Below are 57,671 nucleotides of genomic sequence, written 5' to 3'. Positions count from 1 at the left end.
ATCGTCCAGCCCGACACCACGAAGGGGGGCGGCCTGAGCGAGTCACGCCGGATCGGCTGGCAGGCCCAGGACCTGGGTATCCGACTGATCCCGCACGGCTGGAACACCGCCATCGGCCTCGCCGCCGACCTGCACCTCTCCGCCGCGCTCGCGTCCACCGACCTCGTCGAGTACAAGACCGGTTCGGCCTACGTGGACGAACTCGTCGCCGGGGGCTGGCGACTCGACGCCGACGGCTACCTCGACATCCCCGCCGGCCCCGGCCTCGGCGTGACCCTCGACCCCGAGGCGGTCGCGAAGTACGGCACGCGGCCCGCGTTCGCCGACCCCACGGCGTGAGCCGCGCGGTGGCGCCGCGTACCCCCTGACGCACGCGGCCGACCATCCGGCGGGCATCGTGAAAGGGATGAGGCGGCAGGGCCCTTCGCCCGGGTGGACGATCAGCTCAGCCCGGCACTCCGAACCCACCGGGCGAACGCCACCGGGGCCATCGATCGCGCCCGGTGGCCGGCTCGGTGCGATGGGGCGGGACGGTCGTGACGGCTCGGACCGGGCCCGGCGGCTAACGGGGTTGGCGGTCAGCGGCGTCGCGGCTGTCGAGGGTCTGTTCCCGCAGGATGTCGTTGTGGCCGGCGTGGCGGGCGAACTCCTGGATCATGAGCAGGTAGATCCAGCGCAGGGTCACGGTGCCGCAGGACGGGTGGTGTCGGGTGGCGTCCAGGTCGATGTCCGCGGCGATGGTTCGCGCGCGGTCGCTGGCCCGCTCGAACTCGGCGATCACGTCGGCGAGGGTCTCACCGTCGCTGGCCACGAAGCTCTCCTCGCCCACCATCGATCCGTCGCACGCGGCTTCCGGCAAGCCGCCCAGGATGTGCTGGAACCACTTCCGCTCCGCGAACGCGGCGTGCTTGATCAGTCCGATCGGCGTCGTCAGGGACGAGACGCGGCGCTGGCGCACCTCCGCTTCGGAGAGGTCGCGGACCGTGTCGATCAGTTCGGCCCGTGTGTGGTCGAGTACGTAGTCGAGCGTCTGACGCTCGGAGCCGTCGGTGAGACGGGTGGGCACGTTCATGCCGGGTGCTTCCTTTCGTGGTGGGTGTGCGCGTGTTGACGGGTGCGCTCGACGGGGCCCTGTCGGTGTGTCCGGCCCAAGGGCCACCAGCGCGACGATGGGTGCCAATGACCAACGAGCCAACTCGCCGGCGGCGAAATCCGGTTGCTGTCAGACGGCCAGACGGCCAGACGGTCCGGGGCGGCCAGGCTGGGATCGGACCGATGCGAGGCCGGTCGGAGGGCTACGGACGGGACCGGTTCGGTTCGGGTGCCGACCGGAATTCCTGGCCGAGACAGGTGACATCGGCGACCGCTGTCCGGGTCACCGAGGCGGCGAGACCGGCATTCCCAAGGACCGCGCGTCCCGGGGTGCCGCAGAGGTCACGCTCGGGGCGACCTTACCCCACCAGCGTGCCAACCGCAGCGGTGCCGAAGGCCGCCCAGCACACAGGCACGCGGGCGTACTCGCACGCCCGCACACACGCCCGCGTACACGCGCGCACGTGGTAGCGGCGCACCGGACGGGCTCCCGGCCGGAGTCCGTCACACTCGTCGCGAAGCCCGTGTGGGCCGGGCCGACGTACGGGCGGCACCCGGCCGCGTCACGGAGCGGGGGCGCCCAGGCCGGGGTCGGTGGTGCGGTGTGCGGTCGGGCCCGCCGCGCAGTCGAGGATCAGCAGGTGCGGGCGGTTGAGGTAGTCGCGCCAGTAGGAGTCGCCGAACCGCTGTCGCCCCTCGTCGGAGACGCGCGGCCGGACCCGTTCAACCGTGTCGAACCCGGCGCGACGCAGCGCCCGTTCGATGGTCCGCGCCGACCACCGCCGCACGTCGAGCGGGATGACGGTGTCCGCCCACCGGAGCGTCACCCGGATCGGCGCCCCGTCGGCCGCCGCGCCGTCGGCGTCTGCGAGCGCGGCGACCTCGAACCCGTACGCGTCGTAGTACCCGGGCTCCGTGGAGATCTCCGGCTCCAGCGTGACGGCGACGAGGCGGCCACCCGAGGGGCCGAGCGCCCGGCGTGCCGTGCGGCACATGGTGGTCAGTTCCTCCTCCGTGGCCGCGTACGGCAGCGCGTACACGCTGACGACCAGCTCGAAGGCGCCGTCGAGCGCGCTGTCGACCGGGTCGTCCGCCCTGGTGGCGTCCCGTCGGAGGTAGCGCACGCCGAGCCCGTCCGCGCGCTCCCTGCGGCGGGCGATCTCCAGCATGCCCTCGGACACGTCGGTGCCGGTGACGTCCACGGCCCCGCGCTCGCGCAGCAACCGGGTGTACATCCCCGCGCCGCAGCCCAGGTCGAGGGCCCTGGTGCCGTGTACGTCGCCGAGCGTTGCCAACAGGGTGTGCCGTTCGACGTACGCGCGCACCGGATGCTCGGGGGCCATGCGCGCGTAGTCATCGGCCAGGCCGTCGAACTGGCTGGTCATGCGCGCTACCTCCGGTCCTGGGCACGGTCGTGGCGGTGTGCCGTGGCGGTGCGTTCTAGTGGTGCGTCGTGGCCCCGGGCGTCCTCGCGGACACGGGCATTGTGGCGCCTCGCGCCCCGGGTGCGGAACCCGCCGGGAGCGGTTGTCGGCCGGGCCCGGGCCGCCGGGGCCGGCGCGGTCGAGGAGTGCCGGGGCGCCGACTCCACCGAGGGCCAGGCCGGGTCAGCGTCCGTCGCACAGGGCGGCGTCCACCGCGCCCTGGAGGTGGGCGAGCCTGGAGCCCTGGGCCGCCACGGTGGTGGTGTAGACGGTGACGGTGCCCCGGCCGTCGGTGGCGCGACCGCCGCCCACCGAGACGCCGGGCAGGTCGCCGCCGTGGCCCCAGTACGCCCCGCCGCAGGAGAGCGGGATGCTCGCCACGCCGTACCCGTACCGGCTGCCCTCCGGATACACGTCGCGACCGCCGACCTCGGTCGTGTCGTGCGTCATCTGCCGCAGCGCCCAGCGCGGCAGCAGCTTGCCGCCGAACAGGCCGTCCCAGAAGGCGTTCAGGTCCTTCGGTGTCGTCACCAGACCACCGGACGCGCCGAAGAACTCGTACGCCGGCAGCTCCGTCACGTCCGTCAGGCCCTGCTCGGGGTGGAGCGGGTGGACGCCGTAGTTGCGGGCGTGCGGGCCGCGCGGGGTGAGTTCGCCAGGGCCGGGCCAGTACGTGGACTCAAGGCGCAGCGGCTTGAGGATGGTGCGCTCGATGTACGTGCGGTAGTCGGTGCCGGAGGCCCGGGTGATCACCATGCCGAGCACGAGGTAGTTGCTGTTGGAGTAACCCCACTCCGTACCGGCCTCGAACTGGAGGTCCTCCTTGAGCACCAGGCCGAGATATCCCTCGTCGCTCAGGGGCTTCTCCCAGTCGACCAACCCCGCGTAGTCGGCGAGGCCGCTGCGCTGCTTGAGGAGTTGCCGGATGGTGATCGGGCTGTCGGCGAGCTGCGGCACGTAGCGTCCGGCGCGGTCGTCCACGCGCAGCCTGCCGTCGACCACCAGGCGCATCACGGCGGCGGCGGTGAACGCCTTGGTGTTGCTCCCCATGCGGAACCGCCCCTCGGCCCCAACCATCGGCTTCCCGCTGCCGAGTTCGGCCGTCCCGGCCCTGACGGTACGGCGCCCCTCGTACGCCAGGGCCCCCGGCACCCCGTCCGCATCGACAAGCAGGTCGAGCCGCTCCCGCACGGTGGGTGCCGTGCCGCCATGGGTACCGTGTCGCGCACCGTGGGCGTTGTCGTCGGCGGCGGCCGTCGGGGCGGTCACACCCACGAGCGCGGCGGCGGTGAGAAGGGCGGCGGTGACGCGGACGCGCTGACGGTTCATCGTGTTCTCCCTGGCTTGGCCCGGCCCGCGTCGATCGCGACCCCGGTGGGTGTCCCGTGTGCCGTCTGGGCACGGGCAACACGCTCCCGTACGAGACCGCGCGGCACACGGGTGCGCGGCCCCAGGCTCCGGGTGTCCCTAGCACCACCGCACCCGGTGCACGCCACCCACGGGGCGGCAACCGCTCGCGTGACGCGAGGCGTTGAACGAGTGGGCGACCAGTGGTGCCGCGCGTGTCGACGGCCGATGCGCGAGCAGGCAGTGGCGCGCCCCCGGCGCGCACGGCGTGACCTGGGCGTTCCCCGCCACGGGCGGCCGCGCTTCCACCGACCTTAGGCCTACGGGGAGTTCGAGGCCGAGAGACAGGGCACCCCGGGTGAATTCACAAGCGCGCAATCTCGTAAGCTCGACAGAGCGCGAGGGAGCCCGAGTGCAGCCATCCGGCGACCAACCTGCGGCTGTGAGGCCCCCTCGCGCGGAACCACCGTCGGTTCGTGTGTTCACGAAAGGGGCTCCACGTGCAGTCTATGAGGCAGCGTCCAGCGGTTCGATGGCGGCGTTACGGTCGACTCGTCGCCACCAACTTCCTGCGCGGCGCGTCGTACGCGTGCGGTACCGCCGTCATCGGTCTCGCGATGTGGTGGGCGCGGGTCCGGTAGGCGAGGTCCGGTCAGCGAGCGCGGCAACGGCTTCTCGGCACGCCCGAGGGGCCGTTGGCCTCTCCGGGGCGCCGGACGCGAGGCCGGACCGCCCTACGCCTCGGCCTCCCGCTCGGCGTACGTCAGCAGGGCGGAGGGTTCGCCTCGCCCGCGCCGCCGCTCCCTCAAACACGGCTCCGGAAACGCGAGTTGCGCTCGCCAGCCGGCCTCGTCGCATACTTGTACGGCACCGCCCGTCGACCGTGCCACGGGCTCGTTGGGTCGGCCCGGTGGGTAGGTGCGGAGTGCGAGCATCGGATGGGCTCACATCACGGGGGCAAGGCATGGACATCCAGCTTCGGGTGCACAACCCGAGCAACGACAACGACCCTCACTCGCTGTACCAGTGGCTCGGTGACGCCGCCTCGCGGCTGCGGGCCGACGGCGTTCACCTGGGGCGGCTCGGTTCGGCGCCGCGACCCGGCGAGATGGGCGGGGCCTTCGACGTCATCCAGTTCGTCTTCGACTCGTCGGTGCAGCTCGGCGCGCTCGCCGTGGCCATCGCCACCTGGCGCGCCGCGCACGCCACCCGCGGCGAGTCCTCCCTCACCGTCGAGCGGGACGGCAGGCGCGTCACGCTCACCGGCGTCGACGTGAGCGACCCGGACGCCGTTCGCCGGGCGCTGGACGAGCTGCTGCGCGAGGACCCGACATGAGGGGACCGGACGCCATCGTGGCCGCCGGCGCGCGGGCGGCGCGGGAGGGGCTCACCGAACGCATCGACCCGGCGAGATCGGCCTGCGTCCTCATCGGCGTCAGCACGTACAACGAGCGGGAGCTGCCGCGACTGCCCTCCGTGGCGCGCAATGTCGAGGCCCTGGCGCGGGAGTTGCGCGACCCCGACGTGTGGGGCGTCCCGCCGGAGCGGATGAAGGTGGTGTCGGACCCGGCGACCGTCGAGGGCGTGACCCTGCCCATCCGCGAGGCCGCCGAACTGGCCACCGACACGCTACTGATCTACTACGCGGGCCACGGCGTCCTGCACGGCAACGGCGAACTCCACCTCACCCACCGGGCCACCCACCGGCACTACAGCGAGACCGCGGTGCGGTACGCCACGCTCCGCGACATCCTGCTGGAACACCGCGCGACCATCGGGCGCCGCGTCGTGATCCTCGACTGCTGTTACAGCGGCAACGCGGTGGAGGGCCTGTCCTCCCACGAGGTGGACGACCTGGTGGCCATCGAGGGTTCGTACGTCATGACGGCGACGCCGCGCAACGCGTTGGCGATGGCGCCGGGCGGGGAGCCCTACACGGCCTTCACGGGGGAGTTGCTCAACGTCATCCGGCAGGGCGTGCCGGACCGCGCCGAGCAGCGGCACCTCTCCCTCGACGACGTCTACGCGGCGATCAGGCGGTCGCTGGGCAAACGGAACCTGCCGCTGCCCGGCAAGCAGGACTCCCACGACGTCGGCAAGCTCCCCTTCATCCGCAACCGGCTGAGCCCGGTGGAGCCGGTGCCGCCCCACGTTCCGTACTGGAACAGGGTGCGGCTCGCCACGGCCGGGGCGGTGCTGGCCGGTGTCGCGGCGGCCGGCGGCCTCACCGGTCACGAACTGGCCGACGACGGCCGGCCGGCCCGCGCGCCCGAGGCCAAGGCCGCGCCGGTGCTGACCGGCCCCTGCGGCAAGGGCGCCAAGGCCACGCTCCTCAGCGTCTCCGACGCGCTGAACGAGCACGACGAGTGGCAGGGCACCAAGGTGGAGGGACTGTCGGCGCTGGCCCTCACCGGGGGCGCGGAGACCGGGGCCATCGCGCTGCGCGACGAGGAGCCGGGGCAGTTGTTCCGGCTCAAGCTCGGCTCCCCACGGGCGCTGCGGCCGGAGGTCACCGGGTTGCTCGGGCTCTACCGGGCGGACGGGGGGAAGTTCACCGAGTTCGACGGCGAGGGCCTGGTCATCGAGAAGAGCGGGAAGACCGTGCTGGCCACCGCCGAGCGGGGCCCGCGCTGCGCCGGTTCGACCTGGCCACCGGACGGCAGATCGGCAGGGACTTCGAGCTGCCCGACGAGTTCTACCCGCCGCCGCGCGGCGAGGCGCCGCGCTCGCGCAGCCTCGAATCCCTGACCGTCACGGAGAGCGGCACGTACCTCTACACCGGCTCCGAGGGGCCGCTCATCCGCGACGCGGACGTGCACGGGCGGCACCAGGTCCGCATCCAGCGCCTCCGGGGCAGGCCGGGCGGCGACTACGTGCCCGACAAGCAGTTCGCCTACCAGACGGAGGAGGGGCACTACCTCAGCGACCTGATCGCCGTGGACGACACGCGGCTGCTGGCCCTCGAGCGCGGCTACCTGCGCGGCCTGGGCAACGGCATCCGCGTCTACGTGGTGGACGTGGCCGACGCCGTGGACGTCTCGGACATCGACGCGTTGGACGAGGGCACGGCCGACGCCCTGCTCCACAAGCAGTCGAAACCGCTGCTCGACCTCCAGAAGTGCCCGAGCGGCGGGGTGACGTCGGACGAGCCGCAGAGCAATCCGATCCTGCAGAACGTGGAGGGCATGGCCCTCGGCCCCGAGTGGAAGGACGGCGAACACAAGGGCGCGCGCCCGCTGTACCTGGTCGCCGACAACAACGGTCGCAAGGCCCAGTCGGCCCGGCTCTACTCGCTCGCGGTCGACCTGAGGCGCTGAGTGGCGGCGCGCGGCGAGCGGTGCGCTGTGGCCAGCGGGCGGCGCGCGGTGACGCTAGGACTCGCCGGTGATCCTGGCTGACCCGATCGTCGCCGCGGCGATCTCCCTGGCGGCGGTCCGGGTCGACGAGTTGGAGTTCAGGTTGGTCAGCGACGTCCGGTTGAGCGCGTGGACGACGAACTCGTAGGTGTTCACCGTCGAGGGCGAGCACGGTCCCTGGTAGCCGTAGAGGCTCGCGCTGCCACGGTAGTAGACCTGCCTGGCCCCCGCCGGGACGGAGGGCTGGTATGCGTGGTCGACGTTCTGGGGGAGCGCGCTCGTGTTGGCCGGGATGTCGTAGATGACCCAGTGAACGAGGTTGGCGTTGTCGAGGTCGCGCATGACGATCGCGTAGCTCTTGGCGGCGGTCGGCGCGCCCGACCAGGTCAGGGGAGGGGACTCGTTCCGCTTGCCGGGGTCGTTGCCGCCGCCGCTGGTGCACTCGTGGACCTTGGGGATGACGCCGCCGTCGGCGAACGCGGCGCTGGAGAGGGTGAACGCGCTCCGGCTCGTCGAGGTCGACGAAGCGGTGGCTGGCGAGAGGCCGACAGCCCCGGTGACGAGCAGGGCACAGAGCGCGATTCGTGCACTTTTCACTGGAGGCTCCCGAGATACCTGGGGTCGCTTGGGCGTCCGTGGCGTGGCAGTGGCGCGCGCCTGGTGGAACCAGCGTAGGTAGCTGCGAATCTGACGTCATGTCACTTGTCGGTGCGATGGCGGTACTTTTCGCCTACGGCTTTGTCGTCTCGGGCGAGACTGTCGACCGACAGCCCGGACGGGGCCAGCGCATCACGGAGGCGCGGCCCCGCCGGCGGACGCCTCGTGGTGGCGGTCCACCGTCCGGCCCGTACGGGCGCGTGCGCGAGCCGTACGCCGCGCACGCGCGCCCCGCCCGCCCCGGCGCGGGGCCGCCACCGTCCCTCGCCACGGCGTGGTGGCTCGTCGTGGCTTACGGCGGCCGGCTCCGGGCCGGCCGCGCTCAGGTCTGCGGGCCGGGTGGCAACGCCGGTTCGCGCCCAGGTGTCTCGTCGGCCGGGGCCACGGCTGTGCCCGGGGCGGCCCCGGTCGGTGCGACCATCATCTTCGTCACCGAGCCGTCGTCGCCCACCACGTCGCGGACGAACGTGAAGCCCAGTCGCGCGCACAGCGCCAGGCTCGCCGTGTTCTCCGCGCCCACCATGCCGTAGACCCGGTCGACCCGGAGCGTCCGCGCGGCGTAGCGGATCAGCTCTGTGACCAGTTCCGAGCCGAGTCCCTTGCCCCAACTGTCGCGGACGAAGGCGGCGATGATCTCGTAGCCGTCGACGTTGCCGGTCTTCTTGATCTCCGCGTGGCCGACGTACGCGCCCTCAAGCCACAGGGCCCAGAGGTCGAACCGGTTCTGGGGGTAGATCTCGTCCATGATCACTTTGAACACGGCCCGGAGTTCCGCCTCGGGAGCGCGTTCCTGGCCCATCCAGCGGCACACCTCCTCGTCGCGCAGCAGGCCGACGAAGGCGTCCTCGTCCTCGGGCCGGTAGGGGACGAGGGTCAGGCGCGCGGTCCGCAGCGTCGGAGTCATGTCGGGTCCTTTCCTGGGTGGTGCCCGCCCCGGCGGCCGGCGGCCGCCGGGCCGGAGGAGCGAAATGAGAGGGAGGCGCCCACTGCCGTCACGGCGCCTCGTGGCGTGACGCGAGGGGCCGGGGCGCGGCGCGACGCCCCGCCCCGGCCTCCACACGCCCCGCCGTCCGGCCGCCGCCCCCGACGCTGGGCCGGAGGCGGCGGCCGATGGTGGCGAAACCGTCAGGACTCGACGCGCTCCATGCGCTCGCGCAGGCTGCGCGGACGCATGTCGGTCCAGACCTCGTCCACGTAGGCGGAGCACTCCTCCTGCGTGCCCTCCTTGCCCACGGCCTGCCAGCCGGCCGGGACCTCCAGGTCGGCCAGCCACAGCGAGTACTGGTCCTCGTCGTTGCGCAGGACCTGGTAGCGGGCGTTCTCGTCCATGTGTGTTCTCCCATCGAGGGTTCGGGGTGCCAAAGCGGATCGGATGGCGGATCGGGTGTAGGGCCGGGTGGGGCGCCGTCGGGGCCCGGCCCCGGCGGCGCCCCGCAGGGCGTGGTGGACCGGCCGGGGCGGCGCTCGGACACCGGCGCCGGCGCGCGGCGCAGGGGTGGCGAACCCGCTCACGTGCCGGCCCTGGCGTGCCTGGCGATGTGGCGCAGCGCCTCGGTGAAGTCCGCGGCCACGGCGCGTACGGTCGCCTCGTCGTGCACGGCGGGCCGGTAGCGCCAGGTGAAGGCCAGCCTGCCGGCCTGCACGGCGCCGACCACCTCCAGCAGGTGGGCACCCGCGTCGCGGGGGTCGTGGTCCTGGCCGAAGGAGCCGTGCTCGGCGCGCACCAGCGCGCCCGTCGTCTCGTCGGACCTGGCGTCCCACTGCCCCAGGTAGTTGAAGGCGAGCTGCCCCGCGCCGGGGCGCTCCAGCGCGGCGCGCACCTCGTCCGGGCCGTACGTGCGCAGGGCGCCGAACCCGATGCCGTTGCCGGGCACGGCCCGCAACTGCCGCCGCACCGACTTCACCAGCGCCCGCCAGTCGCGGTCCGGCGCGAGGTGGGCGGCGTCCGGCACCCGGAGGCGGACCGGGTGGATGGTGGTGAACCAGCCGACGGTGCGGGAGAGGTCCACGTCCTCCAGCACCTCCTCCCGGCCGTGCCCCTCCAGGTCCACGCTGACCTCGTCCTCGCCGGTCCAGCGCGCCAGCGCCAGCGCGAGCGCGGCCAGCAGCACGTCGTTGATGCGGGTGCGGTACGCGGCGGGCGCCGCCCGTAGCAGCGCCTGCGTGTCCTCCTCGTCCAGCGTCACGACCACCGCGCCGGGCGTGCCGTCGGTGGCGTCCCCGTCGTGGTCCACGGGCAGCGGCGCGGCGGCCACCGCCTGTCGCCAGTACGGCAGTTCCTCGTCCAGCGCGCCCGACGCGACGTGGGAGGCCAGCCCCCGGGCCCAGTCCCGGTAGGCGGTGGTCCGCCTGCCGAGCGCGACGCTCTCGCCCGCCACGGCCTGCCGGTAGCCGCTCTCCAGGTCGTCCAGCAGGATGCGCCAGGACACCGCGTCGACGACCAGGTGGTGCGCCACGAGGAGCAGGAAGTCCGGCCGCCCGGGAGCCCCGGTGAACAGGGCCGCGCGCAGCAGTGGGCCCCGGCGGATGTCGAAGCCACCGTGCAGGGCGTCGGCCGCCCGCACCATGGCCGCCTCGGCCTCCTCCTCCACCAGCCCCGCCAGGTCGTGCCGTACGAGGAGGTCCGGAACGGGGGAGGGGGCCGGGTTGTGCTGCCGCCACTGGCCGCCTTCCTCGGTGAAGCGCATGCGCAGGGCGTCGTGGTGTTCGAGCAGGGCGTCCAGTGCCGCCCGCAGCGCGTCGGGGTCGGGGCGGCCCTCCAGTTCGAGCAGCGCGGACTGGTTGAAGTGGTCGCGTGCGGCGCGCGGTGTGGCGAAGAACCACGCCTGGATCGGCGTCAGTGGCAGGTCGCCGGTGACCGGGCCGCCGTCGTCGTCGGTGGACTCGGTCGTCACCACGGTGGCCAGCGCGGCCACCGTCTGATGGGTGAACAGGTCCTTGGTGGCCAGCCGGAGCCCGTCCCGGCGCAGCCGGGAGACGACCTGCATGCTCAGGATCGAGTCGCCGCCGAGGTCGAAGAAGTTGTCGTCGGCGCCGACGGAGTCCAGGCCCAGCACGTCGGCCCAGATGCGCGCGATCCGCCGCTCGGTCTCGGTGGCCGGCTCCCGGTGCGCGCCGCCGGCCCCGACCGCCGCGGCGGCCGGGTCGGGGTCGGGCAGGGCACGCCGGTCGACCTTGCCGTTGGGCGTGAGCGGCAGCCGCTCCAGGGGGACGTACAGGGAGGGCACCATGTGCGGCGGCAGCGCGCGGGCCAGGTGGTCGCGCAGCTCCGTGACGGGCAGCGCGTCCGGCGCCCCGTCGGCCGGTACGACGTAGGCCACCAGCCGCCCCGGGCCCTCGGGCCGCCGCCCGGACGCGTCGGCGGACCGTACGGCGACCACCGCGTCGCGCACCAGCGGGACGCGGCGCAGGGCGCTCTCGATCTCGCCCGGCTCGATGCGGAAGCCGCGCAGCTTCACCTGGTCGTCGACCCGTCCCGCGTACCGCAGTTGGCCGTCCGCGCCCCACCGGGCCAGGTCGCCGGTGCGGTACATCCGCTCGCCGGGCTCCCCGTCGGGGCAGGCGACGAACCGGCTGGCGGTGAGGCCCGGCCGTCCCAGGTACCCGCGGGCCAGGTGCGGGCCGGCGACGTACAACTCGCCGAGCACGCCGACCGGCACCGGGCGCAGCGCCGCGTCCAGCACCCGGACGCGGGTGCCCGCCACCGGGCGACCGATGGGTGGGGCGCCGCCGTCCGGTGTCAGCGCGTCCGTCCAGGTGGCCACCACGGTCGCCTCGGTCGGCCCGTAGGAGTTGACCATCCGGCGGCCGGGTGCCCAGCGCTCCACCAGGTCGGCCGGGCACGCCTCGGCGCCGACGATCAGGGTGCGCAGGCGCGGCAGGTCACCGGCCGCCTCGGGGGGCACGGTGGCCAGCGCCGCGGGCGGGATCAGCGCGTGCGTGACGCGCCGGTCGGCGAGCACCCGGGCGAGCCGGTCGCCGAGCAGCGGCCCCTCCTCGCCCGCGACGAGCGCGGCCCCGGACAGCAGCGAGACGCACAGCTCCAGGACGGAGGCGTCGAAGCTGGGGGACGCGAACTGCAGCACCCGGTCGCCCGGTCGGACCTCGTAGCGGGCCGCGGCGGCCGTGGCGAAGCCGGCGATCCCGGCGTGCGTGACCACCACCGCCTTGGGGGTGCCCGTCGAGCCGGAGGTGTAGATCACGTACGCCGGGTGCCCGGTGGTCAGCGGCGCGCGGCGGTCGGCGTCGGTCGGGGCGGTCTCCGGCCCGTCCGCGCGCCACACGTGCGCCGGGTCGTCGATGACGAGCACGGCGCCGGAGTCGCGCACCATGAACTCCCGCCGCTCGGCCGGGTAGCCGGGGTCCACCGGCAGGAACGCGGCGCCCGCCTTCGCCACGGCGAGCTGCGCCACCACCGTCTCCGCCGAGCGGGGCAGCGCGAGCGCCACCACGTCCTCCGGGCCCACGCCCCGGCCGGCGAGGTGGTGCGCCAGCCGGTTGGCGGCGCGTTCCACCTCGGCGTACGTCCACGAGCGCGTCCCGGCGAACAGCGCCACCGCCTCGGGCGCCAGGGCCGCCCGCCGCTCGAACAGCTCGGCGATCGTGGCCGGGCGCACCGGGTCCCCGGCCGCCTCGCCGAGCGCGGGCAGCCGCTCCAGCTCCTCGCGGGAGGCCAACGGCAGCGCGGCGACGGGGCGGTGCGGGTCATCGGCGACGGCGGTCAGCAAGGCGGCGAGCTGGCCGGCCATCCGGTCGGCGGTGGCGGCGTCGAACAGGTCGGTGCCGTACGTCAGCAGCCCGCGCAGTTCGCCGGTGTCGGTCTCGGCGAACTCCCAGGTGAGGTCGAACCCGGCGTGGTGGGTGTCCGGCTCGATGTCGCTCACCTCGAGGCCCGGCAGGTCCAGGTCCGCCGCCGGCGCGTTCTGCAGCACGACCATCGCCTGGAACAGCGGGGTACGGCTGGGGTCGCGCACCGGCTGGACCGCGTCCACCACCTGCTCGAAGGGCACGTCCTGGTGCGCGAAGGCGTCCAGCACCGTCCGCCGCACCCCGTCCAGGACGTCGGGGAAGGACGCGTCCGGGGCGATGGCCGAGCGCAGGGTCAACGTGTTGACGAAGAAGCCGACGAGACCCTGGCTCTCGGGGCGGTCCCGGCCCGAGGTGACCGTGCCGACGGCGATGTCCCGCTGCCCGGACAGCCGCGCGAGATACGTCTGCACGGCGGCCACCAGCGTGGTGAACAGCGTGGTCCGCCGCTCCCGGGCGAGAGCGGTGAGCCCGCGGGCCGTGGCGGGCGGCAGCACCAGTTGGGCCGTCGCCCCGGCCCGGCCCCGCTCGGCCGGTCGCGGCCGGTCGGTGGGCAGGTCCAGCGGCTCCACGCCCGCCAGGGTCCGTTGCCAGTACCGCAGGTGCTCCTCGGCCGCCTCCCGGCCCGCGGTCCGCTGCCAGTACGCGATGTCGGCGTACCCCACCGGCAGCGGTGGCAGCGGGCCGACGTCCTCGCCCAGCGCCACCCGGTAGAGGTGGGCCAGGTCGCCGGTGAGCACGGAGGTGGACCAGCCGTCGGTGACGATGTGGTGCAGGGTCAGGGTCAGCACGTGCTCGCTCGCGCCGAGCCGCAGGAGACCGGCGCGCAGCAGCGGCCCTCGGCGCAGGTCGAAGGGGCGCGTGCGCTCCGCGTCCAGCGCCTCCGCCAGCCGCCGCGCGCGCTCGGGCGCGGGCAGCGGCGACAGGTCGCGCACGGGCAGCGGCACCTCGCCCGGCGGGTGCACGACCTGCACGCCCTGGTCGTCCACGGTGTCGAAGGTGGTGCGCAGCGACTCGTGCCGGGCCACCAGACCGGCCAGCGCGGTACGCAGCGCGGCGGTGTCCAGCTTGCCGCGCAGGCGCAGTGCCAGCGGGGTGATGTACTCGGTGCCGCCGGGGGCGAACGCGTCCAGGAACCACAGGCGCTGCTGCGCGTACGACAGCGGCAGCCGGTCCCGGGCCACCGGGGCGGGCGCGATCGGTGTGGGTCCCGTGGCGCGCTCCCCGGTGAGCAGCGCCGCGACGCGGGCCGGGGTCGAGTGGGTGAACACCGTCCGCGGTGTGACCTCGGTGTCGAACTCCGCCGCGAGGCGGGAGGCGAGCCGGATGCTGAGGATCGAGTCGCCGCCCAGCGCGAAGAAGTCGTCCTCCACGCCCACCGCTTCCACCCGCAGCACCTCGGCCCACACCCGCGCGGCGCGGGCCTCGGCCTTCGTGCGCGGGGCGACCGCGCCGGGCCCCGCGACGGCGGGCGCGGGCGCGGGCAGGGCCGCCCGGTCCACCTTGCCGTTGGCGCTCAGCGGCAGCGTCGCCAGCCGTACGAACGCCGAGGGCACCAGGTAGTCGGGCAGGGCGCGTTCGGCGTGGGCGCGCACGTCATCGGTGTCCAGGCCCTCGTCGCCCACCAGGTAGGCGACGAGCCGCTTGGCGCCGTGGTGTTCCTCGCGGGCCACCACCGCCGCGTCCCGCACCCCGGGGTGGGTGGCGAGGACGCCCTCGACCTCGCCCGGCTCGACCCGGAACCCACGGACCTTCACCTGGTCGTCGGCCCGGCCCCGGAACTCCACCGTGCCGTCGAGGCGGCGGCGGGCCAGGTCGCCGGTGCGGTACATCCGCTCGCCGGGCGGCCCGAACGGGTCGGCGACGAACCGCATGGCCGTCGCCCCCGGCCGGTCGAGGTAGCCACGGGCCACGCCCTCACCGGCCAGGTACAGCTCGCCGACCGTGCCAGGGGGTACCGGGCGCATCCGCGCGTCGAGCACGTGGACGCGCAGGTCGTCCAGCGGGCGCCCGATGGGCACCGGGTCCGGCACGGCGGCCGGGTCGGACATCTCGAAGGACGTGGCGAAGGTCGTGGCCTCGGTCGGCCCGTACCCGTCGACCACCACCAGACCGGGGCAGGCGGCCAGCACGCGGCGCACGGCCGTGGCCGGGACGACGTCGCCGCCCGTCCACACCTGCCGCAGCCCCGCCAGGGCGTCGGGCGCGTCCTGCGCCAGCAGTCGGAACAGGCCGGCCGTCAGCCACAGCGCCGTCAGGCCCCGGTCGGCGACCAGCCGTCGCAGCACGGCGGCGTCCAGCGGCCCCGGGGGAGCGACGACGACCTGGCCGCCGCCCAGGAGCGGCGCCCACACCTCGAAGGTGGTCGCGTCGAAGGCGACCGGCGAGTGCAGCAGGACCCGCTCGCACACCCCGTCCGCGAACCGGCCGTCGGTGGCCAGCGAGGCCACGTCCCGGTGCCGCACCCCGACCGGCTTGGGCAGCCCGGTGGAGCCCGAGGTGAACATCACGTACGCCAACCGGTCCGGGTCCGCGGGCGGCAGCGCCGCCGGGCCGGGGGAGGGCGCCGTCCGGGCGGCGGCCACCTCGTCGGCGGTCAGCCGGACGGCCGCCCGCGCCTGCTCGAGCAGGACCGCCCGGCGCCCGGCGGGCGCGCGGCCGTCCACGGGCACGTACGCGCCGCCCGCCCTGACCACCGCGAGCTGGGCCACGACGAGTTCGGCCGAGCGGTCCATGAGCAGCGCGACCCGGTCCTCCACGGCCAGCCCGCCGGCCACCAGGCGCGTCGCCAGCCGCTCGGACCAGTCGGCGAGTTCGCGGTAGGTGAGCCGCCGGCCGCCGTCCTCGACCAGCACGACCGCGTCCGGTGCGCTGCGCGCCCGGGCGGCGAACAGGTCCACCGGCGAGTCGGGCCGGGCCGGGCGCGCGGCGTGGTTCCAGTCGCGCAGCACCGCCCGGTCGTCGTCGGTGAGCGGCTCCAGGTCCCCGGGCGAGCGCGTCCCGCCGCTCGCCAGCGCCTCGGCGGTGGCCGACAACAGCGCCGCCAGGTGCGCCGTGGCCCGCTCCACCGTCGCCCGCTCGAACAGCGCCTCGTCGTAGTCGAGATCGAAGCCGAGGCGGTCGCCGACGTAGGCCCGCAGGCACAGCGGGAAGGTGGTGGCGGTCTCGGCGCGTACGTCGACGATCGCGATGCCCGCGTCGGCCGCGGCCCGCTCGTCGAAGGGGTAGTTCTCGAAGACGACCATGCTGTCGAACAGCCCGGTGCCGGCGGGGACGTCGCTGAGCGCCTGGATGCGGGGCAGGGCGACGAAGTCGAAGCGCCGGGCGTCGCTCTGCTCCTCCTGGAGGGCGCGCAGCCAGGGCAGCACGCCGCCGGGCCCGTCGGCGCGGACCCGGGTGGGCACCGTGTTGATGAACAGGCCCACCATGTCCTCCACGCCCGGCAGTTCGGCGGGCCGGCCGGAGACCGTGGTGCCGAACACCACCTCCCGGCGCCCGCTGTAGCGGGCCAGCAGCAGCGCCCAGGCGCCCTGCACCACGGTGTTGACGGTCAGCGCGGCCCGGCCGGCCGCCTCGCGCAGCCGGCCCGAGACCTCCTCGCTCAGCTCCAGGTGCACCGAGGCGGCCGACCTGGCGCGGTGCGCCTCCACCGGCGGCCGGTCGTAGGGCAGCGGCGTGGGCTCGGTGAACCCGGCCAGGGCGTCGGCCCAGTACCGCTCGGCCTCCGCCTGGTCGCGCTCGCCCAGCCAGTGCAGGAAGTCGCTAAAGGGGCGGCGGGCGGGCGGGTGCGCGGCGGCCCCGGCGACGGTTGCCGCGTACCGCGCGCACACCTCCGCGAAGAGCTGCCCGGTGCTCCAGCCGTCCAGCATCAGGTGGTGCGAGGACCACACGAGCAGTACCTCGTCACCGGGGAGCGCGGCGAGCGCCAGCCGGCACAGCGGGGCCACCGTGACGTCCATGCCGGCCGCCCGGTCCTCGGCCAGCAGCCGGTCGAGCGCCACCTCCCGGCCGGCGGGGGACAGCGTCCGCCAGTCGTGGTGGGTGACGGGCAGCGCGGCGCGCCGCCGCACGACCTGCACCGGGTGCGGCAGGTCCCGCCACTGGACGGCGGAGCGCAGCGCGGGAGTGCGGTCGGCCACCTCCCGCCAGGCGTCGGCGAACGCCTCCGGGTCGGCGACGCCCGCGACGCGGACGGCCAACTGGTCCACGTAGGCGTCGGCCGTGTCGACCAGGCCGTGGAAGAGCATGCCCGCCTGGAGCGCCGTCAGCGGCAGGACGTCCTCCACCTCGCCGCCGTCGCCCACGACCAGGTCCACCTGCCGTTGGTCGAGCCCGGCGAGCGGGAAGTCGGAGGGGCTGCGGCCGCCCGCGCCCGGGGCCGCGCAGTGCGCGACGATCTCGCCCAGCGCCGCGACCGTCTCCTCGGCGAGCCGGCGTACCAGCGACTCGTCGTACACCGCGGGCGGGTAGGTCCAGCCCAGCTCCAGCACGCCGCCCTGGACGACACCCGTCACCTCCAGCGCGTACGGGCGGGTCTCCTCGGGCGCGGTGTCCTGACCGGCCGGCGGCAGCGCGGCCCGCAACAGGCCGTCGGCGCCCGGCTGTTCACCGGATGTCACCTCCCACTGGCCGTGGTAGTTGAAGCCGACGCGCGGCGCGGGCGCGGCGGGCAGCGGGCTCGGTCGCCGCAGGTGGCGCAGCGCGCCGTAGCTCAGGCCCCGCAGCGGCACGGCGCGCACCTGCTCCTTGACCGACAACAGGGTGTGCCGCCAGTCCGCGTCCGGCGCGACGGTCAGGGCCAGCGGGAACTCGGCGGTGAACCAGCCGACCGTGCGGGAGGTGTCCAGATCGTCGAACAGCTCCTCCCGGCCGTGGCCCTCCACGCCGATGAGCACCGTCTCCCGGCCGCACCAGCGGGCCAGCGTCCGACCCAGGGCGCTCAGCAGCACGTCGGCCACCTGAGTGCGGTACACCTCCGGCACCCGCCGCAACAGGGCCTCGGTCTCGGCCTGGCCCAGGTGGACGGTGACCGTGCGCGCCGCGCCCTGCGGGTCCGGCCCGCCGCGGCCGGCGGGCAGCTCGGCCGGCGCGGCGCACACGGCGCTCCAGTACGCCGCGTCGCCGTCGAAGCCGCCCGAGTCCGCGTACCGCGCCAGGCGGTGCGCCCACTGCCCGAACCCGGTCTCCACCGGGGCGAGTTCGACGGGCCGCCCGGCCGCCGCGTCGCGGTAGGCGCTCTCCAGGTCGCCCAGCAGGACCCGCCAGGACACGCCGTCCACCACCAGGTGGTGCGCGGTGAGCACCAACTGCGGCGGGGCGTCGGGGCCCCGGTCGAGGAACAGGGCCCGCGCCACGCGGCCCGTGGTGGGGTCGAGCGAGTCCCGCGCCTCGTCGGTCGCGGCGCGCACCGCCGCCTCCAGGGCCGCGTCCTCCAGCCCGCGCACGTCGTGCCGGGTGAACACCGTCTCGGGCGCGGCGGGCAGCACCTCCTGCGACCAGGCGCCGTCGGCGTGCCGGAACCGGGTGCGCAACCCCTCGTGCCGGGCCACCAGCGCGGCCACGGCCGCCTCCAGCAAGGAGGCGTCGGTGCCGGGCGCCAGCTCCACCCGGTTCGTCATGGTGAAGCGCATCCGGTCACCGACCGGGCGGTCCGCCAGATACCAGTGCTGGATCGGGGTGAGCGGCGCCGGGCCGCTCGGCGCCTTCGGCGCGCCGGCCGCCCCGGGGTCCGTCTGCCCGGCGCGCAGCGCCAGTTCGGCGACGGTCTGGTGGCGGAAGACGTCCTTGGAGGTGAGGGCCAGCCCGGCGCGCCGGGCCCGGGAGACGATCTGGATGCTGAGGATGGAGTCCCCGCCCAGAGTGAAGAAGTTGTCCTCCACGCCGACCCGGGGGACGCCGAGCACCTCCGCCCAGATGCCGGCGAGCAACGTCTCGGCCTCGGTGCGCGGCGCCACGTGCGCGCCCGCCCCGTCCGGCTGGGCGGGCGGCTCGGGCAGGGCGCCACGGTCCGTCTTGCCGCTGCTGGTGCGCGGAATCCGGGCCAGGGTGACGAACACCGAGGGCACCATGTAGTCCGGCAGGCTCCGCCGCAGCCGAACCCGCAGCTCCTCCGCGGCCGGCGGCCGTGGCCCGTCGGGCACCAGGTAGGCCACGAGCCGTGCCCGGCCCGCGTGCTCCCGGGCCACCACCACCGCCTCCCGCACCCCTCCGGCGGCCAGCAACGCCGCCTCCACCTCACCCGGCTCGATGCGGAACCCGCGCACCTTGACCTGCTCGTCGGCGCGCCCGACGAACTCCAGCAGCCCCCGGTCGTCCCAGCGGGCCAGGTCGCCGGTGCGGTACATGCGCGTCCCCGGCGGCCCGAACGGGTCGGCCACGAACCGCCCCGAGGTCAGGCCGGGTCGCCCCAGGTAGCCACGGGCGACCTGGGCCCCCGCGAGGTACAGCTCACCCGGCACGCCGACCGGCACCGGCCGCAGCGCCGCGTCGAGCACGTAGGCCCGTACCCCCCGGCCCGGGCGGCCGATGAGCGGCCGCTGTGGTTGCTCGGCGAAGGGCCCGTACACGGCGTCGACGGTGCACTCGGTGGGCCCGTACACGTTGTACGCCGCCACGCTCTCCAGCGCGCGCAGCTCCCGCCACAGCGGGGCGCCGACCGCCTCGCCGCCCACCAGGACCAGCCGGGGCCGGTGAGCCCCGGTGAACAGCCCGGCGGTCACCAGTTCCTGGAGGAAGGACGGGGTGGTGTTCACGCAGTCGATCCGGTGCTCCGCCACCAGGGCCACGAACGCCGCCGGGTCGTGCCGCACGTCCTCGTCCAGCAGGTGCACCTGCTGGCCCAGGGCCAGCAGCAGCGGGCCCTCCCAGGAGGTGTCGAAGGAGAACGCGGCGCTCAGCGCGAACCGCAGCCGCCCGCCGTCCCCGGTGTGCGGGGCCACCAGGCCCGCCAGGTGGTCGCGGCACAGATTGAGCAGGTGCCGGTGCTCGACCAGCACGCCCTTGGGCCGGCCGGTGGAGCCCGAGGTGTAGTTCAGGTAGGCCGCGTGGGCGGCGCGCAGCGGCGCGATCCGGTCGGCGTCGGTGGGGTCGTGGTCGGGGAGGCTCGCGAGCGGCGCCTCGCGCAGCGTGTCGGGCTCCAGCACCACGTGCGGCGCGGCGTCCTCGTACAGCAGCGCCACGCGCTCCTCGGGCAGCTCCGGGTCCACCGACAGATGGGTGCCCCCGGCCTTGAGCACGGCCAGCAGCGCCACGAGCATGTCCGAGGTGCGCGGCAGCCGCACGGCCACCAGCCGCTCGGGTCCGACGCCGCGCGCGATGAGGTGGTGGGCCAACTGGTTGGCGCGGGCGTTGAGGGTGGCGAAGTCCAGCGTGGCGTCCCGGGCCACCAGGGCGGTGGCGCGCGGGGTACGGGCCGCCGACTCCTGGAAGAGGTCCACCAGCGTCGCGTCCGGCGCGGGCGCGGGCAGCGGCTGGCCCTGCCACTGGGTGAGCGCCCGCCGCCGCTCGGCGTCGGTCATCAGCGGCAGCGCCCCCACCGGCTGGTCCGGGTCGTCCGCGACCGCCTCCAGGAGCAGCCGCAGCCGTCCCACCGCCCGCTCCACCGTGGCCTCGTCGAACAGGGCCGTGTCGTACTCCACGAAGCCGGTCAGCCCGTCGTCGCCGGCCACGAAGTCGAAACTCAGGTCGAAGGTGGCGTGCCGCACCGGCGGCGTGAGCGCCTCGACGGACAGGCCCGGCAGCTCGGGTTCCCGGCCGCCCAGGTTGTGCAGGGCGACCATGACCTGGAACAGCGGGGTGCGGCTGGTGTCCCGCTCCGGCCGCACCGCCTCCACCAGGCGCTCGAAGGGCACGTCCTGGTGGGCGAAGGCGTCCAGGACCGTCGCGCGCACCTCGCCCAGGAGCCGGCTGAACGGCGCGTCGGGCCGCACCCGGTTCCGCAGTACCAGGGTGTTCACGAACATGCCCACCAGGTGCTCCAGTTCGGGGCGGTCGCGCCCCGCGGCCACCGTGCCGACCGCGATGTCCTCCTGGCCCGACCAGCGGGCGAGCAGCACCTCACAGGCCGCCAGCAGCGTCATGTACAAGGTGGCGTCGGCCCGGCGCCCGGCCTCGCGTAGCCGCTCGGTCAGCGCTGCGGGCAGCGAGAACTCCAGCAGCGCCCCGTCGCCCGCGCGCACGGCCGGCCGCGGCCGGTCCGTCGGCAGCTCCAGCGGCGCCACCCCCGCCAGCCGCTCCCGCCAGTGGGCGAGGGCGGCCTCGTCGGCGGCGGCGGCCCGAGCGTCCTGCCAGGCCGCGAAGTCCACGTAGGACAGGGGGAGTTCGGGAAGGCGCGGCGGGCGGCCGGTCAGGGCCGCCGCGTACAGCTCCGCCAGGTCCCGGCCGAGTACGGTCGAGGACCAGCCGTCGGTGGCGATGTGGTGCACGGCCAGCGTCAACACGTGCTCGTCGGCGGCCAGTCGTACGAGCCCGGCCCGCAGCAGCGGCCCGCGCGCCAGGTCGAAGGGGGCGCCGGCCTCGCGGGCCAGCAGCGCGTCGAGCGCGGCGGCGCGCTCGTCCGGCGGCGTGGCCGACAGGTCGGTGCGCGCCAGGTCCACCGGGTGCGGCGGTCCGACGCGCTGGCGGGCCCGGCCGTCCTCGTCGGCGAACGTGGTGCGCAGCGGCTCGTGCCGGGCCACCAGGCCGTCGAGGGCCGCGCGCAGGGCGCGGACGTCGAGCGCGCCGCGCAGCCGCAGCGCGGACAGCGTCACGTACGTGGTGCCGCCGGGCTCGAAGCGGTCCAGGAACCACAGCCGCCGCTGGGCGGGCGACAGCGGCAGCGGGCCGGTGCGGTCGGCCGCCGGGATCGCCTCGGCCGGCGCGGCGGCCGACCTCGGGGCGGGCAGGGCCGCGGCCAGCTCCGCGACCGTGGGGTGGGTGAACAACAGCCGTGGGGAGACCTCCACGCCGAGGGCGGCGTGCAGCCGGGAGGCGACGCGGACGGCGAGGATCGAGTCACCGCCAAGGGCGAAGAAGCCGTCATCGGCGCCGACCTCGCCCGTGCCGAGCACCTGCGACCACGCCTGGGCCACCAGCCGCTCGGCCTCGGTGCGCGGAGCGACGCGCTCGCCGGTCGCGGCGTAGCCGTCCCGGTCGGGGGCGGGCAGGGCACGGCGGTCGAGCTTGCCGTTGACGGTCAGCGGCAGCGCCTCCAGGGTGACGTACGCGGCGGGCACCATGTGCGCGGGCAGCCGCTCTCCCAGGTGGGCGCGCAGGGTGGCGGCAGACGGCGGCGCGGCCGGGTCCGCGCCCACGACGTGGGCGACCAGCCGCCGCACGCCCGGGGTGTCCTCGCGCACGCCGACCGCGGCGTCGGCGACGGCGGGGTGCGCGGTCAGCGCGGCCTCGATCTCGCCCGGCTCGATGCGGAACCCGCGGATCTTCACCTGCTGGTCGGCCCGACCCAGGTAGTCCAGGGTGCCGTCCGCCCGCCACCGCGCGCGGTCGCCGGTGCGGTACATGCGCGTCCCCGCCGGGCCGAACGGGTCGGCCACGAAGCGCGCGGCGGTGAGGCCAGGCCGGTTCAGGTAGCCCCGGGCCAGGCCCTCTCCCGCGACGTACATCTCGCCCACCGCGCCGTGCGGCACCGGCGCGAGGCCGCCGTCGAGCACGTACACCCGCAGGTCACCGATGCCACGGCCGATGCCGCTGGAGGTGGCTCCGGTGACGGTGGCGCGATCCAGCGGCGCGTACGTGACGTGCACCGTGGTCTCGGTGATGCCGTACATGTTGACCAGCACCGGCGCGGTGTCGGGGTGGCGCTCGTACCAGTCGGTCAGCCGTCCCGGCTCCAACGCCTCGCCACCGAAGACCACCCGGCGCAGCGCCAGCCGGTCGCCCAGCTCCGGGTGCTCGGCGTCCGCGCGCACCAGCGGCTGGAACGCCGACGGCGTCTGGTTGAGGACCGTCACCCGCTCGTCCACCAGCAGGCGCAGGAAGTCCTTCGGCGACCTGGCCACGTCGTGCGGGACGACGACCAGTCGCCCGCCGTGCGCCAGCGCGCCCCAGATCTCCCAGACGGAGAAGTCGAACGCGTAGGAGTGGAACAGCGTCCACACGTCGTGCTCGTCGAAGCCGAACCAGTCCCGGGTGCGCTCCAGCAGCCGCACCACGTTGGAGTGCGGCACCACCACGCCCTTGGGCAGCCCGGTGGAGCCCGAGGTGTAGATCACGTACGCGGGGTGCCCGGGGTGCGGGCGGTGGGCCAGGCCCGGCCCGGCGGCGGGCCTACGGGCCAGGTCGGCCCGGACGTCGGGGTCGTCCAGGAGCAGCCGGGGGCAGTCGGCCTCCCGTACCCGGTCCGCGACGGCGCCCGTGGTCACCAGCAGCTCCGGTGCCGCGTCGCCCAGCAGGTGGGCGATCCGGCCGGCGGGCAGCTCCGGGTCGATCGGCACGTACGCTGCCCCGCTCCGCACCACCGCGAGCAGCGCCACCAGCAGCTCCGTCGAACGGGGCAGGGCGAGTGCCACGAACCGCTCGGGGCCGGCCCCGCACTCGGCGAGCCGGTGCGCCAACCGGCCGGCGGCGGCGTCGAGTTCGGAGTACGTCAGGGTGGCGTCCGGGCCGCTCACCGCCACGGCGTCCGGGGTGCGGGCCACCCGCGCCTCGAACAGGTCCACCAGGGTCTTCCCCGAGTGCCCCCGCTGGGTGCCGTTCCAGTCGACCAGCACGCGGCGGCGCTCGTCGGCGGTCGTCCAGGCCAGCTCCCGCAGCGGCCGGTCCGGGCCGGCCGCCAGCTCACGAAGGAGCAGGCACAGCCGGTCGGCGACGGCCCGCGCCGTGGCAGGGTCGAACAACTCGGGGTCGTAGGCGAGGTCGAACCCGAGCCGGTCGCTCTGGTAGGCGCGCAGCACCAGGGGGAAGTTGGTGGCGTCGCGCGAGGCCACCTCCCGGACGCGGACGCCGGCGTCGGCGGTGCGGGCGTCGTCGAAGGGGTAGTTCTCGAAGGCGACCATGCTGTCGAACAGCGCGGTGCCCCTCGGCACGTCGCTGAGGGCGGCCACCCGCGCCAGCGACACGGCCTCGAAGCGGCGCGCCTCCGCCTGCGCGTCCTGTACCTGGCGCAGCCAGGCCGCGGCCGGCCGGTCCCCGTCCACCCGGACCCGGGTGGGCAGCGTGTTGATGAACATGCCCACCATGGACTCCACGCCGTCCAGTTCCGCCGGGCGACCCGAGACGGTGGTGCCGAACACCACCTCGGGCTCGGCGGTGTAGCGGGACAGCAGCAGCGCCCACGCGCCCTGCACCACGGTGTTCAGGGTCAGCCCGCGGCGCTGCGCGGCCCGCGCCAGCTCCCGTGACACCTCGACGGGCAGGGCGGCGGCCACCACCTCCGCCGAGCGCGAGCGGTGGGCCTCGCGGGGCGGCCGGTCATAGGGCAGCGGCGTCGGCGTCGCGAACCCGACCAGGGCGGTACGCCAGAACTCCTCGGTCTCCCGCGCCCGGCCCTCCCGCCCGGCCAGCCAGCGCACGTAGTCGCCGAACGGGCGGCGGCGTGGCGGCGCGTACGAGCGGCCCGCGACGAGCGCCGCGTACTCCTCGCACACCTCGGTCAGCACCTGTGCCAGGCTCCAGCCGTCCAGGATCAGGTGGTGCGAGGTCCACACCAGGTGCAGGCCGTCGCCGGGCAGCCGGGCCAGCGACAGCCGCAGCAGCGGCGCGGTGCCCAGGTCCATGCCGCGCGCCAGGTCGCGCTCCTTCAGCCGGGCGAGCGCCCGCGCGCGCCCGGCCTCGTCCAACTCCCGCCAGTCGTGGTGCTCCACGGGCACCTCGGCCCGGCGGTCGACGACCTGCACCGGTCGCGGCACGTCCTCCCACACGACGCGGCTGCGCAGGGCGGGCGTGCGGTCCACCACCCGCTGCCAGGCGCGGGCGAAAGCCTCCGGGTCCGCCACCCCGTCCAGCAGCAGGGCGGCCTGGTCGAGGTAGACGTCGTCGTCCGCGCCGTCCAACAGGCGGTGGAAGACCATGCCCTCCTGCAACGGCGTCAGCGGCAGGATGTCCTCCACCGCGCGCCCGTCACCGGCCAGCCGGTCCACCCGCGCCTGATCCAGACCGGCCAGCGGGAAGTCGGACGGGGTGCGCCCGCCGGCCCCCGGCAGCGCGCAGTGCTCGACGATCGCGGTCAGGGCCCGCACCGTAGCCTCGGCCAGGTCGCGCACCGTGCCCTCGTCGTGCACCTGGTCGCTGTAGTGCCAGGTGGTCTCCAGTACGCCGTCGGCCACGACCGCCGATATGTCGAGCAGGTGGTCGAGCCGCTCACCGGCCGCCATCTCACCGCCGGGTACCTCGCCCGCCGGGGCGAAGTCGCCGCCAGGCGCGGAGTCCCACTGGCCGTGGTAGTTGAAGCACACCTGCGGCAGCGGCACCTCGCGCAGCGCGCGCGCCGCCTGGTTCGGCGAGTCAAGGCGCGCCAGCGCCTCGTAACCGAAGCCGCGCCGGGGCACGGCCCGCAGCCGCTCCTTGACCGACTTGAGCACCGCGCCCCAGTCGGGCTCGGCCGCCCCCGCCCCGTCCAGGGTGAAGGTGACCGGGTACTGGGCGGTGAACCAGCCCACGGAACGGGACAGGTCCACGGCGGGCGCCGCGCCGGCGGCGCTCGCGTCCGGCGCCTCCTCCGCGCCGTTCCCGGTACCCGGCCCGTCCTCGATCTCCTGTCGGCCGTGCCCCTCCAGGGCCACGGTCACCCGGTCGGAGCCGGTCCAGTCGGCGAGCGTCCGGCACACGGCGCTGAGCAGCACGTCGTCGACGCGGGTGCGGTACGCGGCCGGCACCTGGCGCAGCAGCGCCTTCGTGGCCTCGCGCGACAGCCCGGCGCGCACGGTGCGCACCGACCCGGCCAGTGGCACCCCGGGCCGGTCCACGGGCAGCGGGGCGCGGGGCTGCTCGCTCTCCCGCGTCCAGTACGGCAGGTCCGCGTCGAGCCCGCCCGCGGCCACCCAGCGGGCCAGCCGCTCGGTCCAGGTGGTGAACGGCGTGGTCGCCGGCTCCAGCCGGACCTCGGCGCCGGCGGCCGCCTGGCGGTAGCCGCTCTCCAGGTCGGTCAGCAGGATGCGCCAGGAGACGCTGTCGACGCCCAGGTGATGGGCGGTCAGCAGCAACTGCGGGCGCTCGCCGGCCTCCGGGCGCAGCAGGGCGGCGCGCAACAGCGTGCCGTCGGCCGGGTCGAGCCCGGCGCGCAACTCGTCGGCCACCGCACGCAGGGCCGTCTCCCTGGCGGGGCCCTCGGCCCGTGGCACCTCGCGGTGGACCAGCAGGCCGGGGGCCTTCGCCGCGTCGTCGGCCATCGGGTACTGGCGCCAGGCGCCGTCCTCGCGGACGAACCGGGTGCCCAGCGCCGGATGGTGGGCGGCCACGGCGCGCAGCGCGCGCTCCAGGGCGCCCGGGTCGGTCTCCCGCGGCAGGTCGAGCAGCATCGACATGGCGAAGTGCCCCAGCGGTCCGTGCGTGGCGAGGAACCACTCCTGGATCGGGGCCAGCGGGCCGGGCCCGGCCTCTTGCTGCGGCGCGGTGGTGACCGGCGGGGCGGCGCGCCGGTCGGCGGCGGCCGCGAGTTCGGTGACGGTCTGGTGCAGGAAGACGTCCCGTGAGGTCACGTGCAGCCCGGCGGACCTGGCCCGGGACACCGTCTGGATGCCGAGGATCGAGTCGCCGCCCAGCTCGAAGAAGTTGTCGTCGACGCCCACCTGGGCCACGCCCAGCACGGCCGACCAGATCCCGGCCAGTTCCCGCTCCGTCGCGGTGCGCGGCGCGGTCAGCTCCCGCTCGCCCGCCGTGGCGTCCGGGTCGGGGGCGGGCAGCGCGCGCCGGTCCAGCTTGCCGCTGACGGTCAGTGGCAGCGCGTCCAGCACGACGAACGCGGCGGGCACCAGGTGGCGCGGCAGGGTCAGCGACAGCGCCTGCCGCAACGCGGCGGGCGCCGGCCGCTCGGCGCCCGCCGCGGGCACCACGTAGCCGGCCAGCCGGGCGTGGCCGCGCTCGTCGGAGACCGCCACGACGGCTGCCTCGGCCACCTCGGGCAGCGCCGTCAGCGCCGCCTCCACCTCGCCCGGCTCCACCCGGTGACCGCGGATCTTGACCTGGTCGTCGGCGCGGCCCAGGTAGTCCAGCCGCCCGTCCGAGGTCCACCGGGCCAGGTCACCGGTGCGGTACATCCGGCCGCCGGGCGGGCCGAACGGGTCGGGCACGAAGCGCGCGGCGGTCAGCCCCGGCCGGCGCAGATAGCCGCGCGCCACCTGGTCGCCCGCCAGGTACAGCTCGCCCCCGACGCCGATGGGCACCGGCTGCCCCCGGCCGTCCAGCACGTAGGCGCGCACGTTGTCCAGCGGCCGGCCCACCACCGGCCGCACCGTGCCGTCCACGGGGCAGGCCAGCGCGTCGACGGTGCACTCGGTGGGCCCGTAGAAGTTGTACGCGGCCACGTCCGGCAGCCCGGCCAGCTCGCGCCAGAGCGCGGGGCCGACGGCCTCGCCGCCGAGCATCAGCACCCGAGGGTGGTGACGGGGGTCGGTGAGCAGCCCGGCGGGCAGCAACTGCCGCAGGTAGGAGGGGGTCACGTCGAGGAAGTCGACGCGGTGCTCGACGACGTACTCCACCAGGGCGGCCGGGTCGAGCCGGGTGGCCTCGTCCACCAGGTGCAGCCGGTGGCCGTCGACCATCAGCAGCACGCCCTCCAGCGAGGTGTCGAAGGAGAACGACGCGGTCAGGGCCACCCGCAGCGGGCCGCCGCCGGCGTCGGCGACGAAGCCCCCACGGTGCGCGGCGAGCAGGTTCGCCAGCGAACGGTGCTCGACGGACACGCCCTTGGGGCGGCCGGTGGAGCCGGAGGTGTAAATGACGTACGCCGTGTTGTCGGGGCTCAGCGGGCCGAGCCGGTCGGCGTCGGTGGGGTCGTCCTCGCGGCCTGCGGCGGGCAGTTCGCGCAGCGTCTCCTCGTCGACCAGCAGCGCGGGTTCGGCGTCCGCCAGCAGCAGCCGAATCCGCTCGTCGGGCAGTTCCGGGTCCACCGGCAGGTATCCGGCGCCGGACTTCCACACGGCCAGGATCGCGACGACCATGTCGGCGGTGCGCGGCAGTCGCACCGCCACCAGTCGTTCGGGCCCCGCGCCGCGCGCGATGAGGTGGTGGGCGAGGACGTTGGCGCGGGCGTTGAGGGTGGCGTAGTCCAACGTGGCGTCGCGGGCCACCAGCGCCGTCGCGCGCGGGGTGCGGGCGACCCGCGCCTGGAACAGCTCCGGGTAGGTGGCGGGCGGCACCGGCCGGGCCGTGGCGTTCCACTCCTCCAGCAGCAGCCGCCGTTCCGCCTGCGACAGCAGGTCCAACTCGCCCAGCGCCCTGTCGGGTTCGGCCGCGACACCGGCGAGCAGGGCCACCAGTTGCCCGGCCATGCGGGCGGCGGTCGCCGCGTCGAACAGGTCGGTGCGGTACTCCAGCAGGCCGGCCAGCCCGTCCCCGTCGGGTACGAACTCGACGCTCAGGTCGAAGGTGGCCGAGCGGCGCGGCACGGTGACCGGCTCGACCGCTAGGCCGTGCGGGGCGGGCGCGGCCGGCGGGGCGGGGTGGAGCAGGACCATGGCGTCGAACAGCGGGTTGCGCCCCGCCTCACGGGCCGCGCCCACCGCGTCCACCAGCCGCTCGAAGGGGACGTCGTCGTGGGCGAAGGCGTCGAGCACCGTGGTGGAGGAGGCGGCGAGGAGTTCCCGGTAGGAACGGGCGGTGTCCACCGGCGTCCTGAGCACCACCGTGTTGACGAACAGGCCCACCGCGCGCTCCAGTTCGGTGCGCCCACGGCCGGGCGTCAGCGAGCCCACGGCGATGTCGTCCTGCCCCGACCAGCGGGCGAACAGCGCCTGGCAGGCGGCGACCAGCGCGGCGAACAGCGTGGTGTGCTGCCCCGCCGCCAGCTCCCGCAGCCGGGCCGTGGTGGCCGCCGGGACGGCGAAGGTGTGCACGGCGCCGTCCCCGGCCTCCCGGCCCTCGCGCGGGCGGTCGAGCGGCAGCTCCAGCGGCTCCAGGCCGTCCAACTGCTTCTTCCAGTAGGCGAGGTGCTCCTCCAGCGCCGCGCCGGCCAGCCGCTCGCGCTGCCAGGCGGCGAAGTCCGGGTACTGGGTGGCGACCGGGGACAGCGCCGGTTCCTCGCCGCGCGCCAGAGCGTCGTAGGCGGCGCACACCTCCTCCACCAGCACGCCCATCGACCAGCCGTCGGTGACGGTGTGGTGCGCGGTGACGAGTAGGACGTGCTCGGTGCCCGAGGCGCGCAGCAACACGGCCCGCAGCAGCGGACCGCCGCGCAGGTCGAACGGGAGCGCGTACTCCGCGAGCAGCGCCGCCTCCAGCGCCGCCCCCGGGTCCGCGTCCGGTGCCGTCGGGTCCAGGCCGGCCTCCGCCCCCGCCGTCAGGTCGCGTACGGGTAGCTCCACCGGGCCCGCGGGGCGAACCCGTTGCACCGGCCGGCCGTCGTCGGTGTCGAAGGTGGTGCGCAGCGCCTCGTGGCGGGCCACGACGGTTCGCAGCGCCCCGGCGAGCGCCTCCCGGTCCAGCTCGCCGGTCAGCCGCAGCGCGACCGCGCTGTTGTAGCGGGCGTCGCCCGGCTCTAACTGGTCCAGGAGCCACAGCCGCTGCTGGGCGAAGGACGGCGGCAGCGGCCGGGAGCGGTCCGCGCGCGGGATGCCGCCCCCGCCCCCGGCGGCCGGGCCGGCCTTGCCGGCCAGGCGCCGGCGCAGCGCCTCCTGGAGGTCGCGCGGCAGGGCCGCGGCACGGTTCTGCTTCGAGTTCGAAGACGTCATGTCGTCGGCCCTCATCGTTCGTCGTGGTCGCTGTCGCCGCTCGCGGCGTCTTCCAGTTCCCGCAGCACCCGCTCCTCCACCAGCTCGGCCAGGGCGGCGACCGTGCGGGTGGTGAGCACGTCCCGTGGGGTGAGGGACAGGCCGAACGCCTCGCCGGCGCGCGCCGCGATGGCCAGCGCCCGCATCGAGTCACCGCCCAGGGCGAAGAAGTCGTCCGTGACGCCCACGGAGGCGTCCAGCACCTCGGCCCACACGCCCGCGACGGCCTCCTCGGTGGGCGTGCGGGGCGCCACCCGCGCGGCGGCCGGTGCCGACCGCGCGCCGGGCGCGGGCAGGGCGGCACGGTCGACCTTGCCGTTCTCGGTGAGCGGGAAGCGCTCCAGGACGGCGAAGGCGGTCGGCACCATGTGCCCGGGCAGTGTGCGGGCGGCGAACGCGCGCAGTTCCGTGTCCGGCGGCACCTGTGCCCCGGGCGCGGCGAGCAGGTGCGCCACGAGCACCGGCTCGCCGGGCTCGTCCCGCCGTACGCTCACCACGGCCTGCCGCACCGCCGGGTGGGCCGTCAGCGCGGCCTCGACCTCGCCCGCCTCGATCCGGTGGCCGCGCAGCGCGATCTGGTGGTCGGCGCGCCCCAGGTAGTGCAGCTCGCCCGAGGCGTCCCGGCGCACCAGGTCGCCGGTGCGGTACATCCGCGAGCCGGGCGGGCCGTACGGGTCGGCGGTGAACCGGGAGGCGGTCAGGCCCGGCCGGCCCAGGTAGCCGCGGGCCAGCGACGGCCCGTGGACCCACAGTTCGCCGGGCACGTTGTCGGCGACCGGGCGCAGCCGGGCGTCGAGCACGTACCCACCGCTGCCCGGCCTCGGCCGGCCGATGGGCGGCGCGGCCCCGGTGGGCGTGAGCGGCCCTGACCAGGTCGCCACGACCGTGGACTCGGTCGGCCCGTAGGAGTTGATCATTCGGTGGTGGGGCGCCCAGCGAGCGACGAGGTCGGGGCCGCAGGCGTCCGCGCCCACGATGAGCGTCCGCAGGTCGGTCAGCGTCCCCGCGGCCTCCGCCGGCACGGTGGCGAGCGCGGCGGGCGGCAGCAGGGTGTGCGTGACGCGCTCGGCGCGCAGCACGTCGGCCAGCTCCGCGCCGAGCAGCGGGCCGGGCGGCGGCAGCACCAGGGCCGCCCCGGCGGGCAGCGCCATGCACAGCTCCAGCACCGACGCGTCGAAGCTGGGCCGGGCGAAGGCCAACACCCGGTCGCCCGGCCGCACCTGGTAGTGGTCGGCCTCCGCCGCGGCGAACTCCGCCAGCCCGCGGTGGGTGACGACCACGCCCTTGGGCGTGCCGGTGGAGCCCGAGGTGTAGAGCACGTACGCCGGGTCGTCCAGGGCCGCCGGGCGGAGCCGGTCGGCGTCGGTGGGCCGGTGCCCGGGCGCCTCGTCACCGCCGTCGGCGAGCAGTTCGCGCGCCTCCTCCCCGGTCAACGTGACCACCGGGGCGGCGTCCCGCAGCATCAGCGCGATCCGCTCGGCCGGATAGTCCGGGTCGACCGGCAGGTACGCGGCGCCCGCCTTGGCGGTCGCGAGCTGGGCGGTGACCATGTCGACCCCGCGCGGCAGCACCAACGCCACCAGGTCGCCGGGGCCCGCGCCGCGCGCGACGAGCCGGTGCGCGAGTCGGTTGGCCCGTGCCTCCAGCTCCGCGAAGGACAGCCGCACGCCCGGCGCGGTCAGCGCGGTGGCGTCCGGCCACCGGTCGACGGCGGCCTCCACCAGCGCCGCCAGGCCCACCGCGGGCACCGGGCGGCCGTCGGTCGGCGCCGCGACCGGCCCCGTCAGCCGCGCGGCCTCCGCCGGCGGCAGGGTGGCGACGGCGTCGACGGTGGCGCCCTCGCCGGCGGCGGCCAGGGCGCCCAGGGCGTGGGCGAACTGGGCGGCCAGCGACTCGGCGGTGGACTCCTCGAAGTACCGGGGGTCGTAGCCGAGTTCGACGCTGAGCCGTTCGCCGGGCGAGACCACCGCGGTCAGCGGGTAGTTGGTGGCCTCCAGGGCGTGCAGGTCCCGCACCCGCAGCCCGTGGGCGGTGGCGGCGCCGTCGTTGATCGGGTAGTTCTCGAACACCACCAGGCTCTCGAACAGCGACACCCCCGCGGGCAGGTCGCTCAGGGCGCGCAGGTCGGACAGCGGCAGGTGGTCGTGGCCCCGGGCGTCGGCCTGCGCGGCCTGCAACGTGCCCAGCCAACCCGCCGGGGACGCGGCGCCGTCCACCACGCAGCGCACCGGCAGGGTGTTGATGAACAGCCCGGTGATCTCCTCCGCGCCGGGCAGGTCGGCCGGCCGTCCGGAGACGGTCGTGCCGAAGCACACGTCGCGCTCGCCGCTCCAGCGCGACAGCAGCAGGGCCCACACGCCCTGCACGACCGTGTTCAGCGTCAGGTGGTGGGCTCGCGCGAAGTCCCGCAGCGCGGCGCTCTCCCGCTCGCCCAGCCGCCGCGACAGCCAGGTGCCCGACCGGGTCGCCGCCCCCCGCGCCGGACGGCGGTCGTAGGGCAGCGGGGTCGGCGCGGACAGCCCTGCCAGGGTGCGGCGCCAGTGCTCCTCGGCCCGGTCGCCGTCACGGGTGGCCAGCCAGCCGACGTAGTCGGCGAACGGGCGCCGCTCCGGCGGCCGGGGGTCGGCGCCCCGGGTCAGGGCCGCGTGGCAGGCGAACACGTCCGACAGCACGTGGAAGACGCTCCACCCGTCCAGCAGGACGTGGTGGAAGGTCCACACCACGCGGACCTCGGTGGCGGAGAGCCGGGCGAGCGCCAGCCGCAGCAGCGGCGGCCGGTCCAGGTCGAGCCCGCGCTCCCGGTCCTCGGCCAGCAGCCGCCCAAGGGCCGCGTCGCGCCCGGCCTCGTCCAGGCCACTCCAGTCCAGCAAGGTGACCGGCAGTTCGGCGTGGCGGTGCACCACCTGCAACGGGACGGGTACGTCACGCAGTACGACCGCGCTGCGCAGCACCGGGGTGTGGTCCACGACGTGCTGCCAGGCCGCGGCCAGCACGGCGCTGTCCGGCACGCCGTCCAGCACGAAGGTGGCCTGCTCCACGTACAGCCCCTCGCCGGGCTGGTCGAGCCCGTGGAAGACCAGGCCCGCCTGGGTGGGGGTGAGCGGGTACAGGTCGACGACGTCCCGTCCGGTGCCCACCAGGCGGTCCACCGCCGCCTGGTCGAGCGGCGCCAGCGGGAAGTCCGAGGGCGTGCGGCCCCCGGCGTCCGGCCGCGCGCAGTGCCGCACGATCTCCCGCAGCTCGTCCGCCGTCTCCTCGGCCAGCCGCCCAACGGTCGCGCGCTCGTGCAGGTTGGCCGAGTACGACCAGGTGAACTCCAGTTGCTTGTCGGCCACGGCCCCCACGACGTCGATCAGGTGCGGCCGGTCGGCATCGCGGTCCATGTCGCCGCCCAGCGCGCCGTACGGGGCGTGCAGCAGGCCGCCGTCCGCGCGGGCGCTCCAGTCCCGCCGGCCGAGGTAGTTGAAGGAGATGCGCGGCTCCTCGGGGAAGGTGCCCGGCGCCCGGCGCAGGTGGCGCAGCGCGCCGTGCCCCAGGCCGTTGCGGGGCACCGACCGCAGGCCCTCCTTGGCGGACTTGAGCGCCGTGCCCAGGTCCGCGTCCGGCGGCAGGTCGAGCGCGACGGGGAACATGGTGGTGAACCAGCCGACGGTGCGCGAGAGGTCGACGTCGTCGAACAGCTCCTCCCGGCCGTGGCCCTCCAGGGCGATCGGCACCCGGGCCCGACCGGTCCAGCGGGCCAGCACCCGGCCCAGGGCGCACAGCAGCACCTCGCCCACCCGGGTGCGGTAGACCTCCGGCACGTCCTGGAGCAGCCGGCGGGTCTCCTCCGTCTCCAGCCGCACGGTCACCGTCTCCTCGGAGTCCGCGGAGTTCCGGCCGGCACGGTCGGTGGGCAGCTCGGCGGGGGCGCCGGCGGTGGCCCAGTAGGGGAGTTCGTCGTCGAAGCCGCCGGCGACGGCGTGGTCGGCCAGCTTCCGGGCCCAGGCGCGGAAGGAGGTCGTCTTCGGGCCGAGGTCGGCCTCCTGCCCGGCGCGCAGCCGGCGGTAGGCGCTGTCCAGGTCCTCCGCGATGATCCGCCACGACACCGCGTCCACCACCAGGTGGTGGGCGGCCAGCAACAGGATCGGCGGCGACTGGTCGCCCGGCCGGCACAGCACGGTCCGCAGCAGCGGCCCGCGCGCCAGGTCGAAGTCCGCGCACGCCTCGTCGGCGAGCGCGCGCACTCCGGCCGCGACCTCCTCCGGGGCCCCGTCCGGCAGCTCGCGGACCCGCAGGTCGACGGCCGCGCCGGGCGCGGTGCCGTACTGGCGCGGCGGTCCGTCGCCGGTGTCCTCGTACCGCATGCGCAGCGCGTCGTGGTGTTCCAGCACGGCGGCCAGCGCGGCGCGCAGCGCCGCCACGTCGGTGTCCTCGGCCAACCGGAACGCGAGCGTCTGGGCGAAGCGGCCGGGGTCGCCGGGAGCCTCGTCGAACAGCCAGTGCTGGATGGGTGTCAGCGCCACCTCGCCCACCACGGGTCCCTGTTCGGCGCCCGCGGGTCCGGCCGTCACCGCGTCGGCCGCCGCCGCGAGGGCGGCCACCGTCTGGTGCGAGAACAGGTGGCGCGGGGTGAGCGCGATCCCGGCCCGCCGCGCGGCCGAGACGACCTGGATGCTGAGGATGGAGTCCCCGCCCAGCGCGAAGTAGTTGTCGTGCGCGCCGACCCGCTCCACGCCCAGCACCTCGGCCCAGATACGGGCCAACTCCCGCTCGGCGGCGGTACGCGGCGCCACGTGGCCGTCCGTCGACGCGGGCGCCGACCAGTCGGGCGCCGGCAGGGCGCGCCGGTCGAGCTTGCCCGTCGCGCCCAGCGGCAGCCGCTCCAACGGCACGATCGCTGCGGGCACCAGGTGGTCGGGCAGTCCCCGCGCGAGGTGGGCGCGCAGCGCGGCGGTGTCGACGGACGTGCCGTCGCGGCCCACCACGTACCCCACCAGGCGCTTGTGTCCGCCCCCGTCCACCACCCGCGCGGCGGCCTCGGCCACCTCCGGGTGCCGGGCCAGCGCGGCCTCCACCTCGCCCAGTTCGACGCGGAAGCCCCGCACCTTGACCTGGTCGTCCGAGCGCCCCAGGTACTCCAGTTGACCGTCGGCGCCCCAGCGCACCAGGTCGCCGGTGCGGTACATCCGCGAGCCCGCCGGGCCGAACGGGTCGGGCAGGAAGCGGCGCGCGGTCAGGCCGGGCCGCCGGAGGTAGCCGCGGGCCACACCGGTCCCCGCCAGGTACAGCTCGCCCGGCGCCCCCACGGGCACCGGCCGCAGCCACGGGTCCAGCACGTGGGCCCGGGCGCCGGTCACCGGCCTGCCGATCGGCGGGGTGCGGTCCGGGTCGGCCGGGTCGCAGTCGTACGCGGTCGCGTAGACGGTGGCCTCGGTCGGGCCGTAGATGTTGGCGACCCGGCAGCCGGGGATGGCGGCCCGGACCTCCGCCACGGTGCGCGCCGCGAGCCCCTCGCCGGCCAGCACCACCGTGTCCGCCGAGACCCGCACCGCACCCTGGGCCAGCAACTGGCCCAGCGCCGACGGCACCGCGCTGAGCAGGCTCGCCGTCCACGGGGTGTCGCGCTCGGCCAGGGCCAGCAGGTCGTCCACCAGCTCGATGCCGCCGCCGCACAGCAGCGGGCAGTAGATCTCGAAGACGGACACGTCGAAGTTGAGCGAGGTGGCGGCCACGACGTGGGACAGGCCGGTGGCGCCGAAGGTGGCGCGCGCCCAGTCCGCCAGCGCCACCACCGAACCGTGGGTGGCCACCACGCCCTTGGGCACGCCCGTCGAGCCCGAGGTGTGGATGACGTACGCGGGGTGGGCGGGCAGCAGCGGGCCGTCCCGCTCCGCGTCGACGACGTCACCGGCGGGCAGCGCCGCCAGGCGCTCGTCCAGGGCCGGCCCGAACTCGATCCGCCGGGCACCCCCCTCGGGCAGCCGCTCACCCGCCGCGGGTGTGGTCAGCACGAGCGTGGGGCGCACGTCGTCGAAGAGGAACGCGACCCGCTCGGCCGGGTACGAGGGGTCGACCGGCAGGTAGCCGGCGCCGCTCTTGGCCACCGCGAGCAGCGCCACGGCCAGGTCGGTCGTGCGCGGCAGGGCCAGGGCCACGAAGCGCTCGGGGCCCGCGCCCCCCGCGATCAGTACCCGGGCCAGCCGGTTGGCGCGCTCGTTCAGCTCCCGGTAGCTCAGCCGCCCGTCGGCGGCCGTCACGGCCGGGGCGTGCGGGGTGCGGGCGGCCTGCTCCTCGAACACCTCGGGCAGCACGCGCCCGGGCACCGGGACGACCGCGCCTCCCCACTCCCCGATGACGCGCCGCTGTTCGCGCTCGTCCAGCAGCGGCAGCTCCCGCAACCGGCGCTCGGGCTCGCCCGCCATCGCCGTCAGCAGCACCCGCAGGCAACCGCCAAGCCGCTCCACGGTCGCGGCGTCGAAGGCCGCCGGGTCGTAGTCCAGGGCCATGGTCAGCCGCTCACCGGGGGCAACGATCATGCTGAGCGGGTAGTTGGTGGGCTCCAGGTCCCGCTCCTCCTCCAGGCTCAGCCCGTGCCGGGCCAGGGCGCCGCCGTCGAAGGGGTAGTTCTCGAACACCACCAGGCTCTCGAACAGGTGCGTACCGCCCGGCACGTCGCTCCAGGACTGGATCTGCGCCAGCGACACGAAGTCGTGCCGCCGCGCCTCCGACTGGGCCTCCTGCAATTCCCGCAACCACTCCGGCAGCGCCCGGTCGCCGGCCACCCTGACCCGGGTGGGCAGCGTGTTGATGAACAGGCCGACCATGGCCTCCACGCCGGGCAGGTCCGCCGGGCGCCCGGAGACGGTGGTGCCGAACACCACGTCGGCGCTGTCGCCGAAGCGCGCGAGCAGCAGCGCCCAGGCGCCCTGCAGCACGGTGTTCACCGTCAGGCCGTACCGCCGCGCCATCGCCCGCAGCGCCGCCGAGTCCGCCGCGCTCAGCCGCACGCGCACCGAGCCCGACGAGGAGGCGCGGTGGGCCTGTGCCAGCCGCCGGTCGCGCGGCAGCTCCGTCGGCGCGGTGAAACCAGCCAGCACCGCGCGCCAGTGCCGCTCCGCCTCGGAGGTGTCCCGCCCGGCGAGCCAGCCCAGGTAGTCGCCGAACGGCGCCCGGGACGGTACGTCGGGCGCACGGCCCGAGGTGAGCGCCGCGTACCGCTCGCAGACCTCGTCGAAGACCTGGGCCGCGCTCCAGCCGTCGAGCAGGATGTGGTGGAAGGTCCACACCAGCCGTACCCGGTCGGCCGACAACCGGATCAGGGTCAGCCGCATCAGCGGGGCGACGGACAGGTCCAGGCCCTTCTTCCGGTCGGCGGCGAGCAGTTCCTCCAGCGCCCGCTCGCCGTCCTCGCCGTCCGCGCCCTCGCGCCCCGACCAGTCGTGGACGGTGATGGGCACGGTGGCCCGCTCGTGCACGACCTGCAGCGGCTCGGCGGTCTCCTCCCACACCAGGCGGGTGCGCAGCATCGGGTTGGCGTCGGCCGTCCGCTGCCAGGCCGTGGCCAGCGCACCGGGGTCGGTGACCCCGCGCAGCACGAGGTGCACCTGGTTGAAGTAGGTGGCCGAGCCGGGGTCCATCAGGGTGTGGAAGAGCATGCCCGCCTGCATCGGCGTCAGCGGCAGGACGTCCCGCACCGCGCGCCCGTCGCCCACGACCCGGTCGACGGCCGGCTGGTCCAGCCGGGCCAGCGGGAAGTCGGACGGCGTGCGACCGCCGGCCTCCGGCCGGGCGCAGTGCGCGGCGATCTCCGCCAGCGCCCGCGCCATGCCCTCGGACAGCGCCCGCACCGTCTCCTCCCGGTGCACCGCCCTGCTGTGGTACCAGGTCAGCTCCAGCCGCCCGTCCTCCACCCGGGCGATCACGTCCAGCAGGTGCGGGCGCTCCGACTCCGGTGACTCCGAGCCGTCCAGGCCGCCGCGCACCGCCCGCACCAGGCCGTCGCCGCTCGGCCAGTCGAACCGCCCCAGGTAGTTGAAGCTGATCCACGGCGGGGGAGCGGCGGCCGGCCCGGCGGCCCCCGCCAGGTGGCGCAGCGCGCCGTACCCGAGCCCGTGACCCGGCACCGCCCGCAGCCCCTCCTTGACCGCCTTGAGCGCCGCGCCCCAGTCCCCGCCGGGCACGTCGAGGGCCACGGGGTACAGGCTGGTGAACCAGCCGACCGTACGGGAGAGGTCCACGCCGTCGAAGAGGTGGTCCGCACGGCCGTGCCCCTCCAGGGCCACCGCGACGGTGCTCCGCCCCGTCCACTCGGCCAGCATCCGGCCGAGCGCGGTGAGCAGCACGTCGTCGATCCGGGTGCGGTAGACCCCGGGCACCTTGTGCAGCAGGTCGCCGGTCAGCTCCCGGTCCAGGCGCACGGTCACCTGGCCCAGGTCGGCGATGGTGTTGCCACCCTCCGCGTCCACGGGCAGCGGGGTCTCGGAGTGCCGGGCCACCTCGCCCCAGTGGGCGAGTTCGGCGTCGAACCCCCCGGCGGCGGCGCGGGCTCGCAGCAGCCGCGCCCACTCCCGTACGGAGGTGGTGCGGGCGAGCGGTTCCCCCTCGCCGGTGCGCTCCCGCTGGTAGGCGCTGACCAGGTCCTCCAGGAGCACCCGCCACGAGACGCCGTCCACGACCAGGTGGTGCACGGCCAACACCAGCCGCGGCGGTCTGCCGTCCGAGCCGGTGAACAGGTCGGCCGCCAGCAACGGCCCCTCCGCCAGCGGGAAGACGGCGCGCGCGCCGCCCGTGGCCGCATCCACCGCCGCCGCGTACTCCGCGTCGGTCAGCCCGCTCACGTCGTGCTCCCGCAGCAGGTCGGCGCCGGCCGCGCCGGGGGCCGGGCAGTGCTGGCGCCACGTGCCGTCCGCGCGCTGCTCGAAGCGGGAGCGCAGGGCGTCATGGTGGTCCCACAGCACGCCCAACGCCCGGCGCAGCGCCTCCGGTTCGACGTCGTCGGCCAGGTCGAGGGTGACCCGCTGGTCGAAGTGGCCCGGGTGGCGCGGCTCGGAATCGAGGAACCAGTGCTGGATCGGGGTGAGCGGCACGTCGCCGCTCACCGGTTCGGCACCGGCGATCGGCGCGGCCGGTGCCGAAGCGGCGGCCAGGGCGGCGATCGTGGGGTGCCGGAAGACCTCCCGGGGCGTCAGGGACAGCCCCGCCCGCCTGGCCCGCGACACGACCTGGATGCTGAGGATCGAGTCCCCGCCCAGATGGAAGAAGTTGTCCTCCACCCCGACCCGCTCCACGCCCAGCAGCGCGCCCCAGATGTCCGCCAGCACCCGTTCCGCTTCGGTGCGCGGCGCCCGGTATGCCCCCTCGGCGCCGGCCGCCGGCTCGGGCGCGGGCAGGCGCCGCCGGTCCACCTTGCCGTTGTCGGTCAGGGGCAGCGCGTCCAGTGCCACGAAGGCCGAGGGCACCATGTAGTCGGGCAGTTCGGCGGCCAGGTGCGCGCGCAGCGCGCTCGCCTCCGGCGGCGTGGCGCCCGGCGCGGCGACCAGGTAGCCGACCAGCCTGGCCGGTCCGGCGTCGGCGCGCGCCACGACCACCGCCTCGGCGACCGCCGGGTGCCGGGCCAACGCCGCCTCGATCTCGGCGGGTTCGACCCGGAACCCCCGGATCTTGACCTGGTCGTCGGCGCGGCCCGCGAAGAGCAGTTCGCCGTCGCCGCTCCAGCGCACCAGGTCACCGGTGCGGTACATGCGGCTGCCGGGCGGCCCGAACGGGTTCGCCACGTACCGCAGCGCCGTCGCACCGGGCCGGCCGGCGTAGCCACGGGCCAGCCCCGCGCCGGCGATGTACAACTCGCCGGGAACACCGGGCGGCAGTGGCTCAAGGGCCTCGTCCAGGACGTACACGCGCGTGTTGTCCAGCGGCCGGCCGATGGGCAGCGCGGCGGGCAGCCGGTCGCCGGCGCGGAAGACCCGCCGGGTGGCGAACGTGGTGGTCTCGGTCGGGCCGTAGCCGTCGACCACGGTGATGCCGGGGCACGCGTCGAGCACCGCTCGCACCGCGCCGGGGGGCACCACGTCGCCCCCGGTCCATACCTCCCGCGCCCCCCGCAGGCAGTCCGGTTCCTCCTGCGCCAGCAGCCGGAAGAGCCCCGCCGTCAGCCACAGGTGGCCCACGCCGCGCTCGGAGACGGCCCGGCGCACCGTCGCGGCCTCCACCTCGCCGGGCGGCGCCAGCACCGCGCAGCCGCCGCGCAGCAGCGGCACCCACAACTCGTAGGTGGCCGCGTCGAACGCCTGCGGGGAGTGGACCAGCACCCGGTCGTGACCGGCGAAGGCCCGGTCCGACGCGAGGGCCACCACGTCCCGGTGGCGTACCGCGACGCCCTTGGGCCGGCCCGTGGAGCCCGAGGTGAACATCAGGCAGAACACGTTGTCCGGGTGCGCCACGGGCAGCGCGGCCTCGCCGGGCCCGCCCGGCGGCGCCTCGCCGTCCACCGCGAGCACCCGCCCGCCAGGGGCCACCGCCTCGGCGGTCTCCCGCCAGGCGGCGTCGGTGAGCACCAGCGTCGTGGCGGCGTCCTCCACCATCCGCCGCAGCCGCTCGCGCGGTGCCCGCCCGTCCAGCGGTACGTACACGCCGCCCGCCCGGGCGACCGCCAACTGGGCGGCCACCGCGTCGGCGGAGCGCTCCATCAGCACCCCGACCGCCCGCTCCGGGCCCACCCCGAGCGAGACCAGGTGGCGCGCCAGCGCGTCGGCCCGGTCGGCGAGTTCGCGGTACGTCACCACCGCGTCGCCGGTGTCAAGGGCGGCGGCGTTTGGGGCGTGCCGGACTCGCGCCGCGAACAGGTCGGTGACCGTGGACTCGGGCAGGGTGGCGCGGGTGGTGTTCCACTCCTCGACGACCTGGCGGCGGCGCTCCGCGCCGAGCGGCGACAGCCGGGCGGGCGGGCGGTCCGCGCCCTCGGCCATGGCCTCCAGGAGCACGACCAGGTACTCGCCGATCCGCTCGGCGGTGCCGGCCTCGAACAACCGCGCGTCGTAGCCGACGCGCAGGGCGAGCCGGGCGCCGGGATAGGCCACCAGGCTCAACGGGTAGTTGGTGGTCTCGATGCCCTCAAGCCCGCTCAGCCGCAACCCGTGCGCGGCGGCCAGGGCGTCGTCCACCGGGTAGTTCTCGAACACGACGATGCTGTCGAACAGCGCGGCCCGCTCCGCGAGCCCGGTCAGCGCGCGCAGCCGGGGCAGCGGAAGGAAGTCGAACCGCCGGTCCTCGCTCTGCGTCTCCTGCACCCGGCCCAGCCAGTCCGTCAGGGTGCCCTCGCGGGGGACGGCCAACCGGGTCGGCAGGGTCGCGATGAACAGGCCGTTCATCGCCTCCACGCCGGGCAGCTCAGGCGGTCGCCCGGAGACCGTGGTGCCGAAGACGACCTCGTCGCGGCCCGTGAGGCGGGCCAGCAGCAGCGCCCAGGCGGCCTGCACCACGGTGCCCGCCGTCACCCCGGCGTCCCTGGCCAGGCGCTCCAGCCGGCGGGAGGCCCCCTCGCTCAGCGCCACCCGCACGGCCGCGTCGGACTCGGCCCGGTGCGCCTCCCTCGGCTCGCGGTCGTACGGCAGCGCCGTCGGCTCGGTCAGCCCGGCCAACCGCTCCCGCCAGTGCCGCTCGGCCCCCGCCGCGTCGCGTCCCCGCAGCCAGGCGACGTAGTCCCGGAAGGGCCTGCGCTCGGGCAGCGCGGCGGCCGGCTCGGTGCCCTCGCGCAGCGCGGCGTGGCAGGCGAAGACGTCGGAGAGCACCTGGAACAGGCTCCAGCCGTCCAGGATCAGATGGTGGAAGGACCACACCACCCGCACCTCGGCCCCCGACAGCCGCACCAGCGTCAGCCGCAGCAGCGGCGCGGTGCGCGGGTCGACCCCGCGCCGCCGGTCCTCGTCGAGCAACTCCCGCAGCCGCCGCGCACGTTCGTCCTCCGGCAGGTCGCTCCAGTCGAGCCGCGCGACCGGCACCGCGGCCCGGCGCTCGACCACCAGCAGCGGCTCCGGCACGTCCTCCCACACCACGCGCGAACGCAGCACCGGGGTGCGGTCCGCGACCCGCTGCCAGGCGGCGGCCAGCACGTCTGGGTCGGGCACCCCGTCCAGCACGAAGGTCAACTGCTGGAAGTAGGCGCTCCCCGCGTCCTGGGACAGCCGGTGGAAGAGCATCCCGGCCTGGGTGGGGGTGAGCGGGTGGATGTCCTCCACGTCCGCGCCGTCACCGACCATCCGGTCCACCGCCGGCTGGTCCAGCGCCGCCAGCGGGAAGTCGGACGGGGTGCGGCCCCCGGCGCCGGGCCGCTCGCCGTGCTCGGCGATGCCGCGCAACGCGTCGGCGTAGGCGTCGGCCAGCCGCGCCACGGTCTCCTCGCGGTGCAGCTCGGCCGAGTAGAACCAGGTGAACTCCAGCGCGTCCCCGTCCAGCCGGCCGACGACCTCCAGAGCGTGCGGTCGCGGCGCCGCCGGGTCGGCGTCCAGCGCCAGCTCCCGGTACGGGCCACGGAAGAGACCGTCCTCACCGCCGGGGAGCGCCAGCCGGCCCAGGTAGTTGAAGCTGATGCCGGCGGTGGGACCGGTGGGCACCTCCGGCGCCCGGGTCAGGTGGCGGTGCACGCCGTGGCCGACACCGCGCCCCGGCACGGCTCGCAACCGCTCCTTCACCGACTTCACGACCGTGCCCCAGTCCGCGTCCGCCGGCGCGCTCAGAGACACCGGGTAGCGGGTGGTGAACCAGCCCACCGTGCGGCTGAGGTCCGCGTCGGCGAACAGCTCCTCCCGCCCGTGCCCCTCCAGGTCGACCGGCACCCGGTCGCGCCCGGTCCACTCGCCCAGCACCCGGGCCAGCGCGCTCAGCAGCACGTCGTTGACCTGGGTGCGGTACGCGGCGGGCAGGGTGTGCAGCAGCGTGGCGGTCTCCCGCGCGCCCAGCCGCACGGTCACCGAGCGGGCCGACGCGTAGGTGTCGGCCCCGGCCAGGTCGGTGGGGAGCGTCGGATCGCCACCGCCCGCCGCGGCCCAGTACGCCCGCTCGCCGTCGAAGCCGCCGGCCGCGGCGTGGCCGGTCAGCCGCAGCGCCCAGTGCCGCACCGAGGACGACTTCGCCGGCAGCGCGGGGCGGGAGCCCGCGCGCCGCGCGCGGTAGGCCCGGTCCAGGTCGTCCAGGAGGACGCTCCAGGAGACCCCGTCGACCACCAGGTGGTGCACGCTCAGGTGCAGCACGGCCGGCTTCTGGCCCCGGTCGTGCAGCACGGCCCGCAGCAACGGCCCCCGGGCGAGGTCGAACGGGCCCAGGTGGGGGGCGTCGTCGTCGGGCCCGGCGTGCCGCCCCAGCGTGACCGGGGGCGCCTCGTGACCGATGTGCTGGTGCCAGGCGCCGTCGTCGCCGCGTACGAAACGGGAGCGCAGCGCGTCGTGGTGGGCGGTCAGGTCGCCCAGGGCGGCCTGGAGCGCGTCGGCGTCCACCGGGTCGGCCAGCTCCATGGAGAGCGTCTGCGCGAACCGCCCGGCCCACTCCTCGCCCGCCTCGAACAGCCAGTGCTGGATGGGCGTCAGCGGCGCCTCGCCGACGGCGTCGGGCACCGCCTGCGCGCGGGCCGCGGGCGGCTCCGCCGCGTCCGCGCGGCGCGCCAGGGCGCCGACCGTCTGGTACTGGTAGACGTCGCGCGAGGTGACGGTCAGCCCCGCCTGCCGGGCCTGGGCCACCACGTGGATGCTGAGGATCGAGTCGCCGCCCAGCAGGAAGAAGTTGTCGTTCAGGCCCACCCGCTCCACGCGCAGGACGTTCGCCCACACGGCGGCCAGCGCCTTCTCGGTGGCGGTGCGCGGGGCCTCGTAGTCGGCCCCGGCCGCCGACGTCCAGTCCGGCGCGGGCAGCCGGTCGCGGTCGAGCTTGCCGTTGGGGTTCAGCGGCAGCTCCGGGAGGACGACCACGGCCTGCGGCACCATGTAGTGCGGCATGGCGCGCTCCAGCTCGCGCAGCACGGCACCCGGCACCAGCTCCGCGCCCGGCTCGGGCACCACGTAGCCGACCAGCCGCTTGTGCCCGTCGCCCTCCTGGGCGGTGGCGGCCGCCCGGGCCACCCCCGCGCAACCCCGCAGCGCCTCCTCGACCTCCCCCAGCTCGACGCGGAACCCCCGCACCTTCACCTGCCGGTCGGTCCGGCCCAGGTACTCCAGCTCGCCGTCGGCCGTCCACCGCGCCAGGTCCCCGGTGCGGTACATGCGCTCGCCGGGAGCGGCGAACGGGTCGGGGACGAACCGGGCCGCGGTCAGCCCGGGACGGTTCAGGTACCCGCGCGCCACGCCGCTTCCGCCGATGTACAACTCGCCCGCCACGCCCACCGGTTGCGGTCGCATGCCGCCGTCCAGGACGTACACCCGCGTCCGGGCCACGGGTCGGCCGATCGGCGGGGCCTGCCGGGGCGGCTCGGCGCCGGCGAACCACGCGGTGGCGTACACCGTCGCCTCCGTCGGGCCGTAGATGTTGGCGATCCGGGCCGCCGGCATGGCCTGCCGGATCTGCCGCACCGTCTGGGCCGGCAGCGCCTCGCCCGCCAGCACCACCGTGCCGGCCTCGACCCCCGCGCCCCGGTCCAGCGCCCGTGCCATCGCCGACGGCACGCCGCTGAGCAGCCCTGCGCGCCCCGGCACCGCGCCCTCGGCGAGCGCGGTGAGGTCGGACACCACCACGACGCTCCCGCCGCACAGCAGCGGGCAGAGCAGTTCGAAGACGGACACGTCGAAGTTGAGCGAGGTGGAGGCCACCACGTCGGTCAGCCCCTGGACACCGAACCGGTCCCTGGCCCAGGCCGCGAGGTCCACCACGCCGCGGTGGGGCACCAGCACGCCCTTGGGGCGCCCGGTCGAACCGGAGGTGTAGATCGCGTAGGCGGGGTGCAGCGGCTCCAGCGGGCGTACGCGCTCGGCGTCGGTGAGGCCCGACGGCGACCGCCGGGCCAGCTCCGCCTCGACCGCCGGCTCGTCCAGCACCAGGCACTCCGTGCCCTCCGGCAGGCGGTCGACGGTCTCCCGGACGGCCACCACCAGCGCCGGCCGGGCGTCGGCGAGCATGAAGCGGACGCGTTCACCCGGGTAGCCCGGGTCCACCGGCAGATAGCCCGCGCCCGCCTTCAACACCGCCCACAACGCGGGCACCAGCTCGGCCGAGCGCGGCAGGGCCACGCCCACCAGCGTCTCCGGGCCCACCCCCCGCTCGACCAGCAGCCGGGCGAGGCGGTTGGCCCGCTCGTCGACCTCCGCGTAGGTCAGCCGGGCCGTGCCACACACGACGGCGACCCGCTCCGGGGTCCGCCGGACCTGGGCCTCAAGGAGCGCGGGCAGCACCGCGTCCGGGCCGCCGCGGTGCGGGGTGTTCCAGTCGTCGAGCATCGTGCGCCGTTCGCGCTCGCCCAGCAGCGGCAGATCGGCCAGCCGACGGCGCGGGTCCTCGGCCATGTGGTCGAGCAACAGGTGCAGTTGGCGGGTGAGCCGCTCCACGGTGCGCGCGTCGAACAGGTCGGTGTTGTACTCCACCGTCAGCGCGACGGAGCCGTCGGGGCGCGGCGTGAACTCCAGCACTAGGTCGAACCGCGCCGCCGGGCGCGGCAGCGGGTACTCCTCGATCCGCACCCCCGCGGCGCGCGGCGGGTGCTCCAGGGCCGTCTGCTGCACCACCAGGGCCTGCACCAGCGGGGTGCGGCTGGCGTCCCGTCGCGGCGCCAGCTCCTCCACGACCCGGTCGAACGGCACCGCGTCGTGCCCGAAGGCGTCCAGCAGCGTCGCGCGGACCGTGTCCAGGTACTGGTTGACGGAGGCCGATCCGTCCACGTCCGTGCGCACTACCAGCGTGTTGACGAAGAAGCCCGCCACCTCCTCCAGCTCACGCCGGGTGCGCCCGCTGGTGACGGTGCCGATGGCGATGTCGCGCTGTCCGGACCAGCGGGAGAACAGCACCGAGGCCGCGCCGGCGAAGACCGTGAACACGGTCGCGCCCCGGGCGCGGGCCAGCCCGGCCAGCCGGTGCGCCAACTCCGCGGGCAGGAGGTGGCGGTGCGCCGCGCCGGCCGTGGTGCGCACCGCAGGGCGCGGCCGGTCCGTCGGCAGGTCCAGCGGCTGCACGCCGGCCAGATGGGTCCGCCAGTACGCGAGGGCGCCGGCGTGCTCGTCGGCGTCGGCGTGCTCGTGCTCCCACACCGCGAAGTCCGGGTACTGGAGGGTGGGTTCGGGCAACCCGTCGTCGGCACCGGCCGCCTCGGCCGCGTACAGCGCGGCCAGCTCCCGCACCAGCACCCCCACCGACCAGCCGTCGGTGACGATGTGGTGCTGGGCGAGCAGCAGCACATGCGCCTCCGCGCCCAGCCGCACCAGCAGCGCACGGGTCAGCGGCCCGTCCAGCAGGTCGTACGGACGGCTCAACTCCTCGGCCAGCAGTCGCTCGGCCTCCGCCTCGCGACGCCCGGCCGGGAGCCCGTCGAGGTCAGTGGTGCGCAACGGCAGGCTCGCCGGCCCGTCCACCCGTTGCACGGCCCGCCCGTCCACCAGGGCGAACGTGGTGCGCAGCGCGTCGTGCCGTGCGGCGAGCCGGTCCAGCGCCCGGCCCAGCGCCTCGGTGTCCAGCGAGCCGGTCAGGCGTACGGCGACGCCGGTGTTGTACTCGGTGCCGCCGGCCGTCAGGTCGTCCAGGAACCACAGCCGCCGCTGGGCCCCGGACAGCGGGAGTTCGCGGTCGCGGCGGGCGGGCGTGATCAGCGCCCGGGTCCCCTCGTCGGCCGGCCGGTCCAGCAGGGGCGCCAGCGCGGCGATCGTCCGCGCCCCGAACAGCTCCCGCAGGGTCGTCGCGGTGCCGAAGGTCTCTCGCACCCGGGACAGGACGCGGGCGGCGAGCACCGAGTCACCGCCGAGGTCGAAGAAGTCGTCCGCGACCCCCACTTCGCGCACCCGCAGCACCTCGCACCAGATGTCCGCCAGCGCCCGTTCGGCGGCGGTCCTGGGCGCGACGGAGTCCGCGCCGGTGCCCTGGGCCGGTCCCGGCGCGGGCAGCGCCGCGGTGTCGATCTTGTGATGTGCCGTCAGCGGGAAGGCGTCGAGGACGACGACGGCCGACGGCACCATGTGCGCGGGCAGGCTGCGGGCCCCCGCCGCGCGCACCTCCGCTCCCGACGGCGGGCGGCCCGGGTCGCCCGGGGTGACGTAGCCGACCAGGCGCCGCAACCCCGGCTCGTCCTCGCGTACGGTGACCACCGCGGCGCCGACCCGGGGGTGCCGGGCCAACACCGCCTCGATCTCGCCCGGCTCGACGCGGAACCCGCGCAGCTTGACCTGACGGTCCGTGCGCCCGGCGAACTCCAGCTCGCCGTCGGCGTTCCAGCGGGCCAGGTCGCCGGTGCGGTACAGGCGCGCGCCGGGCGGCCCGTAGGGGTCGGCGACGAAGCGCGCCGAGGTCAGACCGGGGCGCCCCAGGTAGCCGCGCGCGACCCCGACGCCGCCCACGTACAACTCGCCGTCGGTACCGGGCGGCACCGGCCGCATGGCCGCGTCCAGGACGTGCGCCTCGGCGTACGGCAACGGCCGGCCGATCGACGGCGCGCCGCCGCCGGGCACCAGCGGGCCGGTCCAGGAGGCCACGACGGTGGCCTCGGTGGGGCCGTAGGAGTTGATCATCCGGCGGCCCGTGGCCCAGCGATCGACCAGCTCGGCCGGGCACGCCTCGGCGCCCACGATGAGGGTCCGCAGGTCGGGCAGGTCCCGCGCGCCGTCGGGGGCGGGCAGGGTGGCGAGCGCGGCCGGCGGTATCAGGGCGTGGCTCACGCGGTGTTCGCGCAGCACACCGGTTAACTCCTCACCCAGCCACGGCCCGCCCGGCGGCACCACCAGGGTCGCGCCCGACAGCAGCGAGACGCACAGCTCCAGCACGGAGGCGTCGAAGCTGGGGGAGGAGAACTGCAGCACCCGATCGCCCGGCCGCACCTCGTACCGCGCGGCGGCCGCCGCCGCGAACCCGGCGAGACCGGCGTGCGGCACCACCACGCCCTTCGGCGCCCCGGTGGACCCCGAGGTGAAGATGACGTACGCCGGATGCCGGGGGTCCGGCGGCGCGGCCGCCCGCACGCCGCCCCGCGACCGCGCGCGCCCCCCGAACGGCCGGATCAGCGCCGCGTCGTCGATGACCACGACCGGACGCGCGTCGGACAGCATCAGCGCCCGCCGCTCGGCCGGATAGGCGGGGTCGACCGGCAGGAACGCGCCACCCGCCTTCGCCACCGCCAGCTCCGCGACGACGAGTTCGACGCAACGGGGCAACACCAGCGCCACGACGCGCTCCGGGCCCACCCCGCGCCCGGCGAGATCGTGGGCCAGGTTGTCGGACCACGCGTCGATCTCGCCGTAGGACCAGTCGCGCCGCCCGTCGGTCACCGCGGGCGCGTCCGGCGCGCGCTCCACCCACGCGGCGAACAACTCCGCCAGCGGGGTGCCGGGCGCCGGGGCCGGGCCTGGCGCCGTGGGCCGGGGCGACGGGGCGGCCGGTGCTGAGATGTCGTGCTGGTGCGTCATGGCGGTGATCCTTCTCGGCGGGGACGAAAGGTGCGGCGTGCCGCCGGGCACCCCGCGGCAGCCGTCGCGGACGGCGGGGGGCTCGGCGAAGGGGCCGGCTCGGGGCGGGACGGAGTCCGGGGATCGTCCCGAGCGCGGCGGTGAGCGGGCGTCAGAGGTCGGCGGTGCGGCGCGCGGTGCGACCGGAGATCTGCACCCGGTCGACGGCACCGCTGTGCGGATCGCGCAGGAAGCGACCGCCGGGCAGGTGCCGGCCCGAAGCCGGATCGACCAGGTCACAGGTGAGGTCCGGGTAACAGACCAGCGGCGCCGGGGTGTCGCCGCCCACGGACAGCGCGAGCGCGCCCTCGGCGTCCGCCGTGACGCGGTACTCCAGAGCGCCGTTGCGGTACGTCCCGGCGCACTGGGGGAGCGACACGGCACGGCCCCGCTCGGGGGCCCGGGCGGCGGTGGGGACCCGCAGCCCGGTGATGTCGGCCAGGCCGTCGGCCAACGCGTGCCACAGCTCGGTGCCGTTGCCGCCGTTGCAGGTGAAGGCCACCACAGCGGCCAGTTCCGGTTCGGCCCGCAGGTGGCAGGAGGTGCCCTGCGCGTTGCCGTCGTGGCCGCACCACAGCGCGGTGCCCTCCCGGAAGAGCGCGAGGCCCGCGCCCCAGCCGTCGGCCAGGACGCCGGGGTCGGCACCCGCCACGGGTCGGCGCATCTCCTCGGCTGCCTCCGGCGCCAGCACCGAGACGGGCCCGTGCCCGGCGACCACGCGGCCCAGGGCGACCAGGTCCAGCGCGCTCGCCAGCAGGGCACCCGCCGGGGCTTCCACCGGAGCCAGCGTCTGCCGTACGGGAAGCGCCCGGCCGCTCGACGGGTGGACGGCGTGCCCGCCGGCGACCGGCCGGCGCGGCGACCGGTCGCCAACGAACGCGGGGACCGTCCCCAGGGGTTCGAGGACCAGCGTCCGCACGGCCTGTTCCCACGGCATGCCGGTCACCGCCTCGACGACCCGCGCCGCGGCGACGTACCCGGCGTTGGAGTAGGAGAACCCGGAGCCGGGCGCGCCCACCGCGGCCCCGGCGGCGCAGTGCGCGGACAGGTAGCGCGCCGTGCTCAGCGCCGCCGCCTCGTCCGAGTCGGGGCCGGTCGACAGCCCGGCCGTGTGGCCGAGCAGTTGGCGCACGGTGAACCGCGGCGCGCGCCGCAGCTCCGGCACGTGGTCCGCCACCGGCTCGTCCAGGTCGATGTCCCCGTCGGCGACCAGGATCATCAGGGCCGTGGCCGTGTAGGTCTTGGTGACGCTGCCGATCGGGACCGCCGTCTCGGCGGTGAACGGCTCACCTGTCGCGGCGTCCGCGTGCCCGGTGTGCGCGGCGTGCGTCACCGAGTCGACGTGGACGGCGAGTTGGGCCCCGGGCACCCGGTGGGCGCGCGCGAGGTCGGTCAGTAACTCGGTCAGGGGGTCGGATAACGGGCGCGTTCGCCGGCTGGCGCTCGGGGCGGTGGGGACGTGGGACATGGGACGAAACTCCTGGAACTCGATACTCGCGGGAGCGGCGCGGCCGCCTGGCGTGGCAACGGCCCCCGGTGGGGCGGCGCGCACGCAATCCCGGTCCGGCCACCGCCGGGCGACCGGTCTTCCTCGGGCGGGCCCGGCCGATGACCGCGGGACCCGCCTATCCGGCGGTACGACGCGGGGCCCTGCGCACGCGCAGCGGCAGGTGGCGGGGGCCGACGATGACGGCCGGGTTCTGCGTCACGATGCCGCCGCGGTCGGCGACGGCGATGTCGGAGAACCGTTCGAGCAGCAGCCGCAGGCCGATCCGGGCCTCCATCCGCGCCAGCGGGGCGCCGAAACAGAAGTGAATGCCGTGACCGAAGGTCAGGTGGGGGTTGGGGTCGCGGGCCGGGTCGAAGGCCTCGGCGTCGGCGAACCGGGTCCGGTCGCGGTTGGCGGCACCCAGGTGGGCCGTCACGATGGCGTCGGCCGGGATGACCGCGCCGCTCAACTCCACCTCCCGGGTGGTGCGGCGACCCAACTCGGGGAACGGCGGCAGGAAGCGCAGCACCTCCTCGGCGGTCCGGGGCAGCAGCCCGGGGTCGGCCCGCAATGGCGCGACCGCGTCGGGGTGCCGGTCGAAGCAGAGCAGGGCGTTGCCCAGCAGTGCGGTGGTGGTGATGTGCCCGGCGACCAGCAGCAGGGCCACGAAGCCGACGATCTCCTGGTCGCTCAGCCGCGTGCCCTCCGCCTCGGCCAGGACCAGCTTGCTGGTCAGGTCGTCGCCGGGGTTCTTGCGGTGGTGGCGGATGTGGTCCAGGAAGTAGCCGTTCATCTCGCGCACGGTGGGCGCGATGGCCTTCAGCGCCTGCTCGATGTCGGCCATCTCCAGCGTGTCGCCGAGGTCGTCTCCGCCGAACAGCGTGGTCGCCCACTCCTGGAACAGCGGCCGGTCGCTGACGGGTATGCCCAGTAACTCGGCTATGACGATGATGGGGAGCGGATAGGTCAGGGCGTCCACGGCGTCGAACTGGTCCTGGCCGTCGACGGCGTCGAGCAGTTCCTCGGTGATCGCGTGAATTCTCGGCTCCAGGTCGGCCACCACGCGGGGCGTGAACGCCTGGCTGACGAGGGCACGCAGGGTGCGGTGGCGGGGCGGGTCCATGCCCACGAAGTTGCCCTGCCGGAAATCCTCGAAGTCCTCCTGGGTGGGGGTCAGCCCGGAGAAGTCGGAGGAGAAAACCTTCGGGTCGGAGAGGACCTGGGCGACGTTCTCGTGATCGGTCACCAGCCACGTTTTCCGCTGCTCGTCATAGCGCACCGGTGCGCCCTCGCGCAGCCCCTCCCACCGGCTGACCAGTTCCTCGTACACGAACGGCGCCTCACTCGCCCTGCTGCCGGTCACCGGTCCCCCTTCAGTGTGAACTTCCCGGAGAGGCTCGTTCCTCGCCGGTTGGACGCATGCGGCAGTCATCGACGCCGATGGGCCTCGAAAGATGTGGACGCCATGCTCCACCGCAGATTTTTATCACAGGTCGTTCACATATCTGCCCGACTTCTGCTTAATTCCTTGGTGCGGACACGGGAATGGGGCGGCGGCCCTGACCATTCTGATCAGGTGCGGACTCGTCCGCAGTCGAAATGGTGTTCGCGTATTTCGATCCAGTGGTACGCGAAAGGGCGGCGCGACGGAAAAGCGAATACGGGCAGGCCGAAATCTTCGCCCGGCAGAAAGTCGCGTCAACAGGCAGCTGGGAGTGGGGCGCCGAACCCTGCTATCGCTCCGCACATCACGCGACGTGGGACGCCGGGAAACGCCAAAGTCGGCGAATCCCCACCGGTGCCGCGCTGTGATTCTCGACGAAGTCGCCGCTCCGCCCCGACGCCGGCGCCGTGGGCGCGCGGTCAGCGGACCCGGCGCCGCCGGGCCCCGTTCGTCGACGGTCGCGGCATACGGCTCCGCCTACCGCTCACACCTCTGGTGGGGGCGCGGTCTCCCATGCCACGCCTCCTTCCGCTTCCTCGGGCCGAGCCCCTTGCCGCCCCTTGGCGCATGCCATTGGGACCATCCCCTCCGAAACCCCTGATCATGGACCGCGCAGGCCGACGAAGCCCCCTCCTTCGACCTGCCCTTACCGCGAGCACGCGGTGGCACGCCACCACAGCTCGCCTCCGTCCCGCACACGCCGCGTGAGAAGCCCCCTTCTGCGAAGCGTGTTTGCGGTGTCCTCTCCGGTCGATCAAACGGCACGTGCTCAAACCGTCGAACGCTGGGCGCACGATGCACTGGCAAAGAGTGCCCGGAAAAGACAGACGAAAACGCTGGGATGTGAACGTGAGTGTGTCTGATGGTACTGACGATGAACCCTCCGACGCTTTCACGCCACCCAAGCCCGGCCGACAGTCTTCACTTCTCGCCGCGTGATCGCAACACTGCCCGGAGGTGCGGGGGGTGATTTCGTGCCCCATTTCCTTACTCGACGGTAGGGAGCGAAACCTCTGTTGCGGACGGGGCGGGTGGTTTCCCGCTAATCGTTACTCGCAAGTAGATGGTTGCCGAGGGTTCTTATGTGCGTGTGGGGCGATCGGTGGACACCCCGCTGACCAGTGCTCTTGAAGGAAAGAGGGTGACTCGGTCAAGAGTGATCCCAATCGAAAGCGGCACGTCAACAGGAGGTTAGCTGGCCGCATTCGCCGTCTTGCGCCGGGTGGTGCGCTGCGGTATTGCCGTGCGCCCCCCTCTGGGGAGGGCTGTCGCGTTTTCGACGCCGTGCCGAGGAAAAAGGAAAGGAAAACGTTGTCGGCTGGTAGGAGCAGTACCATTTGCTCGGCAACGGATCGCACCCGGCGGCCGGCTCCAGAGCCCACGCGGACACTTTCCCCCAGCCCGCACCCGCCCCACGCCCGTCGCGACGCGACTGACGCCCCCCGCCCGTACTGGCCGCCCCCTTGCTTCACCCGCCGGCAGCACGCCGATACCCGGGCCCGGCCTCACACTCGGGGCGACAGGCGTACGCCGGAGCGCCGCGCACCGACGTGATGTCGCCGGCGGCGGGCGAGCCGGGCGTACGCGCTCACCTCCGGCCGCCGGAGTGCGCCGGTCGGGGTGTGGCACGGGAGGCGGGCCCTCGATGCCGCCTCGAACACACGACGCACCGATCGACGGCAGGCAGGGGACCACGATGCGCGATCCGCCTCGGTGGACAGCACATGTGGCGGCATAGACCTTCAGCCAGCCGCCGGCTGTCCGAGCTGGAGCGGGCTACCCGGGGCGGGCGGCGGCGACCACCGTTGTCACTTCGGCCCCGGCCGAAACGACCCGATTTTAGGCTGCTCGCCATGAACACGGCACCCCCCAGCACCTTGCCCGCACAGACAGTCGCCACCCACCTGGAGATCGAGCCGAGCATCCTGTACTTCGGGACGCCGGTGGTGCTCCTGTCGACGGAGAACCAGGACGGCTCGTTCAACCTCGCCCCGATATCCTCCGCATGGGCCCTTGGGCGGACGGTCGTAATCGGACTGGGCCGTGAGGGGCAGACCGCGTACAACCTCGGCAGCCGCCCCGACCTGGTCATCAACCTGCCGGCGCCCAACCAGTGGCCTGCGGTGGAGCGGTTGGCGCCGCTGACCGGCCGGAATCCGGTGCCCACGAGCAAGCCCGAGGGCTGCCGCTTCGAGCCGGACAAGTTCGCCGCGGCCGGTATGTCCAGCGAACCGTCCCATCTGGTCCGGCCACCTCGCGTCGCCGGATGCCCGATCCAACTGGAGGCCCGCGCCGAGCGGGTGCGGCTGGATGTCTCCGGGGACTTCGTCATCGTCGAGGCCGTCGTGTGCACGGTGCACGCCGACTCCCGCATCGTCGTCCCCGGCACCGACCACATCGACCCCGCCGCCTGGAGCCCTCTCATCTACAACTTCCGCCACTACTTCGGACTCGGCCCGGAGCTCGGCCACTCCTACCGCACCCAGACACCCCGCGACTTCGAGGAGCCTGCCCCGGAGCCCGCGCTCGCCGACACGGCGCTCAACTGAGGGGGCAGGGCCCTTCCGCGCCCCGAGCGCTCGGCGTCGGCCCCGGTGCCCGGGGCACTGTCCTTCGCCTCCCACTTGGCCTTCCGGGCCTTGCCGTTGTACTTGGCCGTGGTCCGCTCGATCGGCTGGCTGGGCGGGGAGTAGATCTTGGTCGCGTCCCGGTTCTCGGCATTACAGCCACCGGCCGACGGGGTCGCCGTACCGAGTCCCATGAGGTTGTCGGTCACCGGCGTGTACGCCGCGCCGATCGACCCGTTCTGGTGGGTCGTCCGCCCCGAGTTGCGGATGCGCATGGTCGGCGGGAAGCCGCCCCGTTCGGCGAGGCGGTCCGGGTCGACGTTGAAGGCGCCCGCTGCCAGCCCCGCTGTCACCTGGGCAAGGAGAGCGCCCGGCCGCCGTGTCGGGTGGGCGCCGATTTCCGCGGCTCTGGTGGGCTCGGTCCGGTGCGGCGGGCGGCGCCCGGCCTGCGGCGGGGCGCGCCGGTGTCAGGGGCGGTCGCGGCTTCCGCGCGCGGACCGCCCGTCCGCCAGTGCGAGGGCGCCGATGCCGATCAGGGCCCAACTCCCGGTGACGGGGAAGTAGATGGCCGAGGTCGGGATGCCGAGGAGGAGCAGGTACCAGCCGAGCTGTGGCGGAACCCGCCCGGTGGTACGCACGATGTGCCGGGTCAGGGTGCCCAGCGCGAGCAGCGTGACGCCCGCGGCCATGAACCACACGGACGCCTCGCGCGGCCAGTACCCGTCCGCTTCCGTGTCGACGACGGTGCCGACGAAGCCGTCCCGCACGATGTCCGTCCAGGCGTTCGGCTGGGCGAAGGCCCAGCCGAAGTGCAGTACCGCCGTCGCGATCAGCAGCCTCGGCACCCAGCGGCCCGGCGCGCCGATCGGCCGCGCGCCGCCGGGACCGTCGGGGCCGTGGGCCTCGCGAGTGACCGGCCCCGTGCCGTCCGGCGCGGAGTCGGCGGTGGGTCGGTCGGAGAAGTGGTGGCTGTGCTTGTCGATGGTCACGCTTCCTCCCAGGGCCCGCCGGGCGCCAGCCGGGAGGCGAGCCGGTAGATGTCGCGGAGTTCCTCCGCGGGTAGCGGGGGCACGAGGTGGCCTCCGCCGACCAGCACCAGGTAGAGCAGCCGGGCCAGGGGTAGCCAGTCGCGCGACTTCCCGTCCGCGCCGGTGTGGACGCCACCCGTCTCGGACGCGACGGCCGCCGCGCCGGGGGTGATGGCCTGGCTCGCGGTACCCAGGGCCGGGGACGGCGTTGGGCGCGCGTCGGCCGCCGCGTCCGGGGCCGCGCTCTCGCACAGCAGGTCGTGCAGGTAGGCGATGCGCCGCTCGTCGATGCGCCGCTGTGCCGCGCGGGCCTCGACGTCCCCCAGCGCCCAGGCGCGGACGGCGACTTCGAGCCCCGGACGGTCGCCCTCGTCGGCGAGTGCCAGGTCGAGCAGGTGAGTGAACTTGGCCCCGGTCGGGCCGGGGACATCCTCCACCGCCTCGATGAAACGGGTCGTGGACTCGGCCTCGAAGTGGGCGAGCAGTTCGGTCCTGAACCCGGTGATGCCCTTGAAGTGGTGGTAGAACGAGCCCTTCGTCAGACCCAGATCGCCGCACAGCCGATCGATCGTCACGGCTCCCGCCCCGTCGGCGGCCAGCACCGCGAGCCCCGCCTCCAGCCAGTCCCGCTTCCCCGCCATGAGCGCACCACCCCACCCGTCGAACGCCGACCCCGAGACTCGCCCACGCGGCCTCTCTCTCCGTACCATACCGTATGGTACGGGCGATGGCGACGGTGATCAGGAGCAGCCGACGCCGACGCTTTGGGCGCTCCATGGCATGGCCGAAAGGGCGCGCCGCGTCTCCGGTCGCCCCGACCGCACCTCCCGCCCCGGGTGACACCCGGGTGAGTGGGAGCCCCGTCGTGGGGACACGAGGTACATGCAGACATTTCTCCCGTACGCGAACTTCTCCGACTCCGCGGCCGTCCTGGACCCGAGGCGTCTCGGCAAGCAGCGCGTCGAGGCGCTCCAGGTGTTCCGGGGGTTGACCGTGCCGACGTACGGGTGGCGACGGCACCCCGCGGTGCGGATGTGGGCCGGGTACGAGGAGGCCCTGGTGCGGTACGGCCTGGACGTCTGCGCCACCTGGACCGCCGAGGGGCGAGCCGACACCTGCTCCCTCACCCTCATCACCGACTACCGCGCCTGGAGCCCGTCGGCCGAGGTGCGCGAGCAGGCCGGGCTCGCGACGGCGGGCGAGCTGCCGCCCTGGCTCGGCGACCCCGCGTTCCACCGCAGCCACCAGTCGGCGCTGGTGCGCAAGGACCCCACGTACTACCGTCCCCACTTCCCCGGCGTACCGGACGATCTTCCCTACCTCTGGCCGGCCTCCGACCGGGCCGGCGACGGCCGGGCGGGGTAACGGCCGGGACTTCGTAGACTTGGGCAAAAGCCTCGGTATCGGTCACGGCTCAGGTGGCCGATGAAGCTCGCGAGGAAGCGGAGTGGAGCGGACAATGGGACGACCTCCCCGGGAGCCGGCCGGCGAGTCCGAGGGCCTGTTCGGCATGGCGGAGCTGGTGGCCGCGGCCACGCCCACCCGGGCACGGGAACACCGGCCGTTCCGCGACGGGCCCCAGGCGCGCGGACTGCTGCGGGTGAGGGAGATCCACGCTGAGCCGGCCGCCGCCGCGTCCTGGCGGGGCCGGCAGATCATCGCACGCTTCCCCGACGCCCAAGTCATCGAGACGGACTCCCACTGGCGCATCCCGCACCTCCACGGCAACCAGGGGAACGTCGAGCGGTGGGTCAGGATCAAGCGGGAGACACTGGTCCTCGGCGAACGCACCTCCCTCGCCGTCCGCCCCAACGGGCGGTCAGCCGACTGGATCGCCCCCGGCCTGTCCAACGGATGCGCCATGGCCTGCGCGTACTGCTACGTCCCGCGTCGCAAGGGGTTCGCCAACCCCATCACCGTCTTCACCAACGTCGACCGCGTCCTGGGGGCCCTCGGCCGCCACCTCGCCGCCACCGGCCCGAAGAAGGAGCCCAACCAGTGCGACGAGCGGGCCTGGGTCTACGACATCGGCGAGAACGGCGACTGCTCGGTGGACGACCTGATCAGCGACAACACCGCCGACCTCGTCCGCGCGTTCCGCCGCTGGCCCACGGCCAAGGCGTCCTTCGCGACCAAGCTGGTCAATCCCGACCTGTTGCGGCTCGACCCGCAGGGCCGCACCCGCATCCGCTTCTCCCTCATGCCGCCGGACGACTCCCGACTCCTCGACATCCGGACCAGCCCCGTCCCCGCCCGCGTCGAGGCGGCCGCCGACTTTCTCGACGCCGGCTACGAGGTGCACTTCAACCTCTCCCCGGTGGTGATCCGCCCGGGCTGGCGCGAGGCCTGGGACGACCTGCTGCGCATGATGGACGACGTACTCCCGCACCGGGTGAAGGAGCAGGCCGCCGCCGAGATCATCATGCTCACCCACAACCAGGACCTGCACGAGGTCAACCTGGACTGGCACCCCCGCGCCGAGGACGTCCTGTGGCAGCCGGACCTCCAGCAGCCCAAGAGGTCCGAGAACGGCGCCCTGAACGTCCGCTACCGCAACACGGTCAAACCCCAGGCCGTCGAGACCCTGTCCCGCATGATCCGGACGCGCGCGCCCTGGCTGCGTGTGCGGTACGCCTTCTGACCTCCTGCGAGAGCCGGCCCCAGGCCGCACGCCGTCGGCGCGTCACCCCGGCCTTCCGTCCGCGTCCTCAGTGAGCCCGGGCGGCGGGCAGAAGTACCGAGACGTCCGGCTCCGACCGGGTGGCGAAGCCGCCGGTGACGGTCAGGCGGTCGAGGTCGACGACGGCGATCCGGTCGCGGTCGAGCAGGGACACGTACGCCACCGCCTCGTCGGGGTGGAGCGAGACGGCGGCCGGGACTCCGTCGAGCCGCAGGGTGCGCAGGGGCCGCAGGTCCGCGGTGGCGCACACGGTGAGGGTGTTGCCGACGATGTCCGTCACGAGCAGCCGGTCCTCGTCGAGGGTGTAGACCCGCAGCGGGTCGCCG

21 protein-coding genes (2 of these 21 only partly in view) are annotated in these 57,671 nt (G+C 75.2%); 7 read left to right on the top strand and 14 right to left on the bottom strand.

The annotated features are described in order from the left end of the window. On the top strand, positions 1 to 339 hold the 3' end of the coding sequence (locus tag OYE22_RS01790; RefSeq protein WP_277318734.1) for a mandelate racemase/muconate lactonizing enzyme family protein. Its footprint begins 801 nt before the window's first position; 339 of the gene's 1,140 nt are visible here — the last part of the coding sequence; its start codon lies off the left edge, out of view; it ends in the stop codon at positions 337 to 339. A 223-nt stretch (positions 340 to 562) separates the two neighbouring features. Here the strand turns inward: OYE22_RS01790 and OYE22_RS01785 are convergent, their stop codons facing one another. The 3 genes from OYE22_RS01785 to OYE22_RS01775 all read right to left on the bottom strand — a co-directional run bounded on the left by OYE22_RS01785 (position 563) and on the right by OYE22_RS01775 (position 3,845). Further along, a complete protein-coding gene (locus OYE22_RS01785; protein ID WP_277318733.1) occupies positions 563 to 1,072 on the bottom strand; it encodes a DinB family protein in 510 nt (169 codons plus the stop codon). Between the two features lie 583 nt (positions 1,073 to 1,655). Then, the gene (locus OYE22_RS01780) at positions 1,656 to 2,477 is read right to left on the bottom strand and encodes a class I SAM-dependent methyltransferase (protein WP_277318732.1); all 822 of its coding nucleotides are present in this window, start codon (positions 2,475 to 2,477) and stop codon (positions 1,656 to 1,658) included. A 222-nt stretch (positions 2,478 to 2,699) separates the two neighbouring features. After that, positions 2,700 to 3,845: a serine hydrolase domain-containing protein gene (locus OYE22_RS01775; protein ID WP_277318731.1), complete on the bottom strand. Its 1,146-nt coding sequence runs from the start codon at positions 3,843 to 3,845 to the stop codon at positions 2,700 to 2,702. A gap of 982 nt (positions 3,846 to 4,827) precedes the next feature. Between OYE22_RS01775 and OYE22_RS01770 the strand changes: the two genes are divergently transcribed. The 3 genes from OYE22_RS01770 to OYE22_RS01760 are packed head-to-tail and all read left to right on the top strand — an operon-like array spanning position 4,828 to position 7,180. Next, complete coding sequence (locus OYE22_RS01770; protein ID WP_277318730.1) at positions 4,828 to 5,199, top strand: hypothetical protein; 372 nt, start codon at positions 4,828 to 4,830, stop codon at positions 5,197 to 5,199. After that, positions 5,196 to 6,611: a caspase family protein gene (locus tag OYE22_RS01765; protein ID WP_277318729.1), complete on the top strand. Its 1,416-nt coding sequence runs from the start codon at positions 5,196 to 5,198 to the stop codon at positions 6,609 to 6,611. Before OYE22_RS01770 ends, OYE22_RS01765 begins: the two co-directional genes overlap by 4 nt. After that, complete coding sequence (locus tag OYE22_RS01760) at positions 6,494 to 7,180, top strand: esterase-like activity of phytase family protein (protein ID WP_277323942.1); 687 nt, start codon at positions 6,494 to 6,496, stop codon at positions 7,178 to 7,180. The genes OYE22_RS01765 and OYE22_RS01760 overlap by 118 nt, the downstream gene beginning before the upstream one ends. A 54-nt stretch (positions 7,181 to 7,234) precedes the next feature. Here OYE22_RS01760 and OYE22_RS01755 read toward each other — a convergent pair whose 3' ends face one another. From OYE22_RS01755 to OYE22_RS01725, 7 genes are all read right to left on the bottom strand, one after another. After that, on the bottom strand, positions 7,235 to 7,816 hold the full coding sequence (locus tag OYE22_RS01755; RefSeq protein ID WP_277318728.1) for a YbhB/YbcL family Raf kinase inhibitor-like protein: 582 nt from the start codon (positions 7,814 to 7,816) through the stop codon (positions 7,235 to 7,237). A 382-nt stretch (positions 7,817 to 8,198) separates the two neighbouring features. Then, positions 8,199 to 8,780 carry a GNAT family N-acetyltransferase gene (locus OYE22_RS01750; RefSeq protein ID WP_277318727.1) on the bottom strand — a complete coding sequence of 194 codons (582 nt, stop codon included), beginning with the start codon at positions 8,778 to 8,780 and terminating at the stop codon, positions 8,199 to 8,201. 221 nt (positions 8,781 to 9,001) lie between these two features. Beyond that, positions 9,002 to 9,205 (bottom strand): MbtH family NRPS accessory protein, encoded by a 204-nt coding sequence (locus OYE22_RS01745; RefSeq protein WP_277318726.1) that lies wholly within the window; start codon positions 9,203 to 9,205, stop codon positions 9,002 to 9,004. 179 nt (positions 9,206 to 9,384) lie between these two features. Next, positions 9,385 to 29,502, bottom strand: a complete 20,118-nt coding sequence (locus tag OYE22_RS01740) for a non-ribosomal peptide synthase/polyketide synthase (protein WP_277318725.1) — start codon at positions 29,500 to 29,502, stop codon at positions 9,385 to 9,387. An 11-nt stretch (positions 29,503 to 29,513) separates the two neighbouring features. Next, positions 29,514 to 48,098, bottom strand: coding sequence for a non-ribosomal peptide synthase/polyketide synthase (locus OYE22_RS01735; protein ID WP_277318724.1), 18,585 nt, complete (start codon positions 48,096 to 48,098; stop codon positions 29,514 to 29,516). 151 nt (positions 48,099 to 48,249) lie between these two features. Further along, on the bottom strand, positions 48,250 to 49,605 hold the full coding sequence (locus OYE22_RS01730; RefSeq protein ID WP_277318723.1) for a serine hydrolase domain-containing protein: 1,356 nt from the start codon (positions 49,603 to 49,605) through the stop codon (positions 48,250 to 48,252). A 157-nt stretch (positions 49,606 to 49,762) separates the two neighbouring features. Further along, positions 49,763 to 50,989: a cytochrome P450 gene (locus OYE22_RS01725; RefSeq protein WP_277318722.1), complete on the bottom strand. Its 1,227-nt coding sequence runs from the start codon at positions 50,987 to 50,989 to the stop codon at positions 49,763 to 49,765. Between the two features lie 1,934 nt (positions 50,990 to 52,923). On the opposite strand from OYE22_RS01725, the gene OYE22_RS01720 reads away from it, so the two are divergent. Continuing rightward, positions 52,924 to 53,619: a flavin reductase family protein gene (locus tag OYE22_RS01720; RefSeq protein ID WP_277318721.1), complete on the top strand. Its 696-nt coding sequence runs from the start codon at positions 52,924 to 52,926 to the stop codon at positions 53,617 to 53,619. Here the strand turns inward: OYE22_RS01720 and OYE22_RS01715 are convergent. The 3 genes from OYE22_RS01715 to OYE22_RS01705 all read right to left on the bottom strand — a co-directional run bounded on the left by OYE22_RS01715 (position 53,544) and on the right by OYE22_RS01705 (position 55,306). After that, positions 53,544 to 53,990, bottom strand: coding sequence for a hypothetical protein (locus OYE22_RS01715; RefSeq protein WP_277318720.1), 447 nt, complete (start codon positions 53,988 to 53,990; stop codon positions 53,544 to 53,546). The two genes, OYE22_RS01720 and OYE22_RS01715, sit on opposite strands and share 76 nt — an antisense overlap. A 114-nt stretch (positions 53,991 to 54,104) precedes the next feature. Next, on the bottom strand, positions 54,105 to 54,626 hold the full coding sequence (locus OYE22_RS01710; protein WP_277318719.1) for a DUF6463 family protein: 522 nt from the start codon (positions 54,624 to 54,626) through the stop codon (positions 54,105 to 54,107). Then, positions 54,623 to 55,306: a TetR/AcrR family transcriptional regulator gene (locus tag OYE22_RS01705; protein WP_277318718.1), complete on the bottom strand. Its 684-nt coding sequence runs from the start codon at positions 55,304 to 55,306 to the stop codon at positions 54,623 to 54,625. The genes OYE22_RS01710 and OYE22_RS01705 overlap by 4 nt, the downstream gene beginning before the upstream one ends. Positions 55,307 to 55,547: 241 nt before the next feature. Between OYE22_RS01705 and OYE22_RS01700 the strand changes: the two genes are divergently transcribed. After that, the gene (locus OYE22_RS01700) at positions 55,548 to 56,030 is read left to right on the top strand and encodes an MSMEG_6728 family protein (protein ID WP_277318717.1); all 483 of its coding nucleotides are present in this window, start codon (positions 55,548 to 55,550) and stop codon (positions 56,028 to 56,030) included. Positions 56,031 to 56,175: 145 nt separating this feature from the next. Further along, positions 56,176 to 57,306, top strand: a complete 1,131-nt coding sequence (locus OYE22_RS01695; protein WP_277323941.1) for a spore photoproduct lyase family protein — start codon at positions 56,176 to 56,178, stop codon at positions 57,304 to 57,306. A gap of 67 nt (positions 57,307 to 57,373) precedes the next feature. Here OYE22_RS01695 and OYE22_RS01690 read toward each other — a convergent pair whose 3' ends face one another. Next, positions 57,374 to 57,671, bottom strand: the 3' end of a protein-coding gene (locus tag OYE22_RS01690) for a YncE family protein (RefSeq protein ID WP_277318716.1). 737 nt of this gene lie beyond the right edge of the window; only the last 298 of its 1,035 coding nucleotides appear in the window; its start codon lies beyond the right edge, outside the window; it ends in the stop codon at positions 57,374 to 57,376.

The organism is Streptomyces sp. 71268 (assembly GCF_029392895.1).
GTDB lineage: Bacteria > Actinomycetota > Actinomycetes > Streptomycetales > Streptomycetaceae > Streptomyces.
Note: the sequence above shows the minus strand (reverse complement) of the source record. Positions and strands in the feature narration are given on the sequence as shown.

Excerpts from the sequence above, each read along its gene's own strand:
- OYE22_RS01785 (WP_277318733.1), bottom strand. The coding sequence starts at position 1,072 with ATGAACGTGCCCACCCGTCTCACCGACGGCTCCGAGCGTCAGACGCTC.
- OYE22_RS01780 (WP_277318732.1), bottom strand. The coding sequence starts at position 2,477 with ATGACCAGCCAGTTCGACGGCCTGGCCGATGACTACGCGCGCATGGCC.
- OYE22_RS01775 (WP_277318731.1), bottom strand. The coding sequence starts at position 3,845 with ATGAACCGTCAGCGCGTCCGCGTCACCGCCGCCCTTCTCACCGCCGCC.
- OYE22_RS01770 (WP_277318730.1), top strand. The coding sequence starts at position 4,828 with ATGGACATCCAGCTTCGGGTGCACAACCCGAGCAACGACAACGACCCT.
- OYE22_RS01765 (WP_277318729.1), top strand. The coding sequence starts at position 5,196 with ATGAGGGGACCGGACGCCATCGTGGCCGCCGGCGCGCGGGCGGCGCGG.
- OYE22_RS01750 (WP_277318727.1), bottom strand. The coding sequence starts at position 8,780 with ATGACTCCGACGCTGCGGACCGCGCGCCTGACCCTCGTCCCCTACCGG.
- OYE22_RS01745 (WP_277318726.1), bottom strand. The coding sequence starts at position 9,205 with ATGGACGAGAACGCCCGCTACCAGGTCCTGCGCAACGACGAGGACCAG.
- OYE22_RS01740 (WP_277318725.1), bottom strand. The coding sequence starts at position 29,502 with ATGACGTCTTCGAACTCGAAGCAGAACCGTGCCGCGGCCCTGCCGCGC.
- OYE22_RS01735 (WP_277318724.1), bottom strand. The coding sequence starts at position 48,098 with ATGACGCACCAGCACGACATCTCAGCACCGGCCGCCCCGTCGCCCCGG.
- OYE22_RS01730 (WP_277318723.1), bottom strand. The coding sequence starts at position 49,605 with ATGTCCCACGTCCCCACCGCCCCGAGCGCCAGCCGGCGAACGCGCCCG.
- OYE22_RS01720 (WP_277318721.1), top strand. The coding sequence starts at position 52,924 with ATGAACACGGCACCCCCCAGCACCTTGCCCGCACAGACAGTCGCCACC.
- OYE22_RS01705 (WP_277318718.1), bottom strand. The coding sequence starts at position 55,306 with ATGGCGGGGAAGCGGGACTGGCTGGAGGCGGGGCTCGCGGTGCTGGCC.
- OYE22_RS01700 (WP_277318717.1), top strand. The coding sequence starts at position 55,548 with ATGCAGACATTTCTCCCGTACGCGAACTTCTCCGACTCCGCGGCCGTC.
- OYE22_RS01695 (WP_277323941.1), top strand. The coding sequence starts at position 56,176 with ATGGCGGAGCTGGTGGCCGCGGCCACGCCCACCCGGGCACGGGAACAC.